The sequence below is a fragment of the Micromonospora sp. NPDC049049 genome (assembly GCF_040649115.1).
In the GTDB taxonomy this organism is placed as follows: Bacteria; Actinomycetota; Actinomycetes; order Mycobacteriales; family Micromonosporaceae; genus Micromonospora.
Genome location: NZ_JBEZEX010000016.1, coordinates 55,875 through 113,545 on the forward strand (window position 1 = coordinate 55,875; position 57,671 = coordinate 113,545).

The following is a 57,671-nucleotide window of genomic DNA, read 5'->3' on the forward strand; positions in this document are numbered from 1 at the left end:
GTCTCAAGCGGGGCATCGACGCGGCGGCCATGAAGGTCTCCGAGGCGCTGCTCGGCAAGGCCGCCGAGGTCACCAGCAAGGAGTCGATCGCGAACGTGGCGACGATCTCCGCGCAGGACTCCACGATCGGCGATCTGATCGCCGAGGCGATGGAGCGCGTCGGCCGCGACGGTGTCATCACCGTCGAGGAAGGCTCGATGCTCACCACCGAACTGGACGTGACCGAAGGTCTCCAGTTCGACAAGGGCTTCATCTCGCCGAACTTCGTCACCGACCTGGAGGGTCAGGAGTCCGTCCTTGAGGACGCGTACATCCTGGTCACCACCCAGAAGATCTCGGCGATCGAGGAGCTGCTGCCGCTGCTGGAGAAGGTCCTGCAGAACAGCAAGCCCCTGCTGATCATCGCCGAGGACGTGGACGGCCAGGCGCTCTCCACCCTGGTGGTCAACTCGCTGCGCAAGACCCTCAAGGTCTGCGCGGTCAAGGCCCCCGGCTTCGGTGACCGGCGCAAGGCAATGCTCCAGGACATCGCGATCTCCACGGGCGCCGAGCTGGTCGCCCCGGAGCTGGGCTACAAGCTCGACCAGGTCGGCCTGGAGGTGCTCGGCACCGCCCGGCGCGTCGTGGTCGACAAGGAGAACACCACGATCGTCGACGGCGGTGGCCAGAAGGCCGACGTCACCGACCGGGTCTCCCAGATCCGCAAGGAGATCGAGGCCTCCGACTCCGACTGGGACCGGGAGAAGCTGGCCGAGCGGCTGGCGAAGCTCTCCGGTGGCATCGCCGTCATCAAGGCTGGCGCGGCGACCGAGGTCGAGATGAAGGAGCGCAAGCACCGCATCGAGGACGCCATCGCGGCGACCAAGGCTGCGGTCGAGGAGGGCACCGTGCCCGGCGGCGGCGCCGCCCTGGTGCAGATCCTCTCGGTGCTCGACGACGACCTGGGCTTCACCGGTGACGAGAAGGTTGGCGTCTCGGTCGTGCGCAAGGCGCTCGTCGAGCCGCTGCGCTGGATCGCCCAGAACGCCGGTCACGACGGCTACGTCGTGACGCAGAAGGTCGCCGACCTCACGTGGGGCAACGGCCTCGACGCCGCCAAGGGCGAGTACGTCGACCTGGTCAAGGCCGGCATCATCGACCCGGTGAAGGTGACCCGCAACGCGGTCACCAACGCCGCCTCGATCGCCGGTCTGCTGCTCACCACGGAGAGCCTCGTGGTGGAGAAGCCGGAGCAGGCCGAGCCGGCCGCCGCCGGCGGGCACGGCCACGGCCACGGCCACGGTCACCAGCACGGCCCGGGCTTCTGATCCGGTAGCGACACCCGTTCCGGGGCGCACCGCCGTCAGGCGGTGCGCCCCGGCTCGTTCCTGCGGGCCGCCAGGTCATTACCGAACGCTGACGTTGTTGGCGACCGGGCGAGATGATCGCGCACACTGGGCCGATGAGCACCACGTCACGGCGGTACGCCGCGTTGGCCGGAATCACCGCCGCCGCCGTCGCGATCGGGATCGCCGAACCGGTCGCGGTGTTGACCGGTCCCCGGTCGGCGCCCCTGGTCGCGGTCGGCGGGGTCGTCGTCGACGCCGTCCCCGAATCGCTGAAGCAACTCGCCATCGACCTCTTCGGCACCGCCGACAAGATCGCGCTGCTGGTCGGCACGGCCGTGTTGCTGGGAGGCTTCGCCGCCCTCTTCGGCGTACTGGCGGTCCGCCGACTGGCACTCGGCCTGGCCGGCATCGCCGCGTTCGGCGCCATCGGCGTGGCAGCCGCGTTGACCCGCTCCGGTGCTGACCTCGCCGACGCGCTGCCGTCCCTGGTCGGCGCCGGTCTCGGCGCCCTGGTGCTCTGGCTGTTCATCGGCGGACCGTTCGAGCTGGACCCCTGGTCCTGGTCACCACCCACGCCGCCCGCTGCTCCGGTGTCCCCGGCAGGGCCGGTGCCGGTGACCCCCGCCGGGCCGACGACGGCGGTCGAAGCGGTCGGGCCTGCCGAAGTGGACCCGGAGTCGCGGCGACGGTTCCTCACCGGCAGCGGAGTGCTACTAGGCACGGCCGTGGTGGCCGGCCTCGGTGGGCGGTGGCTGGCAGGGCGGCGCGGCGTGTCCGCAGCCCGCGACGCGATCCGCCTGCCCGCGCCGGTCGCCCCCGCACCGGCCGTACCGGCGGGCGCGGACCTCTCACTGACGCAGCTCGCGCCGTACGTCACCCCGAACTTCGGGTTCTACCGGATCGACACCGCGCTGGTGGTGCCCCAGGTCGACCCGGACACCTGGCGGCTGCGGATCCACGGACGGGTCGCCAGGGAACGCACCTACAGCTACGCGGATCTGCTGGCCCGACCACTGGTCGAGCGGTACGTCACGTTGGCCTGCGTCTCCAACGAGGTGGGCGGGGACCTGATCGGCAATGCCCTGTGGCTCGGCGTACCCCTGCGGGAACTGCTGGACGAGGTCGAGCCGGACGACGACGCCGACCAGGTCGTCGGCCGCTCGGTCGACGGCTGGACCTGCGGCACCCCCACCGCCGCGCTGCGCGACGGACGGGACGCGCTGCTGGCCGTCGGGATGAACGGCGAGCCACTGCCGGTCGAGCACGGCTTCCCGGTCCGAGTGGTGGTGCCGGGCCTCTACGGCTACGTGTCGGCCTGCAAATGGGTGACCGAGCTGGAGCTGACCCGGTTCGCCGACTTCGACGCGTACTGGGTGCCGCGCGGCTGGTCCCCCCAGGGGCCGATCAAGACCCAGTCCCGGATCGACACGCCCAGGGGACGTAACCGGCTGACCGCCGGCCCGGTGACCGTCGCCGGGGTGGCCTGGGCGCAGCACCGGGGCATTCGCCGAGTCGAGGTACGCGTCGACGACGGCCCGTGGCAGGAAGCTGCGCTGGCCCCCACCGTGTCGGTGGACACCTGGGTGCAATGGTCCTGGCGCTGGGACGCCACACCTGGCGAGCACCGACTCCAGGTCCGCGCGACCGACGCGACAGGCGAAACCCAGACCGAACGTACGCAGGACGTCGTCCCGGATGGTGCCACCGGCTGGCACACGGTCACCGTCACCGTCCGCTGATCCCCTGGCACGACGTCGCCCGCGCGGGTGCGCCACCGAATCGGCGGGCTGTGTTGGCGGCGTGTGCTGTGCGGTTGGCGGGCCGTGTCCGTGTTCTGGCCTGCGGGTTGGTGGGCTGTGTCTGCGGTCTGGCCTGCGGGTCGGTGGCTGTGGCGGCGCGCCCTGCGCGTCGGCGGGCTGTGTCTGCGGTCTGGCCTGCGGGTCGGTGGCTGTGTCCGCGGCCTGGCCTGCGGGTTGGTGGGCTGTGTTGGCGGCGCGCCCTGCGCGGTCGGCGGGCTGTGTCCGCGGCTGCCCTGCCGGCTCCCGAGACTGTCCATGGGTCGGCGGGCCCGCTGACTGACACGTCATATCCGGGAGCGCATGCAGATCTTGGACAGTTTCCGTCAGCACGGAACGGAAAGTGTCCAAGATCTGCGGGCCAGGTTGGTTGGTCGACGCCAGTTGTCTCCGTTGGGGCCAGTTCGGCACTCTCCGCCCTCCGGCCCCGGCCCACGGCTGGCTTCCTCAGCCGCTTGCGGCGGCTTCTTCGGCGGCAGCGGCCTGCGGTCGGCGTTCCCGGCGGCTGCACCCATCGCCGGGGCCGGTGGGTTTGGGTACGGCGGTCAGCGTCAGCGGCCGCGGGGTGGCGGTCCACGATCGGTGGCAGCAGGAAGGCCGCTGGCCGGCACCCCGGGTTGCGGGTGCCGGCCAGCGGTCGGTGTCCTGGTGCGGTGGTGTCCTGGTGCGGTGGTGCGGTGGTGCGGTGGTGCGGTGGTGCTGTCGTGCGGGTTGTCACCCTGCTGTTTGTTGCGGGGTCAGCTGTTCCAGTGCTGGCCGACCAGGTCGGTGGCCTGCTGCTCCCACTGGGCGTAGGCGTCCGGGTAGGCCGACACCTGCACCGTCTGCGCCGCGTCGGTCAGGGGCATGTCCTGCCACCCGTCGACCTGCTTCAGGCCCTTGAGGAACGCGGTGGTGGAGTATTCGGGGTTGGTGATCTGCTCGGGTGTGCCCCAACCGCTGGTCGGGCGCTGCTGGAACAGGCCCAGCGAGTCGTGGTCATTCTTGTCGCCGAGGTGGCCGAGGTTCTCCAGCTTGGACTCCTGCAGGCTCGTCGCGATCGAGATGACCGCGGCCCGCTCGGGCAGACCAGCCTTCTTCGTGGCGGCGATGATCGCCTTGACGTTGGCGGTCTGCTCGTCGTTGAGGGCGATGTGGGACTGGTCGCCCTGCGGCTTCGGCGCCGACGACTGCACGGCCGCGGCGGCGGGCTTGGCGTCGACCGGGTTGGCGTGGGCGGCGATCGGACCGGCGAACACACCACCGGCGAACGCGAGACCAGCAACAGACAGCATGCTCTTACGAATGATCGTGTTCATGGGGGTAGCTCCTTCGGGGGTAGAACACCCACACCGTCAAAGGGGGGACGGCGGTGAGGGTGTGAGCACCTCGTCCGGCGCTGCACTTCACAAAGGGGGAAAAGTCTGGGGGGGTGACGCCTGGTCGGGCGTCAGGGTCGGCGACCTGCCGAGCGGGGGCTCGTGGCGCCGGGACCATGTGTAACGACCGGGGGGCCGGGGTCATTCCGGGGTCGGCCCATCCATCGGCACCCTCATTGAGGCGGTGCCCGTTCGGTCGTTCGTGGGGACTGTAACGACCGGGCGGAGGTCGGCATTCCAACCTGCGCGACCTGCATCCCACACCCTTGAGGGTCAGGCGGCTGGTCGGTGGTGCTGCGATCGTCAGGGTGTGTAACGACCCCGGCCCGGCCATGATTCCGCCCCACGAGTGCGCCCCGTCACAGGACAGATCGCCCAGAAGCCGACAAAACCTCCATGGGGAGCATGGCTCACGACAGCAAATCCTCCGACACCGGGTGTGATCCACTCGCGTTCATGAAAGTCGCGCGGTCCCGGATGCCCGGACACCGCGACATCACAGAACCCCCGAGTCGATCTAGGCCTCTGGGGCCGTCGCCGACCGCCCAGAAGTTCTCAAACGGTCAAACGCCCACCGGGCGACCCTGCCCTGGTCGTTGGCGCAACTGACGGAAGCCCAGCTCAGAGGCGGGTAAATCGGTTGAGATGACGGGTTGCTGCCGGCAGGCTGAGGTCTCCGCCACCCACGTCCCGGAGGACTTTCCATGCGCCTGCTCCGTGATCTGTGGGGTACGTCGACCCGTCGTGTGACGATCGTGGCTGTCCTGATCGTTCTGGGTGCCGCGGGGCAGGCGGGCGCATCGGCCCTGGCCGGCGCGGTGCTGGTGCACCGTTCGGCTGGTTTCTTCGCCGTGCTGGCCGTGGCCCTGGTCGCCGTGGTCCTCAGCGACCTCGCGGTGAGTCTGCTGATGGCCGGTCTCACCGCCGACTGGTCCGCCGACGTGCGTCGCCGGCTGTGTCGCGTCGCTCTCGGGCAGGACCTGCCCACCCTGGAGACCACTCCGGTCGGCGAGTTGCTGGACCGCATCGACGGGGACGTCTATCAGGTGGCGTCGGCAATTCGTAACCAGGGCACCCGTCTTGCCCAGGGCCTCTGCGTCGGTCTGTTGTCGATGGTCGTGGCGCTGTTCGTGTGGTGGCCGGCGGGAATCGCGATGCTGCTGCTCACCGTGGTGCTCGCGGTCGGCCTGCGCCGGCCCACGGCGCGGATCGGCCCGGCCCGGATGGCCGAGGAGGAGGCGTGGTCCGACCTGGCGGCCGTGATGGAGGAGGCGGTGCACGGCCAGGACGACGTACGCACCAGCCTGGCGCGGCCGTACGTGCTGCGGTTGTACGCCCGGCGGGCCTCCGCCGTGCTCTCCCGTGGCCTGGTGGTCTGGGTGCTGTCCGCCCGGGTGGCGACGGTGGCCACCGCGACGATCCGGGCGGGCATCGGCGCGGTGGTGCTCGGCGGTGCCTGGGCGTTGGCCACCGGCCGGATCGACGCCGCCCGGCTCACCGCCATCTGGCTGCTCGCTCTGGCATTCGGGGCGACAGCGGAACACGTCAGCCGGATGGTGCCGGAGATCCAGGAGGCGCTCGGCGCGTGGGCGCGGGTGCAGTTGCTCTCCAAGGCCCGGCAGGAACCGGTCGGCGGGGCCCGCCCGAGCGAGGGTGACCTGCGCATTCGGGACCTGACATTCGCGTACGGGGAGAGTGCCCGGGGTGCCGCGCTGCGCGGGCTCAGCCTCACCTTCGCGCGTGGTCGCTCGTACGCGCTGATCGGGCGGACCGGCTCGGGCAAGTCGACGCTGGCGAAGGTGCTCACCCGGGCGGTCGACGTGCCGCCGGGCACTGTCTTCCTCGGCGGCACCGACCTGTGCGACCTCGACGTCGAGCAACTGCGCCGCTGGGTGGCGTTGGTGCCGCAGCGCACTGAGATCCTGGCCGGCACGCTCGCCGAGAACGTGGCGCTCTTCGACACTGAGTTGCTCGACGCGGCGGCTCGGGCGCTGGACGAGCTGGGCCTGGCGAGCTGGATCGCCGAGCTTCCGGACGGGTTGGCGACCCGGCTGGGGGAGGGCGGGCACGTGCTCTCCGCCGGTCAGGAGCAGTTGGTGGCGTTCGCCCGGATTCTGGTCCGGGAGCCGCACGTGGTGATCCTCGACGAGGCCACCGCGCGGCTGGACCCGGTCACCGAGGCGCGGGTGCAGCGGGCCACCGAACGACTGCTGCGCGACCGGATCGGCATCGTCATCGCGCACCGACTCTCCTCGGTGCGCCGCTGTGACGAGGTGGTCGTCCTGGCCGACGGCGCGGTGATCGAGGCCGGTCCGTTGGAGACGTCGACGCGCTTCGCGGAACTGTTGGCGACCAGCCACGCCGCCGCGTACGCGACGGTGGCGCCGGCCGGTCGTACCGGCGTCGGCACCGACCTGCTGGTCGGTCCCGGCCCGGACGCGTGGCCGAGCGAGCCGGCGCCCGCGCGGGGCGAGCCGGTCGCGGCGAATGAACAGGGCGTCGCCTGGCCGAGCGAGCCGGTGTCGACGCGGGCCGAGCCGGATGAGCAGGCCACACGCGAGACACCCCCCGACAGCACGCGGGACGCGGTCGGGCCGACCCGGGCCGATCCTCCGCCGCTGCCGCCGGTGCCGCCGGCCCGGACGCTGCGGGAGATCTTCCGACTCTGCACGAACGATCCCCGGTACGGGGCGGCGGCGATCGTGCTGTTCCTCGGGCTCAGCCTGCTCGGGCTGGACGGCCCGGTGCTGCCCTGGCTCTGGGCGGACCTGGTCGACGGGACCGGCAACCCGTACCTGCCGGCGGTGGGGATCGTCGCCGGGTTGCTGGTCACCCTGCCGCTGCCGTTCTACACCCATGTCTGGTTCCCGCAGTGGTGGGTGCGGCAGATGCTGCGGATCGGCCTTCGGCTGGTGCACGGCCAGACCGGGCCGCGCCGGGTCAGCTCACACACCCCCGCCGAGGTGGTGGCGCAGGGTGGGGACACCGAGCGGGTGGTCCAACTCGCCGACAACGTGTTGGACCAGACCGTCGCGCTGGTGCTCGTGGTCGCCATGACGGCGGTCACCGGCAGCGTCGTACCCGGGCTGTTCTTCCTCGGCACGATGGTCGTCTCCGGGCTGGCCGCGACGTTGTTCGGGCCGAAGCTGGAGCGTGCTGCCCGGGCGACGGTGGCGGCGCGGGCCTCCTTCGCCACGGCGCTGGTCTCCGCGCTCTCCGCGGCGCGGACGGTGAAGCTCGCCGGCGCGACCACTGCGGTGCTGCGTCACCTGGCCAGCCTGGACGTGCTGCGTAGCGACCGGCAGCGGCGGGAGATCTCGGTGCAGGTGTGGGCACGCTCCACACCGTCGATGGCCAGTGGGTTGTTGCCGATCGGGGCCTGGGCGCTCTACCTGAACGGTTCGCTCTCCGCCGGGGCGGTGCTGGTGGCCGTCTCCACCCTGGGCGCGGCCCGCTGGTTCGCCTGGACGACGGCGTCGTTGATCTCGCAGCTGCCCTCGGCGCGGGTCTGGACCCGACGCACAGTGGCGATGACCGGGGTGAGCACGTACTCCGCGGGGGTGCCGGAGGTCGACCTGACGGCTGGGACGGCGCCCGCACCGACCATGCCACCCCGGCATCCGCTGCGCCGGCTGGAGCTGCGTGGCTTCGGGGTGGTGCACTCCGACGGCACGGTGGCCGTCCGGGACGTGGACCTCACCGTGCAGAGGGGGCAGTTGGTGCTGGTCGTCGGGCCGGTGGGGTCCGGTAAGTCCTCGTTGCTGCGCGGGCTGGCCGGGATCGTGCACCACACCGGCGAGCTGGCCTGGAACGGTGACCCGGTCACCGAGCCGGAGCTGTTCCTGCGTCCCAACCAGGTCGGCTATGTCGGTCAGTTGCCCCGGGTGCTCTCCGGCACGGTGGCCGACAACATCGCCCTCGGGCACCAGGTGGACGCGGCGGGGGCGGTCAGCACCGCCCAGCTCGACCATGACCTGGCCGCCGCCGGTGGTGGGTTGGGCCTGCTCATCGGTCACAAGGGCACCCGGCTCTCCGGCGGGCAGTTGCAGCGGTTGGCGCTGGCCCGTGCGCTGGCCCCGCGTACCGAACTGCTTGTCGCCGACGACGTGTCGTCGGCGCTGGACGTCACCACCGAGCTGGCGTTGTGGCAGGCGTTGCGCGGCCACGGGGTGACGGTCGTCGGTTCGACGGCGAAGCGCGCCGCGTTGGTCCGGGCCGACCACGTGGTGGTGCTGCTCGGCGGCACGGTGGCCGCCCAGGGCACCTGGCAGGACCTGGAGGGCGACTGGTCACACCTGGCGGGTTGAGTGCCGACGGTCGGGCGGCTGCTGGGTGAGCAGCCGCCCGACCGGAAGGATCAGGCGCGGGCGTACTGGGCGGGGCCGGAGTACGCGACGCCGAGCTTCGCGGCGGCCCGGCGCGGCCAGTACGGGTCGCGCAGCAACTCCCGACCCAGCAGCACCAGGTCGGCCTCGCCGTTGGCGACGATCTGCTCGGCGTGCTCGGGCTCCACGATCAGGCCCACCGCGCCGGTCGGCACGCCGGCCTCGCGGCGGATCTGGGCGGCCAGCGGCACCTGGTAACCCGGGCCGAGCGGGATCCGCTGATCCGTGCTCACCCCACCGGAGGACGCGTCGACCAGGTCGACGCCGACGCCGGCCAGCTCACCGGCGAGCACCACGCTGTCCTCGATCGTCCAGCCGCCCTCGACCCAGTCGGTGGCGGAGATCCGGGTCAGCACCGGCACGTCCTCGCCGACAGCGGCGCGCACCGCGCGGGCCACCTCCAGGGTGAGCCGCATCCGGGCCGCGCGGTCGCCGCCATACGCGTCGGTGCGGCGGTTGGTCAGCGGCGAGAGGAACTCGTTGAGCAGGTAGCCGTGAGCGGCGTGGATCTCCACGGCGGCGAATCCGGCGTCCAGGGCGCGTACGGCTCCGGCCGCGAACGCGTCGACCACACCGGCGATGCCGGCCTCGTCGAGGCTGGTCGGCGTCCGATAGTCGGCGGTGAAGGGCTCCGAGCCGGGGGCGACGGGCGTCCAGCCGCCCTCGGCGTCCGGCACGCCACCGCGCTCGGGTGCCCAGGGCCGGTAGGTGGAGGCCTTGAAGCCGGCGTGCGCGAGCTGCACGGCCGGCACCGCGCCGTGGGCGGCGACGAACGCCGTCACCGGTCGCCAGGCGTCGACGTGCGCGTCGGACCAGAGGCCGGTGTCCTGTGGGCTGATCCGGCCCTCGGGGAGGACGGCGGTCGCCTCGGTCAGCACCAGGCCGGCCCCGCCGACCGCGCGGCTGCCGAGGTGGATCAGGTGCCAGTCGGTGGGCAGACCGTCGGGGCCGGCGGAGTACTGGCACATCGGTGCCATGGCGATCCGGTTGGGCAGTGTGACCCCGCGCAGGGCCAGGGGAGTGAACAGGGAACTCATGGGCTCATCCTCTCCGACACGGCGACGGGCCCCCGGGGAGAGGGGCCCGTCGCCGTACTGGTGAATCGGTCAGGCAGGAACGGGGGTGAGCTCGGGCCGGGTGTCGGCGACCGGCTCCGGGTCGGTCAGGTCACGCCGGCCGGCGGACTCGTACGCGGCGCGGTCGAGAGTGCCCTCGCGGGCGGCGACCACTGTCGGCACCAGCGCCTGCCCCGCGACGTTGGTGGCGGTGCGGATCATGTCCAGGATCGGGTCGATGGCCAGCAGCAGACCGGCGCCGGCCAGCGGCAGACCCAGCGTGCTGAGGGTCAGGGTGAGCATCACGATCGCGCCGGTCAGGCCGGCGGTGGCCGCCGAGCCGACCACCGAGACGAAGGCGATCAGCAGGTAGTCGCCGATGCCGAGCTGCACGCCGAACACCTGCGCCACGAAGATCGCGGCGAGGGCCGGGTAGATGGCGGCGCAACCGTCCATCTTCGTGGTTGCGCCGAAGGGCACCGCGAACGAGGCGTACTCGCGGGGGACGCCGAGGCGCTCGACGGAGCGCTGGGTCACCGGCATGGTGCCGACCGAGGAGCGGGACACGAAGGCCAGCTCGATCGCCGGCCAGGCGCCGGCGAAGAAGCGCAGCGGGTTGAGGCGGCCGGCGAGGATCAGCACCAGCGGGTAGACCACGAACAGCACGATGGCGCAGCCGACGTAGACGGCCGTGGTGAACTTCGCGAGGGGAGCCAGCAGGTCCCAGCCGTACGAGGCGACAGCGTTGCCGATCAGGCCGAGGGTGCCGATCGGGGCGAGCCGGATGACCCACCAGAGCGCCTTCTGGACGATCTCCAGCAGGGAGCGGTTCAACGCCACGAACGGTTCGGCGGGCTCGCCGACCAGCAGGGCACCGGCACCGACGACGACGGCGAGGAAGACGATCTGGAGGACGTTGCCCTCGACGAACGCGCCGACCGGGTTGGTGGGCACGATGCCGGTGAGGAAGTCGGTCCACGAGCCGGTGTTCTTCGGCGCGGCCGCACCACCCAGGTCGAGGGTCACGCCCCTGCCCGGGTTGGTGAGCAGGCCGAGGCCGATGCCGATGCTCACCGCGATCAGCGCGGTGATGCCGAACCACATCAGGGTCTTGACGGCGAGCCGGGCGGCGTTGGCGACGCCACGCAGGCTGACCACGCTGACCACGATGGCGGTGAAGACCAGCGGCGGCACGGCCAGCTTGAGCAGTTGGACGAAGAGGCTACCGACGGTGTGCAGGGTGCTGGTCAGCCAGCTCAGGTCGTTGCTGCGGGCCAGGAAGCCCAGCGCGACGCCGAGCACGAGGCCGAGCAGGATCTGCACGGAGAAGGGAATTTTGCGCAGGCTGAAGGGCATGAGGATGTATCCAATTGTCCGGTCCGATCGGGGCAGGCGTGGGAACGCGGCTAGCCCGGACAGATGCCACTGGCCTGCAGTCGGAGATCGACATACAGGCGGACAGTGAGGCCCCAGAGATTGGTCATCGCTCGCCGACGATACGCCGATTCCCGCTCATCGGAAGGACCGGACGGCGTGAGGCTCCTTACAGAGGGCCAGCGCGGTGGCGGTGCCCAGGCCCCACAGCACCGCCAGGGCGAGGATCAGCCGTTCCAGCACCCCCACCACCGGGCCTCGACCGATCACGAGCATCGCCAGCCCCACCGTGGCACAGAGCGGCAGGGCCAGCACGGCGGCGACGCCGGCCAGCCGACGCACCGCCCGGCCCGCCGGCACGGAGACGGCCAGCGCGATCATGGCGAAGACCACCGCGGCGGTCGCCGCGATGCTCGCGCCGCCGTGCACCAGGTCCGCCGTCGTCGCGCGCTCGAACGGCGGCAACGGGCAGCCGCCGGAGCAGGTCACCGCTCCCGACACGGCGGTGAACACCGCCCCGGTGGCGAGCAGCGCCGGGGCCGCCGCCCACACCCCGGGAGGCAGCGCCGCACCGATCAGCAGCAACGCGCCGGCAAGGGCCAGAATCCCGATCCGGTACGTCGCGGCGTGGGCGCTGCCGGCAATGCCCGCCTCGCTGACGTACCCGGTGAGCCCTGGACCGGGACCGGCGACCACGGCGAGTGTCACCGCCACCGCACCGGCCAGGGTGCAGCCGGCCGCCGCGGACCCGGCGACCCGGCGGGCGACCTCACCGCGGGCGCTCGGCAGGGTCGGGGCGGTCGGCCGACCCGGCTCAGCCACGCCCGTGCGGCGTGCTCCAGCCGGACTCGTCCGGCCCGAGTGGCACGATGCCGCTGGGATTGATCTCCCGATGCGTGCCGTAGTAGTGCCGCTTGATGTGGTCGAAGTCCACGGTCTCACCGAAACCCGGCGTCTGGAACAGGTCCCGGGCGTACGCCCAGAGCACCGGCATCTCGGTCAGCTTGTCGCGGTTGCACTTGAAGTGCCCGTGGTACGCGGCGTCGAAGCGCACCAGTGTGGTGAACAGCCGCACGTCCGCCTCGGTGATCGCGTCGCCCATCAGGTAGCGCTGCCCGGCCAGCCGCTCGGACAGCGCGTCCAGCCGGGCGAAGAGCGCCCGGAACGCCTCGTCGTACGCCTGCTGGGAGGTGGCGAACCCGCACCGGTAGACCCCGTTGTTCACATCGGTGTGGATCTCGGCCATCAGCGCGTCCATCTCGGGGCGCAGGTCGACCGGGTAGAGATCCGGGGCGTCGGGCGCGTGCAGCCGCCGCCACTCGGTGGAGAAGTCGAGGGTGAGCTGCGGGTAGTCGTTGGTGACCACCCGGCCGGTCACTGTGTCGACGAGTGCCGGCACTGTGACCCGGCCGGTGTAGTCCGGGTCGGTGGCCAGGTACGCCTCGGAGAGGAAGCTCACGCCGAGCACCGGGTCGAAGCCGTCCGGGTCGAGGGCGAACGCCCAGCCCCGCTCGTCCCGGATCGGGTCGACGGTGCCCAGCGAGATCGCGTCGTCCAGCCCGAGCAGGCCACGCACGATCCTCGCCCGGTGCGCCCACGGGCAGGCCCGGCACCAGATCAGCCGGTAACGGCCGGCCTCCAACGGCCAGCGGTCCTGCTCGTCCGGGCCGCCGCCGGGTGGCGAGGTGGAGTCGGCGGTGACCCGACCCGTGAACCGGTTCGGCTGGCGGACGAACGCGCCGCCGCCACTGGTCTCTGCGCTGAACTGGGCCCGGGCCATGCCGTCAACCTATCCGCTGCCGGCGTGGATATCCTGGCGGCCGGCAGCCCTCGTGACCCGGTGGGCGTGCCCCACCCCCGCCGTCTGCACCCCTAAGGACTCGCGATGACCGTGGCATACCTGGTGGCCGGTGTCCGCACCCCGATCGGCCGGTACGCGGGCGCGCTGGCCGGCGTCCGCCCCGACGACCTGGCCGCGCACGTGATCCGGGAACTGGTCGCCCGCCACCCGTCGGTGGACTGGGCGCGGGTCGATGACGTCGTGCTCGGCTGCGCCAACCAGGCCGGCGAGGACAACCGCAACGTGGCCCGGATGGCGGCGCTGCTGGCCGGCCTGCCCGAGGAGGTGCCGGGCAGCACCGTCAACAGGCTCTGCGGTTCGGGCCTGGACGCGCTCGCCACCGCCGCCCGGTCCATCGTCGCCGGGGACGCGGAGCTGGTGATCGCCGGCGGGGTGGAGAGCATGAGCCGGGCGCCGTTCGTCATGCCGAAGGCGACGTCGGCGTACTCCCGCTCGGCCGAGGTGTACGACACCACCCTCGGCTGGCGGTTGGTGAACCCGCTGATGCGTGACGGGTGGGGGGTCGACTCGATGCCGGAAACGGCGGAGAACGTGGCCGCCGAGTACGGCGTCAGCCGGGCCGAGCAGGACGCTTTCGCGTACCGCTCGCAGCAGCGTGCGGCCAGGGCGCAGGCGGACGGCCGGTTCGCCGAGGAGATCGTGTCGGTGTCGGTGTCGGTGCCGGCGGGTCGTCGGGAGACCAGGCTGGTCGAGGTCGACGAGCACCCCCGGGAGACCTCGCTGGACAAGCTGGCCGCGCTGCCCACCCCGTTCCGCGACGGTGGCACGGTGACCGCCGGCAACTCGTCGGGCGTCAACGATGGCGCTGTCGCCCTGCTGGTGGCCAGCGAGGCGGCGGTCGCCCGGTACGGCCTGACCCCGCTGGCCCGGATCGTCGGCGCGGCGGCGGCTGGTGTGCCGCCCCGGATCATGGGAATCGGCCCGGTGCCGGCCACCCGCAAGCTGCTCGAACGCGTCGGCGTCGAGGTGGGCGCGGTGGACGTGGTGGAGTTGAACGAGGCGTTCGCCGCGCAGTCCGTGGCGGTGTTGCGTGAGCTGGGGCTGCCCGTGGACGCCGAGCACGTCAACCCGAACGGTGGTGCCATCGCGCTGGGGCACCCGCTCGGCGCCAGCGGCGCGCGGCTGGCGCTGACCGCCGCCCTGGAGCTGCGCCGTCGCGGCGGACGCCGGGCTCTGGCCACCATGTGCATCGGCGTTGGTCAAGGCATCTCGCTGTTGCTGGAGTCAGCGGCCTAGAGTGGTCCACACCACACGACCCGCGGGTCGACCGGTGCCCACGCGTGCCCGCTGCGCGCCCCGACGCCGGTGCCGTCCCGCGCCGCGGCGATGAACTGGGGAGCACGCTGATGCCGGACGGACTGCCGACCGAGATCGATCTGACCAGGCCGAGCGCGGCCCGAGTGTACGACTACTTTCTGGGTGGAGCGCACAACTTCGAGATCGACAGGCAGTTGGCGGAGCAGATCGCCAGCATGACCCCGAATCTCGCCGCCACCATGCGCTCCGGTCGGGAGTTCCTGCGCCGGGCCGTCCGGGTGCTGCTCGACGCCGGCATCGACCAGTTCCTCGACATCGGCTCCGGAATTCCCACTGTGGGCAACGTGCACGAGGTGGCGCAGGGGGTGAACCCCAAGGCCCGCGTGGTGTACGTCGACATCGACCCGGTGGCGGTCGCGCACAGCCGGGAGTTGCTGGCTGGCAACGACCTGACCGGGGTCATCCACGCCGACCTGCGTGAGCCTGTGCGGATCCTCGCCGAGACCCGACAGCTCGGGCTGATCGACTTCAGTCGCCCGGTGGGCATCCTGCTGGCCGGGGTGGTCCACTTCATCCCGGACGCCGACCGGCCCGAGGCGATCCTCGCCACCCTGCGGGCCGCCGCCGCGCCGGGCAGTTTCCTGGTCGTCTCCCACTCCACGTTCGAGGACCAGCCGCAGGAGATGCTGGACGCCCAGCGCCTCTCCGCCCGCACCGCCACCGAGATCACCCTGCGCTCCCGTGCTCAGGTCACCGGCTTCTTCGGCGACTGGACCGTCCTGGAACCGGGTGTGGTGCACATGCCGCTCTGGCGCCCGGACTCACCGTCCGACGTGGACGAGCACCCGGAGCGGTTCGGCGCCTTCGGGGGCGTCGCCCGGTACGACCAGCCCGCCGGCTGATCCCGTGGCTGCCGTCCCGGACCCCGGCGGGGTCGATGCCGGCCGGGACCCCGGCGGGGTCGATGCCGGCCGGGCGGACGCCCAGGGGTTCGCCGCCGACTGGGCCCGCGCGGTGCGTCGGCTCGGTTTCGTGCCGCTCAGCGTGGCCGAGACCGAGCGGCTGCTGCTGGCGCACACGATCCGGCTGGCCCAGGCGGTCCGGTCGGAGCCGTTCCGCGCGGAAGCGGCCGAGGAGGTCGGGCGGGCCCTGGTGGAGGCGCACCTCACCGAGCCGCAGGCCCTGGAGTGGACGCTGCACGCGTTCGGCGCGACCTTCGGGCACCGGGTGCTGTGCGACGGTGACCAGCCGGCCGACCTCGCCGACCGGATCGCTGCGGTGCAGGGCGGACTGGCCGCCGGGTTCGCCCGTGCGCTGCGCGACCGCACCTTCAGCCAGCAGGAGCGGATCGCCAGGTCGGCCTGGCAGGCGCGCGACGAGGTCGAGCAGGCGCTACGCGAGAGCGAGGCACGGTTCCGGGCGGTCTTCACCGGTGCCGCAATCGGAATCGGGATCGCCGGCGTGGACGGTCAGATCATCGACGTCAACCAGGCGTTCGCCGACATGCTCGGCTACTCGATCGAGGAGCTGCGCGAGACCAACGTGACAGGGCTGATCCACGCCGACGACGCGGCCGGGATGTGGGAGCTCTACAAGGAGATGATCGAGGGGAAGCACGACGCGGCCCGGGTGGAGAAGCGTTACTACCGCAAGGACGGCACGACGGTCTGGACGGATCTGGCCGTCTCGCTGATCCGACACGAGGGTCGGCCCCGATTCACCGTCGCGATGATCGAGGACATCACCGAGCGGTACGAACTCCAGCAGCGGCTGCGCTTCCAGGCGCTGCATGACCCGCTGACCGGGCTGCCCAACCGGACGCTGTTCTTCGAGACGTTGGGACGGGTGCTCGACACCGCGGACGCCGGGCAGCGCATCGGGGTGTGCTTCCTCGACCTGGACGGCTTCAAGGCGATCAACGACAGTCTCGGCCACGACCTCGGTGACCGGCTGCTCGTGATGATCGGCCGGCGGCTGGCCGCCTGCGTGGCCGACCACGGCCACCTGGTCGCCCGGATGGGCGGCGACGAGTTCGTGATCCTCGTCGACGGAGGGGACGACACCGACGACCCGGTCTCCGTGGCGGAAGCGGCGCTGGCCGCCGTCGCTGCCCCGGTCCACGTCGGTGAGCACCAGTTGGCCGTCTCGGCCAGTGTGGGCATCGTCCAGTGCCCGGCCTCGGAGACCAGCGCGTCCGAGCTGATGAAGGCCGCGGACACCACGCTCTACTGGGCCAAGGCGGCGGGCCGGGGCCGGTGGGCGGTCTACGACCCCGAGCGCGGCGCGCGGGACATCGCCCGTGCGGCGTTGGTCGCCGGGCTGCCCGCCGCGCTGGAGCGGGGCGAGTTCGTGCTGCACTACCAGCCGATCGTGTCGCTGCTGGAGGGCACCATGCTCGCGGTGGAGGCGCTGGTCCGTTGGGAGCATCCGGAGTTGGGCCTCATCGGGCCGGACCGGTTCATCGGCCTGGCCGAGGAGACCGGCCTGATCGTCCGGCTCGGCGAGTGGGTGCTGCGGCGGGCCTGCGAGGACGCCGAACGGTGGTGGCGGGAGTTCCCCGACGCCAGGCTCGTAGTCAGCGTCAATCTGGCTGCCCGGCAGGCCGACGAACCGGCCATCGTGGACACTGTCGCCGACGCCCTCCAGACCAGCGGGTTGCCCGCGGAGCTGCTCCAACTGGAGCTGACCGAGAGCGCCGTGATGGGCAGTGCCGGTGAACCCCTGCGCAGCCTGCACCGGCTCGCCGCGCTCGGCGTCCGGCTGGCCGTGGACGACTTCGGCACCGGGTACTCCAACCTGGCGTACCTGCGCCGGTTGCCGATCCACTGTCTCAAGCTCGCCGGTCCGTTCGTGGAGGGCATCCGCGCGGACGGGACCGACGTGGCGGCCGACCACCGCGACGAACGGATCGTCGACGCGTTGGTCCGGTTGGCGCACGCCCTGGAGCTGTGGGTCACGGCCGAAGCGGTGGAGACCGGTGTGCAGGCGGAACGGCTGCGGGCGCTGCGCTGCGACACCGGGCAGGGCCGATTCTTCGGTGCGCCAGCCCCGGCCGACGTGATCACCGCCCGGCTGCACGGCGGAGCGTCGGCGTGAGCGAGGGAACCAGCAGGTACAGCAGCGTGGCGCGAAGCGACGGCACGCGGCGGAGCGGGGGACCGTTCCGGTCCGGAGGGTGGCGACGGAGGATGGCGGCGTGGACCTGACGGACTCGCAGACGGCGGTGACGGTGGTGGCCGGGCTGGCCATCCTGGCCGGGTTGGCCGGCGTGGTGGTGCCGGGCCTGCCGGCGCTGCCGCTGTGCTGGGGTGGCGTGCTGCTCTGGGCGATCTTCGGCGGCGCGGGCCTGGTTGGCTGGGCGGTGTTCGCCGCCGCCACGCTGGTCGCCGGGGGTGGTGCGGTGATCAAGTACGCGTGGCCGGGCCGGAACCTGAAGCGCACCGGTGTGCCGACGTCCACGCTGCTCGCCGGTGGGGTGCTCGGCATCGTCGGGTTCTTCGTGGTGCCGGTCGTCGGCCTGGTGCTCGGCTTCGTCGCCGGGGTGTGGGCGGCCGAACGGCTCCGGCTGGGCAGTAATCAGCTCGCCTGGCCCTCCACAGTGCAGGCCCTGAAGGCCGCCGGCCTGTCGATGCTGGTGGAGTTCCTGGCCGGCCTCCTGGTCGCGGCCCTCTGGGTAGCCGGCCTCCTCCTGACCTGACCCAGCCTGACCCCGCCTCAGCCCCGCGATCTTGCACTTACTGCGCTGACATACGGCGCATCCCGCTGATATCGGCAACTCAAACTGCGAGAGCGGCGCGGTGGAGGGGGCGTGACGCGCGGCGAGGGGACGGGGAGTGGGTGGGGCGCGGGGCACTTTTCGGGTACGGCGGAATGGCCGTACGTGAGAGAGAGGCGTGCCCCGCGCCACCGGGTCGGGCGGTCCGAGCGCCCGGGGTAGGCCCCTGTCGGGCCTGGTCACTGGTCCAGGATGCAGGTCGCGGTGGCCGGTCGGCAACGCAATTAGCCCGACGGCGGTGAGATTCCCACCGACTACGTATTGACCGCCTTGATCGGCCGGGACGACACTTTGCCCACTCGCACGCGGAACCACCTCAGGGAGGTGTGCAGTGGCCACGACGCCCGTGCCGACCGCCGAGCAACCGATGGACGACGACGCCCGACGGCTCGCTGAACTCGGCTACAAACAGGAGTTGCGCCGAAAGTGGAGCGGCTTCTCCAACTTCGCCATCTCCTTCTCGATCATCTCGATCCTGGCCGGCTGTTTCACCACCTTCGGCCAGGCGTGGAACAACGGCGGGCCGGTCGCCATCTCCTGGGGTTGGCCGCTGATCTCGCTGTTCATCCTGATCATCGGCTTCTGCATGGCGGAGCTGGTGTCGGCGTACCCGACAGCGGGTGGGATCTACTGGTGGGCGGCCACCATGGGCCGCCCGGTGCACGGCTGGTTCACCGGCTGGCTGAACCTGATCGGCCTGGTGGCCGTCACCGCCTCGGTGGACTACGGCTGTGCGACGTTCCTCAACCTCACCCTGTCGGCGCTCTTCGACGGTTGGGCCGGGACGCTGCGTCAGGCGTTCGTCCTCTTCGTGATCATCCTGGTGCTGCACGGGCTGATCAACATCTTCGGGCACCGGATCATCGACGTACTCCAGAACGTCTCGGTCTGGTGGCACGTGGCCGGCGCGGCCGTCGTGGTGGCCATCCTGGTCTTCGTGCCCGACAACCACCAGAGCTTCCAGTTCGTGTTCACCGAGCGGTTCAACAACTCCGGATTCGGCGACGGGGACATCGGCGGGCTGACGTTCTGGTTCTACGTGCTGCCGCTGGGCTTCCTGTTGACCCAGTACACAATCACCGGCTTCGACGCCTGCGCGCACGTCTCCGAGGAGACCCGGGGCGCCTCGCAGGCCGCGGCCCGTGGGCTCTGGCAGTCGATCTTCTACTCGGCGGTCGGTGGCTGGATCCTGCTGCTGGCGTTTCTCTTCGCGGCCACCGACGTCGAGGCGGTCAACGCCGCGGGCGGCTTCTCCGGCGCCATCTTCGAGTCGGCGCTGACCCCGGTCTTCTTCAAGATCGTCATCATCATCTCGACCATCGGGCAGTTCTTCTGCGGCATGAGCTGCGTGACCTCGATGAGCCGGATGGCGTACGCGTTCAGCCGGGACCGTGCCGTACCCGGATGGCGGCTGTGGTCGACCGTCGACCGCAACGGCACCCCGGTAAAAGCCATCATCGGCGCTACTTTGGCCGGCCTGGTGCTGACCCTGCCGGCGCTGTACGAGAGCTCCGCCGGTATCCCGATCGCCTTCTACGCCGTCGTCTCCGTCGCGGTGCTCGGGCTCTACCTGTCGTTCCTCATCCCGATCGCGCTCCGCCTGCGGATGGGCGACCGGTTCGTCCCCGGGCCGTGGACGCTGGGCCGCAAGTACAAGCTGTTCGGCTGGATCGCGGTGATCGAGATCGCGATCATCGCCGTCTACTTCGTGCTGCCGATCGTGCCCGCCGGAGTGCCCGGCAACGAAGGGTTCACCTGGTCGGCGGTGAACTACGCGCCGCTCGCCGTCGGCGGGGTGCTGCTCGTGGTCGCCGTCTGGTGGTACGCCTCGGCCCGCACGTGGTTCACCGGCCCGGTTCGTACCGTCGAGGAATCCGCGGGTGCGGCCGACCCGGCGCCGGCCGACGGCCCGGTCTGATCGGCACCCGGCGGGACGGACGGTGCTGCCGTCCCGCCGGGTTTGCGGCCCTTGCCACCGGGGGCATTGACGGTGATCCGGTTTGCCAGTAGACCTTGGTGATGGAGGCCCGCGAATGAGGAAAGCACCGCTCACGCTGGAACAACTGCGGGTCGCCGTCGCCGAGGGCGAGATCGACACCGTGGTGCTGGCCCTCGTCGACATGCAGGGCCGGTTGCAGGGCAAGCGGTTCCACGCGCCCTTCTTCCTCGACCAGGTGGTGGAGGGCGGCAGCGAGGGCTGCAACTACCTGCTCGCCGTGGACGTCGACATGAACACCGTCGACGGGTACGCCATGTCGAGCTGGGAACGCGGCTACGGCGACTTCGCGATGGTTCCGGACTTCGCCACGTTGCGCCGGGTGCCCTGGCAGCCCGGCTCCGCACTGCTGCTGGCCGACCTGACCTGGCTCGACGGCTCGGGTGACGTGGTCGCGTCGCCCCGGCAGATCCTGCGCCGACAGTTGGACCGGCTGGCCGAGCACGGGCTGACCGCGTACGCCGGCACCGAGTTGGAGTTCGTGCTGTTCCGCGACTCGTACGAGGACGCCTGGCAGCGCGGCTACCGCGACCTCACCCCGGCCAACCAGTACAACGTCGACTACTCGCTGCTCGGCACCGCCCGGGTGGAGCCGTTGCTGCGCCGCATCCGGGTCGAGATGGCCGGCGCGGGGCTCACCCCGGAGAGCGCCAAGGGCGAGTGCAACCTCGGGCAACACGAGATCGCCTTCCGGTACGACGAGGCGGTGGCCTGCGCCGACCACCACGTCATCTACAAGAACGGTGCCAAGGAGATCGCCGCCCAGGAGGGGATGGCGATCACCTTCATGGCCAAGCCGAACGAGCGTGAGGGCAACTCCTGCCACATCCACTTCTCGCTGCGGGACTCCTCCGGCTCGTCGGCGATGCTCGGCGACGGACCGGCGCACCTGTCGCAGACCGGGCAGCGGGTGCTCGCCGGGCTGCTGGCAACCATGCGCGAGTTCAGCCTGCTCTTCGCCCCGAACATCAACTCCTACAAGCGCTACCAGCCGGGATCGTTCGCCCCGACCGCGCTGCGCTGGGGTGTCGACAACCGCACCTGCGCCCTGCGGGTGGTCGGGCACGGGCAGGGCATGCGCGTGGAGAACCGGGTGCCCGGCGCTGACGTCAACCCGTACCTGGCGATCGCCGGGCTGGTCGCCGGGGCGCTGCACGGCATCGACGGAGAGCTGGAGCTGGGTGCGGAGTGCACCGGCAACGCGTACGACGACCCGGAGGCCGAGCGCGTCCCCGGCACCTTGCGCGACGCTCTCGCCCTGTGGGAGGAGTCGACGGTGGCCCGCGAGGCGTTCGGCGCCGAGGTGGTGGCCCACTACGCCAACCAGGCGCGGGTCGAGCTGGCCGCCTTCGACGCCGCTGTGACGGACTGGGAGCTCAAGCGTGGCTTCGAACGCCTCTGACCCCGCGCCAACCCGCTCCACCTCCCGCGATCTTGCACTTTGTGTTGGTGGTTCGTGGAAATTCGCGGCTTTTATCGGTGCAGTAACTGCAAGATCGCGCAGGGGTAGGGGGTAGCGGTGTGACGGTTTTGGTGGATCCGGCTTCCGGGGTCGGGTTTCGGGAGGTTGCGGCGGCCTCTGTGGAGGACGTTGACGCGGCTATCGCGCGGGCGAGCGCCGCGTTTGCTGGCTGGCGGCAGGTGGGGGCGGGGGACCGGGCGCGGTTGCTGCGGCGGTTCGCCGCCGTGGTCGACGCGCATCTGGACGAGTTGGCAGTGCTGGAGGTGCGCAACTCCGGGCACACCATCGGCAACGCCCGATGGGAGGCGGGCAACGTCCGCGACGTCCTGGACTACTACGCCGGTGCGCCCGAGCGGTTGAGCGGGCGGCAGATCCCGGTGCCCGGCGGGTTGGACGTCACCTTCCACGAGCCACTCGGCGTGGTCGGCGTGATCGTGCCCTGGAACTTCCCGATGCCGATCGCCGCCTGGGGGTTCGCCCCGGCGCTCGCCGCCGGCAACACAGTGGTGCTCAAGCCCGCCGAGTTGACCCCGCTCACCGCGCTGCGCCTGGCCGAGCTGGCCCGCGAGGCCGGCCTGCCCGACGGCGTCTTCACCGTCGTCCCGGGCGAGGGCTCGGTGGTGGGGGAGCGATTCGTCACCCACCCGGCGGTCCGCAAGATCTGCTTCACCGGCTCCACCGAGGTCGGCACCCGGATCATGGCCGGCTGCGCTGCCCAGGTGAAGCGACTCACCCTGGAGTTGGGCGGCAAGAGCGCGAACATCGTGTTCGCCGACGCCGACCTGGAGCGCGCCGCCGCGACCGCGCCGGGCGCGGTCTTCGACAACGCCGGCCAGGACTGCTGCGCACGGTCGCGGATCCTGGTCCAGCGTTCGGTGTACGACAGGTTCCTGGAACTGCTCGAACCGGCGGTACGCGCGGTGCGCGTCGAAGATCCGTCCCGCGACACCGCCGAGATGGGCCCGCTGATCTCCGCCGCCCAACGGGACCGGGTCGCCGGCTACCTCGACGGGGCGAAGATCGCCTTCACGGGCTCCTGCCCGGACGGCCCCGGGTTCTGGCACGCGCCAACCGTGCTGCTGGCCGACTCACCGGCCGACCGGCACTGGCGGGAGGAGATCTTCGGCCCGGTGGTCTCGGTGCTGCCGTTCGACGACGAGGCGGACGCGATCCGGCTCGCCAACGACACCGAGTACGGGCTCTCCGGCTCGATCTGGACCCGGGACGTGGGTCGGGCCCTGCGCCTTGCCCGCGCCGTCGACGCGGGCAACCTCAGCGTCAACTCGCACTCGTCGGTGCGCTACTGGACCCCGTTCGGCGGGATGAAGCGCTCCGGGCTCGGTCGTGAGCTGGGCCCGGACGCGCTGCTTTCCTTCACGGACGTCAAGAACGTGTTCATCGCGACGGAGGAGTGACGCCAGTGCAGGGTCGGTTGCAGGACCGGGTGGCCGTGGTCACCGGAGCGGGCAGCGGCATCGGGTTGGCCACAGTGCGGCGGTTCGCCGCCGAGGGGGCCCGCGTGGTCTGCGTGGACATCGACGTGGCCGCCGGTACGAAGGCCGCCGAGGAGTGCGGCGGCGAGTTCTTGGCCACCGACGTGGCCGACGAGTCGGCGGTGCGCGACCTGTTCGACGGGGTGGCCGACCGGCACGGCCGGGTGGACATCGCGTTCAACAACGCCGGCATCTCGCCGCCCGACGACGACTCCATCCTGGACACCGGCCTGGACGCGTGGGAGCGGGTGCTGCGGGTCAACACCACGAGCGTCTACCTGTGCTGCAAGTACGCCATCCCGCACATGCGTCGGCAGGGCAAGGGCTCGATCATCAACACGGCCTCGTTCGTGGCGTTGATGGGTGCGGCCACGTCGCAGATCGCGTATACCGCGAGCAAGGGCGGGGTGCTGGCGATGACCCGGGAGTTGGGTGTGCAGTTCGCCCGTGAGGGCATCCGGGTCAACGCCCTCTGTCCCGGCCCGGTGGCCACCCCGTTGCTGCTGGAACTCTTCGCCGCCGATCCGGAGCGGGCGGCCCGCCGGCTGGTGCACGTGCCGATGGGACGCTTCGGGCAACCGGAGGAGATCGCCGCCGCGGTGGCGTTCCTGGCCAGCGACGACGCGTCGTTCATGACCGCCGCGCAGTTCGTGGTCGACGGCGGCATCACGGGCGCGTACGTCACTCCGTTATGAGGAGACCGCTGATCGGGGTCAGCGCGTACGTCGAACCCGCCGACTGGGCCGTCTGGCGGGGTGTGCGGGCGGTGCTGGTGCCGGAGGCGTACACGCGGGCGGTGGCGGCCGCGGGTGGCCGGGCGGTGGTGCTGCCGCCGGACGACGTGGACGCCGACGTGGTGGCTGTCCTCGACGGGTTGCTGTTGGCCGGTGGTGCGGACGTCGGCCCGGGGCGGTACGGCAAGCCGCTCGACCCCCGTACCGAGGACCGGCCGGACCGGGACGCCGGCGAGTTGACACTGCTGGCCGCCGCGCTCGCCGCCGAGGTGCCGGTGCTGGGCGTGTGTCGGGGGATGCAGTTGCTGGCGGTGGCGTACGGCGGCACCCTGCACCAGCACCTGCCCGACGTGGTGGGTCACGAGGCGCACCGCCCGGCACCCGGGGTGTACGGCGCGCACGCGGTGCGGTTCGCGCCGGGGAGCCTGGCCGCGTCGGTGCTGGCCGGGGTCGACCAGGTCAACTCGTACCACCACCAGGCGGTAGCCGATCCGGGCCGGCTCACGGTGACCGGTTGGGCGGAGGACGGCGTGGTCGAGGCGGTGGAGGACCCGGCCCTGCCGTTCGTGCTCGGGGTGCAGTGGCATCCGGAGAACGAGTTGGACCCCGCCCCGATCCCGGCGTTGGTGCGGGCGGCCGGCCGGCGGGTGTGACTGAGATCGCCCCCGCCCGTCGATGGCCCCGGTGGGAGGATCGACGCATGGGCAAGGTCTATCCGGAGATCGACTCTCGACTACGTGACTTCATCGTGGCCCAACCGCTCTTCTTCGTGGCGACCGCCCCGTCCGGGGTCGAGGGGCACGTCAACGTGTCACCGAAGGGCATGCGGGGCACCTTCGTGATCCTCGGCCCGCACCGCGTGGCCTACCTCGACTATCACGGCAGTGGGGCGGAGACCATCGCCCACCTGCGGGACAACGGCCGGATCACGCTGATGTTCTGTGCCTTCGACGGCCCACCGAAGATCGTCCGGTTGCATGGTCGGGGCAGCAGCGTCGCGGTCACCGAAGACGCCTTCGCCGATCGACTCGCCGAGTTTCCCGCACCGCCGGATGTCCACGCCGTCCGGGCGGTCATCACCGTCGAGGTGGAGCGGGTCAGTGACTCCTGCGGATATGCGGTGCCTCTCATGGACTTCCGGGCCGAACGCGATTTGTTACTCACCTCACACTCCCGCCGCAGCGCCGATGATCTGGTCGTCTACCGGGCCACCAAGAATGCGGCAAGCATCGACGGGCTGCCGGTCTTCTGACTCGTCAGAGCGCTTCTGCCGCCGCCGTTCGACACCGTCAACCACCCGCACTGTCCGGTGCCCGACGGCCCCGGCGTACGTAACCAGCGTCCATCGCCCGTAATGCGTTACGTTGCTGGTCCGCTGGGGTACAAGTCGAGGCACAGCGGGTGAAGATCAACGGTCGAGGGGTACGGCCGGGGCGGGGAGGCTGCATGAGCTCGGCCCAGGGGGGCGCGGACATCGGGCATCCGGCCCTGTCCGGTCGCGAGACCCCGCCGATGCTGGCGGCCGCGTTCGCGGCCGGCGGCGAGATGGGCGAGCGGTTGGCCTCCTTCGACTGGTCCTCCGGCCCCCTGGGCGGGCCCGGTCAGTGGCCCCCGGCGCTCTCCAACGCCGTCGGGATGATGCTCGCCTCCAGCGCGCCGATCGTCATGTTCTGGGGCGACGAGCAGTTGGCCTTCTACAACGACGCCTACCGGCCGACCATCGGCGGCAAACACCCGGACGTGATCGGCCGACCGGCCCGCGCGAACTGGGCGGAGACCTGGGCGGTGCTCGGCCCCCTGCTCGACAACGTCCGGAGCACCGGCCGCTCCTACCGGGGCGAGGACCACCCCTTTCTGCTGGACCGGTACGGCTTCGTCGAGCAGACCTACTTCAACGTCTCGTACGACCCGATCCGCGGTGACGACGGCTCGGTCAGTGGCGTCTACTGCATCGTCAGCGAGACCACCGGGCGGGTGCTCGGCGAGCGTCGCCTGCGCGCGCTGGCCGAACTGGGTGCCGAGCTGAGCGACATCGGCAACGCCACTGAGCTGGGCCGGACCGCCGCCGAGGTGCTCGGCCGGCACGAGGCCGACGTGCCGTTCGCCCTGATCTACCTGGCAGACGGCAGCGACCAGCACACCCTGGCCGGTTGCACCGGCACCACCCCGCCCGCCGCCGATGTCACGGCGCAGGTGTCGGCCCGGCTCAGCGCCGATGACGCGCCCGCCACGATCGAGGTCACCGCGCTGCTCGACGCGCTGCCGGTCGACGCCGCAGACCAGGCCCTCGTGCTGCCGCTCACGGCGACCAACCAGACGGTCGGCGCGCTGGTCGTGGGCGTGGCCCGTCAGTTGCCGCTCGGCGACGACTACCGCGACTTCCTCGACCTGGTCGCCGCCCAGATCTCCCGGGCGGTCGGCACCCAGCGGGCGTACGAGCAGGAACGGGCCCGCGCCGCCGAACTGGCAGCGCTGGACCGGGCGAAGACCAACTTCTTCGCCAACGTCAGCCACGAGTTCCGCACCCCACTGACCCTGGTGCTCGGCCCGCTGGAGGACATGCTGGCCGATCCGGCGCTGCCCCCCACCGACACCGACCGGCTCACCATGATGCACCGCAACGCGCTGCGCCTGCTCAAGCTGGTCAACACGGTGCTGGACTTCTCCCGGCTGGAGTCCGGTAGGCTCGCCGCCCGCTACCAGCCCACCGACCTCGCCGATTACACCGCCCGGCTGGCCAGCACCTTTCGCTCGGCCACCGACCGGGCCGGGTTGCGACTGGTGGTGGACTGTCCGCCGCTGCCGATGCCGGTCCACGTCGACCGGGACATGTGGGAGAAGGTCGTCCTCAACCTGGTGTCGAACGCTGTCAAGTTCACCTTCGACGGCGAGATCCGGGTGCGGGTCCGGGCCGTGGAGGGCGCTGCCCGGCTGGAGGTGACGGACACCGGCATCGGGATCGTGACGGACGAGCTGCCGCACGTCTTCGAACGGTTCCACCGGGTTCCCGGGGCGCGGGCACGTACCCACGAAGGCACCGGCATCGGCCTCGCGCTGGTCCGGGAACTAATCGAGATGCACGGCGGCGAGGTCGGGTTGACGAGCCAGATCGACGTGGGCAGCACCTTCACGGTGACCGTTCCCTTCGGCTCGGCGCACCTGCCGGCGGACCAGGTGGCGGCGTTCGACCCGCTGCCGGTGGGTGAGCCCCAGCAGGCCCGGCTCTTCGTGGCGGAGACCGCGCTGTGGGCCGGCGTCGCGTCGACATCGGACCTCGACCATCAGCCGTCGGAGGGCGTCTCGGCCGGCCGGATCCTGGTCGTCGACGACAACGCCGACCTACAGGAGCACGTCAGCCGGCTGCTCTCCCCGACCTGGGACGTGGTCACCGCGAACGACGGGCTCGAAGCCCTGCCGCTGGCCCGCGAGGGCGGGTTCGACCTGGTGCTCACCGACGTGATGATGCCCCGGCTGGACGGGTTCGGGCTGGTGAGCGCGCTGCGCGCGGACCCGCGTACCCGGCATGTGCCGATCGTGCTGCTCTCCGCCCGCGCCGGCTCCGCGGAGGAGGTCGCCGGCCTCGCCGTCGGCGCCGACGACTACCTCACCAAGCCGTTCTCCGCGCAGGAGCTGGTCGCCCGGGTCCGGGCCAACGTCGAGCTGGGCCAGCTGCGCGGGCAGATCATCCGCCGGCTCCGCGCGCTGGCCGACGCGGCGGTGGCGGTGAACTCCGCCCGATCCACAGCCGACGTGCTCCAGGTCGCCGCCCGGCACGCGTTGAGCCTCGCCGAGGCGGCCCGGGTGGTCGTCTCCGCGGCCGAGGCGCGCTTCGAGGCGGACGGCGGCGGCACCACCGCCGCCGACCCGTCGTTCGTGGCCGAGCTGACCGGCACCGCCGGCAAGCAGCTCGGTGAGCTGCGGGTCTGGCGGGCAGCCGGCGACGAGGCGCAGGCCGACGACGCCGCGTTGACCGAGCTGGCCCGGCTCGTCGGGGTGCGACTGGAGAACGCCCAGCTCTACGAAGCCGAACACCGCATCGCCACCACCCTGCAGCACAGCCTGCTGCCCCGGTCGCTGCCTCAACTGCCCGGCGCGGTGATCGCCAGCCGCTACCTGCCCGGCAGCGCCGACGTCGAGGTCGGTGGCGACTGGTACGACGCGATCGCGCTCAACGGCGACGAGCTGGTGCTGGTCATCGGCGATGTGGTCGGTAAGGGCGTCCGGGCCGCCGCGGCGATGGGGCAGCTGCGCAACGCGCTGCGGGCGTACGTGCTGGAGGGGTTCGACCCGGGTGAGTCGCTGACCCGGCTCAACCGGCTGGTCGGCTCCACCGAGGGCCGCTCCTTCGCGACGGTGGTCTGCCTGCTGTTCAACCCCGGCACCGGGCGGCTGCGATACGCGAGCGCCGGTCACCCGTCCCCACTGTTGATCACCGGAGGCGACGTGGCGTTCCTGCACGACCGGGCGCTCGGCCCACCTGTCGGCGCGCTCCGCAACGCGACGTACGAGTCGGTGGAGGGCGAGTTGCCGGCCGGCACTCGACTGCTGCTCTACACCGACGGGCTGGTCGAGGACCGTCAGCTCGGCATCGATGCCGCACTGGCCCAGTTGCGCATCGACGCGGCCACCCCGAGCGAGCACGTGGTGGACCTGATCGACGCGGTGGTCGAGCGGGTCACCGGGCGGCCGCGCCGCGACGACGTGGCGGTTCTCGCCCTGGAGGCGGCGGAGCCGAACCGCTTCGCGCTGCGGCTACCGGCGGACCCGACCCGGCTCAGCGTGCTCCGCAAGCGGTTGGAGGATTTCCTCGTCGCGCACTCCGTCGGCGAGACCGACAGGTTCGACCTGACGGTTGCCGTCTCCGAGGCCGCCGCCAACGCCATCGAACACCCGGTCCACCCCGCCGAGGCCATGATCAGTGTGGAGGTGGCCATCGACGGTCGGACGGTGACCGCCACCGTGCGCGACAGCGGGCAGTGGCGGGAGTCGACCGGTTCCGGCTTCCGGGGCCGCGGCCTGGACCTGATCAGAGCGCTGGGTGAACTGTCGGTACGGCGTACCGCCGAGGGCACCGAGGTGACGCTGCGCCGGCAGTTGCAGGACTGACCGCGCGCCCGGCGGCGGCCGGCTGCCTAGGCCGGGTCGAGCCAGCCCTGTTCGCCGAGGCCGGAGATTTCCAGCACCCGACGGACCTGCCGGGACGGGCGGACTCTGAGCCGTCCCGAAAACTCCTGGGCGAGGCGGACCAGGGCGTGGATGGCGGCCGAGTCGAAGAAGGTCACCGCACTCAGGTCGAGAGTGATCTTCCTGGCGGCGGGCTCGCGCAGCGCGGTCTGGAGCATCGTGTCAGCGGTCGCCATGTCGACCTCGCCGGCCACCACGACGTGGAGGTGGTCACCGTCGATCTCTGCGCTGGCGGAGAAGACGGGTGGTGCTCCTCCTTGATCCACGCTGACACCATGGCACAGCGACCCTGGCAGGGCAACAACCTCCACCGGGCGGCCGTGGCGCGGGTCACCAGCGGCCCCGGCGATAGGCTTGCGGCATGACCGTCCGTCCGCCGCTGACACCAGGCACGCTCTCCCCGATGCGACCGGTGCCGTCCCAGATCGCCCGACCGGAGTACGTGGGCAAGACGCGTCCGCGGGAGTGGCGTGGCTCGCACGTGCAGACGCCGGAGACCATCGAGAAGATGCGGATCGCCAGCCGGCTCGCCGCCCAGGCGACCCAGCTCGCCGGCGAGCACTGCAAACCCGGCGTGACCACTGACGAGATCGACAAGGTGGTGCACGAGTTCCTCTGCGACCATGGCGCGTACCCGTCGACGCTGGGCTACAAGGGCTTCCCGAAGTCCTGCTGCACCAGCCTCAACGAGGTCATCTGCCATGGCATCCCGGACACCACGGTCCTGCACGACGGCGACATCATCAACGTCGACGTGACCGCGTACATCGGTGGGGTGCACGGTGACACCGATGCCACCTTCTGCGTGGGCGAGGTCAGCGAAGAGGCCCGGCTGCTGGTCGAGCGGACCCACGAGGCGATGATGCGCGGCATCCGCGCCGTCGCCCCGGGACGCCAGATCAACGTGGTGGGACGCGTCATCGAGTCGTACGCCAAGCGGTTCGGTTACGGCGTGGTGCGCGACTTCACCGGCCACGGCATCGGTGAGGCCTTCCACAGCGGCCTCTACGTGCCGCACTACGACAGCCCGCGCCCCACCGACATCATGGAGCCCGGCATGACGTTCACCATCGAGCCGATGATCACCCTCGGCACCTACCAGTACGACATGTGGGACGACGGGTGGACAGTGGTCACCAAGGACCGCAAGTGGACGGCGCAGTTCGAGCACACCATCGTGGTGACCGACGACGGCCACGAGATCCTGACCCTTCCGTGAGCGCGAGGAACGCAGCGCAGCGGAGTCCCGCAGTCACGAACGAAGGGCAGGCGCCGTGACCGACACCCCAGCGGCGCTGCGCGAGGCGCACCACGCGGACGTCTCCGGCGGCTGGCTGCGCCCGGCCGTGTTCGGCGCGATGGACGGCCTGGTCACCAACATCGCCCTGATCGCCGGCGTCGGCGGCGGTGGAGTGTCGCCTCGCAGCATCGTGCTCACCGGCACCGCCGGCCTCGTCGCCGGTGCGATCTCGATGGGCCTCGGCGAGTACACCAGCGTGCGCTCCGCCAACGAGCAGGTCGCCGCCGAGGTGGCCAAGGAACGACGGGAACTGGAACGGCACCCCGAGGCCGAGGCCCGGGAGCTGGCCGACGCGTGGGTGGCCCGGGGCCTGCCCCGGGACCTCGCCACCCAGGTGGCCGAGGCGGTGCGGCGCGACCCGGAGGAGGCGCTGCGGGTGCACGTCCGCGAGGAGCTGGGCGTCGACCCCGACGACCAGCCCAGCCCGTGGGCCGCGGCGATCTCGTCGTTCCTGTTCTTCTCGATCGGCGCGCTGGTCCCGCTGCTGCCGTACCTGCTCGGCGCCACCGAACTGTGGCTGGCGCTCGCCGTCGGCGGGCTCGGGCTGTTCGCCGCAGGTGCCGTGGTGGCCCGCTTCACCCACCGTCCCTGGTGGACGAGCGGGCTGCGCCAGCTGCTGCTGGGCGCCGCGGCGGCCGGCGCCACCTACCTGATCGGCTCGCTGATCGGCGTACCGGGCGGGCTGTGACGCGCCTCAGGTGCTGAGCAACTCGTCTATCGTGCCGTCGACCGCACGACCACGGGCGGCCAGCTCCTCGGCCTGCCGGGCCAGCACCACACCCACCTCGGTCATGTCCGCCCCGGCCAACCCGGTGCGCCGCACCGCGTCCCCCGGGTCCCGGAAGTAGGTGCGACTCAGCAGACCGGTCACCGTGGCCGCCGCCAGCCGGGCCTCGGCGAGCATCAGCAGAGCCTGATCGGTCTCGTACCACTCGGCCAGCCGGGCCGCGCGGGAGTGCGCCGCGCTGCCCCTGTACCACGCCTGGCGAGCCGCGGTGCTGAACTCCGCCGGCCGGGCCCGGGCCAGCCGGCCGAGGTGCTCGTCGCGCAGCGTCCGCAACCAGCCCGTCGGATCGTGCAACGCCTGCGTGGTGACGTACCGGTCGGCGGTCAGCGGCCAGAGCGGTGAGAGCACCCGCGCCTGGGCCAGGTAATCCTCGGCCGCGGCCACGGTCAGGTCGACGAGCACCCCGTCGACCCGCCGGGTGGCCGGCGACGGGCCGGTCCCGGGCCGATAGGTGACCACCAGCAATCCGGCCTCGCGGTCCCCGCCGCCGTCGTCGTCCCCGTGCGCCAGAGGCCCGTGTACGGCGATCGCGAGCGTGTCGGCCGGGAACCGCCGCCGGACTGCCTCGGCGACCCGCTCCGCGACCGTCCACCGTCGATCGTCGAGGCCCCGGAACCCCGGCTCACTCCTCGCGCTCACGGAACCACCTCGCCTTAACTACCGAGCGTCAGCCTAGCCAGCCGACGGCGGCGCTTCGGGCGCGCCGCGCCCGGTCGGGGCCAGCCGGAAGATGTGGATCTCCCGGCCACCGGCCCGCTGCACGTACGTGTGGTACGCGGGCCACGCGCTGACCAACAGCTGCCACAACCGGTCCCGTTCGGCGCCGGAGGCCCGCTGGGCCCGCACCGCGACCCGCCGGCCCTTCACGTCCACCTCGGCGGCCGGATCGGCGAGCAGGTTCATCGCCCAGCCGGGGTGGTGGGTCTGCCCCCAGTTGGAGCCGATCACCACGTACGCGTCGCCGTCGGGCACGTAGAGCAGCGGATTGCTGCGGGGCTTGCCGGAGCGGCGACCCGTTGTGGTGATGAGTAGGGAGGGGAGCAGGCCGAGCGCTACCACCCGACCCCGGGTGAGTCGACCAACCATCCGGTCGGCCGGAACCAGCAGACGCGCGGTGGCACCGAACCAGCGATGGTGACCGACTCGACGGACGACATTCCTGAGCACTGACACGCCGGTCAGTCTGCCGGCTGCCCGGCCCCGGCGGCACCCCCACGCGGTCCACTTTCGGTTGCCCGGCGGACCGGTCAGTCCAGCCGCCGTTCGATGGGCAGTCGGGCCCGGGTGAACAGGCCCGCCCCGAGCATCGCCACCACCGGCACCAGCACCAGGACCCCGAGCGCGGGCCACGGCACCAGAAAGGGGTACGGATCGGATATCGGCCAGTCACTGGCGTACTGCCGGTTCACCGAGACCAGCACGATCGCGGCGGTACCGAGCCCGGCCACGATGCCGAGCACCGAACCGATACCGGCGATGACCCCGGCCTGGCAGATCGCCAGCAGCCGGCGTACCGCTGGGGCCGCGCCGACGGCCGCGAGGGTGGTCAGTTCGGCGCGTCCCTCGGCGGCGGCGAGCGCGGTGGCGATCCCGGCCGCCCCCACGGTGATCAGCCCGGCCGCCGCCGCGAGCAGCAGGAGCAACGGTGAGACGTCGCGTGGGGCGCCTCCGTACTCGACGTTCAGCGAGAACGTCCCGAAGGAACGCAGCGCGGCGGAGAACCGCGCCTGTTGCTCCTCGTCCGGCGGGTTCGTGGTGCCGACCACCCAGCCAGCCGGGAACCAGCTCATGTCGAGTTGTCGGGCCGCGTGGGTGGACAGCAGCAGGCGGGAGGAGCCCGACGCCTGGGGCAGCGCGTACCCCGGCAGGTCGCGGACGACGGTGGCCGGAGTGTCCGTTTTTCCGTCCGTGCTGAAGACGCGGACGGTCACCAGGCCGTCGTGCAGGTAGCGCGGGTCGGTCACCACCACGCCACCGGCATGCAGCACCGCCGTGGCGGCGGCGGTCGTCGCCGGGTCCGCGCCGGTGAGCAGTGGCAGCGCGAAGCCGTCGTCCACCCCGGGCAGGACGTAGCCGCCGTAGGAGTCGGCCTCGCGGATCTGGCAGCGTGGGTCGGCCCGCGCCTCCTGGCGGTGTGCGGCGGGAAGACTGTCGCCGGGCTGAAACGGACAGGCTCGGCTCGGCGGGAGGACGGGCGCCACGTCGCAGTAACGGGCACCCGTCGGGTCGCAGTTGGGCTCGTACACGGTGGCTACCGCGTCGACCCCCAACTGGTCCCGGGCCGCGTCGGCGACCTGTGCCAGGGTGGGCTGGCCGTCCGGCCGGTTGGCGTGCACCAGCATGTGACCGGTCGGCAGCGCCGGCCGGTAGGCGCGCGCGTCGCGGGCGCCGTCGCTGGCCAGGTATCCGCCGAGGGCGACGCTGCTGGCGACGGCGGCCATCACGGCGCAGATGGCCGGTGCCGCGGCGGCCCGGTTGCGGCTGGCATCGCGCAGTGCGATCCGTGGCGCCAGCGGCAGCACCCGGCCGAGGCGGGCGAGCGCCCCGAGCAGCGTGGGCGTGCAGCAGACCAGGCCCAACTCGCCGAGGATCAGCCCGGTGAGAACCACCGCCGGGGAGGTCTGGGTGGCTCCGAACGCCGCCAGCCCCGCCCCGCCGACCACCAGTGCCAGTCCGAGAGCCAACCACCGGCCCGGGGATTTCGCCGGGGTGCGTCGTCCGGCGAGCCCGGCGCTGACGTCCTGCCGGGCGGCGGTCCAGGCCGGTGCCAGCGCGGCGAGCACTCCGGCCAGCACCGCGACGCCACCGAGCAGGGCCAGCGCACTCGGCCAGCAGCGGTAGCCGCCGAAACGGGCGCTGAAGACGTACTGCTCCATCAGCGGGCGACCGGCGAACGCCGCGCTGACGCCGACCAGCAGGCCGGCGGCGGCCCCCAGCACGCCCAACACCACACCGTCGGCCAGCACGACGCGGCGAAGCTGGGCGGCGTCCCCGCCCGCCACCGCGACCAGCGCCAGATCCCGTCGTCGGCGACGGACGCCGACGGCGAAGGCCGGCCCGACCAGCAGGACGACCTCCAGAAGCCCGAGGCCCGCGATGAGGACGCCGGTGCTCAGGTCGTTGGCGCCGCTCTGCCTGATCGCACCGAACCACGTCCGGTCCGCTGTGGTCCCCGAGCCGAGCGGGCTTCGGGCGGTGACCACCACCCCCCGCTCGTTGAGCCGGGACACCAGCGCGGCGTCCACTGCTCCGGGCAGGTCCGCCAGCCAGACGCTGTCCGGTTCCGGGCCGGTCGCCTGCACGGCCCCCGGGTGCAGCGCCACGACCGGCCCGAGGTCGTCGGGAAATTCGACCACCCCCACGACTGTGTACGCCCTGCTTCCGTCGGCGGTGGCCACGGCGTGGCCGAGGCGCAGGCCCAGGCGGCGCAGCGCCACCGGACTGACGGCTACCTCACCGGCCTGCTGTGGTGCCCGGCCGGCCCGGAACCGCACCAGCCCTCGGGCCAACGGGTCGGTGAGGTCCAGCGCCCGCCCGGCCACGGCCTCGTCGCGGCGCGGGCCGCGCAGTGTCAGCGGGACGCGGGGACGAAGCTCGGTCACCCGGCTGCCCGGCCCCAGCAGGGTGGTCATCTGGGCGGCGGTGACCCGCGCGGGAGGCTCGCCGTCCTGCGTGGACCATGCCTCACCCCAGTCGTCCTGCCGCACCGGGCTGCTGGCGATCCACTGCAACTCCGCGTCGGCCACGCCGAGCCGGCGGTCGACGCGTTCCTGTGGGGTCAGCTCGGCCATGTCGTAGCTCGCCGCCAGGAAGGCGAGCGCCGCCACCGGCAGGGCGATCATCGCGAGCACCAGGGCCGTCCGCCGCCGGGACCGGCGTGACTCCCGCCGGGCGATTCGCAGCGCGGCCCGCCAGGAGCCGGTCAGCTCGGCGAACCGCCGCCGGCCGACCGGGGCGGTTGGCGTGACCGGCCGCGGCGTCGCGGTGCCGGCCCGACCGAGGGCCCGCATCGGACGGCGAACGGTCACCGGTCGCTGCCGGACAGCAGTTGCTCGACACTGCCCAGCGGTGCCGTCGTGTCGACCAGCACGCCGTCGCGGAGGAACACCACCCGGTCCGCCCAGCCGGCGTGCCGTGCCTCGTGGGTGACCAGCACCCCGGCGGCGCCCGCGTCGATCCGGCGGCGCAGCAGGTGCAGCACCGCCTCACCGGTCTGGGAGTCCAACGCCCCGGTGGGCTCGTCGGCGAGGACCAGCCGACGGTCGCCCACCAGCGCGCGGGCGATGGCCACCCGCTGCTGCTGCCCGCCGGAGAGCTGGTCTGGGAAACGGTCCCCCAACGCGGGCAGCCCCACCTCGGTGAGTGCTGTCATGGCCAGTGCGCGGGCCCGACGTCCGCTGGTCCCGTCGAGTTCCAACGGGAGCGCCACGTTCTCCAGCGCGCTCAGACTGCCCAGCAGGTTGAGCTGCTGGAAGATGTAGCCGATCCGACGGCGGCGCAGTTGGGCCAGCCCGCGGCGGTCCAGGGCCCCCAGCGGTTGCCCCTCGACCCGGACCTCGCCGCCGGTCGGACGGTCCAACCCACCGGCGAGAGCCAGCAGTGTCGATTTGCCGGAGCCGGACGGTCCCATCACGGCGACCAGCTCGCCGGGCCGGACGACCAGGCTGACGCCGCGCAGCGCGTGCACCGCCGCCGGCCCGGCACCGTGGGTGCGGTGGACGGCGCGTAGCTCCAGCACCGCGTCGTCCGATCCGCTCACCGTCTTGCCTCCTCGCCGGCCCATCGAGCCGCGTCCCGCGCGTCGGCGTCATCGGGTCGGGTAGCGGGAGGCGCCGGGCCGCTGGGTTGGTGCCGGACCAGACTGGTCTCGCAGTGGTCCAGCCAGCGCACCTCGGCCTCGGCCTGGAACACCATCGAGTCCAGCACGAGGCGCCAGGGAAGGTCCTCCGGCCGGTTGCTGCCGTACTTCAACCGGGTCAACTCCTGAAGGGCCCGCATCGTCGCGCTGCGTTGGGCCTGCACCACCGACCGGACGTCGACCCCCGGGGTGGTCAGCGCCAGCGCCAGTTTGATCGCCAGTTCGTCACGGGGGCGGTCGTTACGACTGATCGGGGTGGCGAACCACAGCGCCAGGTCCGCCCGGCCAGCGTCGGTGATCTCGTACGGGCGCTGCCCGCCCTCGCTCTCCGGCAGCGGGCGCACCAGACCGTCCCGTTCCAGCCGGGACAACGTGGTGTAGACCTGCCCGATGTTCAGCGGCCAGGTCGAGCCGGTCGACTCCTCGAACGCGGCGCGCAGCTGGTACCCGTACATCTGGCCGCGTTCGAGCAGGGCGAGCAACCCGTGACGGATGGACATGGCAACGGAGTATGCATACCTGGTATGCGTACCGCAACCGGAGTGGACGGGTTCAGGTTGGTCGTCCGGGAAACGGGACAGTCAGCGGGGTCAGCCCGGCCGTCTTCCGCCACCGGGTGGCCCGCACGGCGTACTCGACCAGGGCGGCCAACGCCTGGTCCCGGTCGGCCCCGGTGGTGGATGCCAGGGCAGCCCGCCAGTGCGCGGCCGTGCGCTCCTCCACCTCGGCGGCGAGCCGCAGGGCGCTGGCCCGGTCGGTGACCGGGAACGGCAGGGCGTACCCGGCGCGGTCCGGCGGAACGACGCCGCCGGCCGTGGTGAGCTGCACCACCAGCGCGTCGCGCCGGCGTCGATGCGCGGCCTCCGCCTGGCGTGCCGCGTCCCGCGCAGCTCCGCTGAGCCGGACACCGATCCGTCCGTAGGCGTAGATGGCCGCGTACTCGGCGGACAGGGCGGAGGCTAGTGCCTCCCCGGCGGACGGCTGCCTCACTTCAGTGCCTCCTGGTGGGTTGCCCGGGCGGCGACTATCGACCCGAGCAGCGCCGCCCGCTCCGCGGGCGCAGCGGCGCAGGCGGCGGCGGCGGACTGCTGGGCGGTCTTCTCCAGCGCCCGCAGGGCGGCGCGCGCGCCGTTCGGATCGGCGGCCGGGGCGGTGGTCGGGGTGGCGGGGGCCGCCGACGGCACTGTCACGCCGATCACCCGGGCCAGCTCGGTGGCGTGCGCGGTGTGCGTCTCGGCGATCGGGTTGAGCCGGTCGGCGAGCTCGGGGTGGGCGGTCGCGGTCGCCCGGTACGCGGCGGCCAGCGCGAGTGACTCGTCCACCATCGGCCGCAGCGGGTCGGGCGGTGGGGTCGGTTGGTCGTCGCGGTCGAAAAGATCACAGCCGGTCAGCGGCGTCACGGCGCCGCCGAGCACCAGCAGCGCCCCGACGCTCAGGAGCTTTCGCCGGGAATGTCCGGATGCTTGGTCGCGCTGTGTCGTTCTGCCGATCCCCACCGGACAAGTCAACACCATCCGTGCCGCTCCGGGGGTCACCGGCGTCGGTGCGCCGCCCGGTCCGCCGCCCGGCAGGCGCGTTACGCTCTGCGCAACCACCGGCGTGTCCACTCCGGTGGCGTGCCGGCATGGCGGGAACACCGGTCCCCGTCGACCAGGGAGAGGGTGCGGAGATGACGCAGCGTGGCCGTGCCACCAGGCCGACGGGTCAGCCCCGCGGTGCTGCGGGCCCCCGCGGCGGTGACCTCGCCGCGCGGCGGGACCGACTGCGGGCCGTGATCGAGCCAGTGGTCAACGACGCCGGCTACGACCTGGAGGACCTGTCGGTCTCCCGGGCCGGCCGCCGGCACGTGGTGCGCGTGATGGTGGACACCGACGGCGGGATCGACCTGGACGCCGTCGCGGACGTCTCCCGCAAGGTCTCGGCCGCGCTGGACGCCGCCGAGGAAACCGGTGGCGACATCGTCGCCGGCGAGTACCAACTGGAAGTCAGCTCGCCCGGCGTCGCCCGGCCGCTCACCCTGCCCCGTCACTGGCGGCGCAACGTGGGCCGGCTGGTGAAGGTCACCGTCCGGGGCGCGGCCACGCTGCCCGGCCAGCGCGGCGAACAGCCCGCCGGTGACCGTCAGCTGACCGGCCGGGTGGTCGCGGCCGACGACGAGGGCGTGCACCTGGAGACCGACGACGGCCGCGCCGCCTGGGCGTACGCCCAGCTGGGCCCCGGCCGTGTGCAGGTCGAGTTCACCCGGCTCGCCGAGCTCGGTGAGCCGGAGGACGAGTTCGACGACGCGGACGATTCCGACGAGTTCGACGATTCAGACGACATCGACGACGAAGATGATGTGGAGGACGAGGAGAGGTGAACATCGACCTCGCGGCGCTGCGCGCACTCGAGCGCGAGCGGGAGATCCCGTTCGACACGATTCTCGCGGCGATCGAGACCGCGTTGCTGACCGCCTACCGGCACACCGACGGGGCCGAACCGTACGCACGGGTGGAGATCGACCGCAGGTCGGGCGCCGCCCTGGTGTACGCCCAGGAGATGGATGCCGACGGCAGCCTGGTGCGGGAGTGGGACGACACCCCGCACGATTTCGGCCGGATCGCCGCCATGACCGCCAAGCAGGTGATCCTCCAGCGGTTGCGGGAGGCCACCGACGAGGTGCACTTCGGTGAGTACGTCGGCCGTGAGGGTGACCTGGTCACCGGCGTGGTGCAGGCGCACGAGACGCGTACTGAGAAGGGCATCGTCAGCGTCGACCTGGGCAAGCTGGAGGGCGTGCTGCCGCAGTCCGAGCAGGTGCCCGGCGAGCGGTACGCGCACGGCGAGCGGGTCCGCTGCGTCGTGGTGCACGTGGCCAAGGGCATGCGCGGGCCGCAGATCACCCTGTCCCGGTCGCACCCGGCTCTGGTCAAGAAGCTCTTCGCGCTGGAGGTGCCGGAGATCGCCGACGGCACCGTCGAGATCGGTGCGATCGCCCGTGAGGCGGGCCATCGCACGAAGATCGCCGTGCGCTCCACCACCCCCGGGGTGAACGCCAAGGGCGCCTGCATCGGCCCGATGGGTCAGCGGGTGCGTGCCGTGATGAGCGAGCTGCACGGTGAGAAGATCGACATCATCGACTGGTCGGACGACCCGGGCACCTTCGTCGGCAACGCGTTGTCGCCGGCCAAGGCGCTGCGGGTCGAGGTGGTCGACCTGGCCAACCGCGCCGCCCGGGTGACGGTTCCCGACTTCCAGCTCTCGCTCGCCATCGGTCGGGAGGGGCAGAATGCCCGACTCGCGGCCCGATTGACCGGTTGGCGGATCGACATTCGGTCCGATGCGGAGCAGACCGCACCGGCAGCGCGTGGGGTAACTGATCACGTGCGGGAGCCGGGCGGCGCGATCTCGGGCAGCTAGGGGTAGACTTCCTCCAGTGGTACGACGCGCGCTGCCGGAGCGCACCTGTGTGGGTTGCCGGCAACGTGCGCCGGCCAGCGAATTGCTGCGGATCGTCGCGGTCAGGGACGAGGCTGGTCACAGCCTCCGGCCTGATCCGCGCCGCAGGCTGCCGGGTCGGGGAGCGAACATGCACCCGGATCCGGCCTGCTTCGCGCTGGCGGTGCGGCGCCGCGCCTTCGGGCGTGCGTTGCGCAGCACCGAGGTCCTCGACCACGGTGCGCTGGCGGAGCACGTCGATGCGCCAACCACTACGTCCGGTCAGCCCGACCGGGCGAGGGTCGCTAGCAGGGTAGGACGACCGACATGAGCACACGATGAAGTCCCTGAAATGACCAGGCTTCAAGTGCACGAGTGAGGTCGCTGCGGGTGCTGCCCGCACGACCTCGGAGTGAGGAGTGCAGTGGCAGGCAAGGCCCGCGTTCACGAGCTTGCAAAAGAGCTCGGGGTCGAGAGTAAGACCGTTCTCGCCAAGTTGAAGGAAATGGGCGAGTTCGTGAAGTCCGCGTCCAGCACCGTCGAGGCGCCTGTCGCCCGGCGGCTGCGTAACGCATTCGTCGCGTCCGCCGGAGCCCCGGCTCCGGCCGCCCCGTCGGCGCCCGCGTCGACGCCGGCTTCAAACCCGACCCCGACGCCAACCCCGGCCCCGGGCGCGCCCCGGGTCTCGGCCAAGCCGATGCCGCCTCGGCGGCCGGCCGCGCCGGCACCCGGTCCCAAGCCCAAGGGTCCGGTTCCCGGTGCCCCGCAGTCGGCGACCCCGGTCGCCAAGCCGGCGAGTGCCCACGACATCGAGGTGGCGGCCGCGGAGGCGCGTGCCGCCGCGCTGAAGGCTGAGCAGGAGGCCGCGGTCAAGGCCGCGCAGGCCGCCCGCCAGCAGCAGCGGGACAACCCCGTTCGCCGGGAGCCTCCGGCCGACGGCGGTAACCGTCCCGGCCCTCGGCCCGGTCCCGCGGCGATGCCGCCCCGTCCCGGTTCCCCGGCAGCTCGTCCGAGCACGCCGGCTCCGGGTCCGGGTGCCCGCCCCGGCGGTCGTCCGCCGGCGCGTGGCGCCGGTAACAACCCGTTCGGCATCCAGGGTGGCCAGCAGCAGCGGCCCCCGGCCGCCGGTGCGGGTGGCCCTCGGCCCAACACCCCGGCGGGTATGCCGCCGCGGCCGAGCCCGAACTCCATGCCGCCGCGGCCCAGCCCGGCGTCCATGCCGAGCCAGCGCCCGGCTGCTGGTCGTCCCGGCCCCGGTGGCGCTGGTCGCCCCGGTGGCGGTGGCGCCGGTCGTCCCGGTGGCGGTGGCGGTGGTTTCCGTGGCGGTCCCGGTGGTGGCGCCGGTGGCGGTGGCGGTTACCGCGGCGGCCCTGGTGGCGGCGCGGGTGCCGGCGGTGGCGGTGGCTACCGTGGCGGTCCCGGTGGCGGTGGCGGTGCTCCCGGTGGCGGTTTCCGTCCGGGTGGTCCGGCCGGTGGCGGCGGTCGTCCGGGTGCGGGCGGTCGTGGCCGTGGCGGCGGCGCCGCGGGTGCCTTCGGGCGTCCGGGTGGTCGGCCGACGCGCGGTCGCAAGTCCAAGAAGCAGCGCAGACAGGAGTTCGACAACCTGTCGGCTCCGACCATGAGCTCGGGTGCTCCCCGGGGTCAGGGTCAGGTCGTCCGGCTCTCCCGTGGCGCCTCGCTGTCGGACTTCGCCGACAAGATCAACGCCAACCCGGGTTCGCTGGTCCAGGAGATGTTCAACCTGGGCGAGATGGTGACCGCGACCCAGTCCTGTTCTGACGACACCCTGCACCTGCTGGGTGAGCACCTGGGCTTCGACATCCAGATCGTCAGCCCGGAGGACGAGGACCGCGAGCTGCTCGCGCAGTTCAACATCGACCTCGACGCGGAGGTGGCCGAGGAGCGTCTGGTCAGCCGTGCGCCGGTGGTGACCGTCATGGGTCACGTCGACCACGGTAAGACCAAGCTGCTCGACGCCATCCGTAAGGCGAACGTCGTGGCCGGTGAGGCGGGTGGCATCACCCAGCACATCGGTGCGTACCAGGTCCACGTCCCGCACGAGGGCGAGGACCGGGCGGTCACGTTCATCGACACCCCGGGTCACGAGGCGTTCACCGCCATGCGTGCCCGTGGTGCCCAGGTCACGGACATCGTGATCCTGGTCGTCGCGGCCGACGACGGCGTGATGCCGCAGACCATCGAGGCGTTGAACCACGCCAAGGCGGCCGACGTGCCGATCGTGGTCGCGGTCAACAAGGTCGACAAGCCGGACGCCAACCCGGACAAGGTCCGCCAGCAGCTGACCGAGTACGGCCTGGTCGCTGAGGAGTACGGCGGCGAGACCATGTTCGTCAACGTGGCAGCCAAGCCGGGCATCGGCATCGAGGAACTGCTCGAGGCCGTCCTGCTGACCGCCGACGCGTCACTGGAGCTGACCGCTCCGATCGACGGGCCGGCGCAGGGTGTGGCCATCGAGGCACACCTGGACAAGGGCCGCGGTGCGGTGGCGACGGTGCTGGTGCAGAAGGGCACCCTGCGGGCGGGCGACTCGATCGTCGCCGGTGGGGCGCACGGCCGGGTCCGGGCCATGCTCGACGAGAACGGCAACCAGCTCTCCGAGGCTGGTCCGGCGCGTCCGGTCATGGTTCTGGGTCTGACCGCGCCGCCCGGTGCGGGTGACACCTTCCTCGCCGCGGCGGACGACCGCACGGTGCGGCAGATCGCCGAGCAGCGGCAGGCACGGCGGCGGGCGGCGTCCTTCGCCAACTCCCGTGGCCGGGCCACTCTTGAGACGCTCATGGAGCAGCTCAAGGAGGGCGAGAAGACCTCGCTCAACCTCATCCTCAAGGGCGATGTCTCCGGTTCGGTGGAGGCCCTGGAGGACGCGCTGTTCAACCTCGACATCCCCGAGGAAGTTCAGCTCAAGGTCCTCGACCGGGGCGTCGGCGCGATCACCGAGAGCAACGTCATGCTCGCGAGCGCCTCGTCCGAGCCGGTCACGATCATCGGCTTCAACGTGCGGGCCTCGAACAAGGTCCGTGAGATGGCCGACCGCGAGGGCGTGGAGATCCGGTACTACACCGTCATCTACCAGGCCATCGAGGAGATCGAGGCAGCGCTCAAGGGCCTGCTCAAGCCGGAGTACGAGGAGGCCGAGCTGGGCAGCGCGGAGATCCGCGATGTCTTCCGCTCGTCCAAGATCGGCAACATCTCCGGTTGCATCGTCCGGTCGGGCATCATCCGACGCAACGCGAAGGCTCGACTGCTTCGGGACGGGACGGTCGTGGCGGACAACCTCACGATCACCTCGCTCAAGCGGTTCAAGGACGACGCCACCGAGGTCCGCGAGGGCTTCGAGTGCGGTCTGACCCTGGGTGGTTACAACAACGTCCAGGTCGGCGACGTCATCGAGACCTTCGAGATGCGGGAGAAGGTTCGCGCCTGATCCGGCAGTGACACGCTGATCAAGGGGTTTACGCCGAGTGGCGTAAACCCCTTGATCATGCGGGGCGGGTTGGCGGTATCGTCCGGGGCGATGTTCACCGGAACCGCGGTCTTCGACCTGCTGCTGCCGGGCGACTCCCGGTCGCTCAAAGCCAAGAGATCATATGTACGGCCGATCGTGGCGGCGCTGCGCCGCTTCGAGGTGTCGGCCGCCGAGGTGGGTGCGCTCGACCTGCATGGTCGAGCGCAACTGGCGGTGGCCGTGGTGGCCGCCGAGACGGCGCACGTCCGCGAGGTGCTCGACTCCTGTGAGCGCCTGGTGGCCAATCGCCCCGAGGTCGAGTTGCTGTCTGTTCGACGCCGGCTCTACGGCGTGGACGACGACTGACCATGGTGCCGGCTGTGCCGGGCGACCGGAGCGGCCCCGAAGGTAGTGTTCGAGATGTTGGCCGGTCGGCCGGCGGCCTCCGGGTCGCCGGGTCGACCGGAAGCAGGACGCCGTGGAGGTGGCGAGATGTCTGATCCGGCCAAGGTACGCCGGCACGCGGAACGGGTGCGTGAGCTGGTCGCGTCGGTGGTGCGGAGCCAGATCAAGGACCCGCGGCTCGGGATGATCACCATCACCGACGCCCGGATTACCGCTGACCTGCGCGACGCGACGGTCTTCTACACGGTGCTCGGGGACTCGGTGGCCCAGGCGGACACCGCCGCGGCGCTGGAGAGCGCCAAGGGGATGCTGCGCAGCACTGTCGGCAAGGCGCTCGGGCTGCGCCACTCGCCGACGCTCGCCTTCGTCCTCGACGACGTACAGGACCAGGTCAAGCACATCGACGACCTGCTCGCCGCCGCCCGCAACGCCGACGCCGAGGTGCAGCGGCTCGCCGCCCAGGCGAAGTACGCGGGCGAGGCCCAGCCGTACCGGGTGGATGACGAGGACGACGAGACGGACGAGGCCGACGAGGCCGACGAGGCCGACGTCAAGGAGACCCCGCGGGGTGGGGAAGCGCGGTGACCAGCACCGCCAGCGCAGCGTTCGTCGCCTCGACCGGGCTCGGCCCGACCGAGGCGGCGTGGGCCGAGGCCGAGGCGTTGGTGCGGGCTCTCCCGCCGACCGCCCGGGTGCTGCTGATCTGCCACATCAATCCGGACGGCGACGCGCTGGGCAGCATGCTCGGCTTCGGTCTGGGCCTGCGGCAGCTCGGCGTACGCGACGTGCAGGCGACCTTTCCCGGGCCGCCGGAGGTTCCGGAGCCGTTCCGGGGGCTGCCGGGTCTGGATCTGCTGGTCCCGGCGGACGCCGCCGACCCGGCGCCCGATCTGCTGATCTGCTTCGACGCGGCGAGCGAGTCGCGTCTCGGCGAGTTGGCCGGGCGGTTGTCGTCGGCGGGTGCGGCGTTGGTGCTCGACCACCACGCCTCCAACCCCGGTTTCGGCACCGTCAACCTGGTCGACCCGGGGGCGGCGGCCACGTCGGTCGTGGTCGAGCAACTGCTGGCCCGGCTCGGGGTGGTGGTGGATCCGGCCATCGCCGAGTGCCTCTACGTGGCGCTGACCACTGACACCGGTTCCTTCCGGTTCGCGGCTACCACTCCGGCGGTGCACCAGATGGCCGCCCGACTGCTGGCGACCGGGATCTCACCGGGTGACATCTCCCGGCAGGTCTTCGACACCCGGCCCTTCGGCGCGGTCCGCCTCTTCGGCGAGGTGCTCGGCCGGGCTCGACTGGAGCCGGCCGCCGCCGGAGGTCGGGGTCTGGTCTGGACCTTCGCCACCCTCGATGACCTGGCCCGGCACGACCAGCGGCCGTACGTGCTGGAGGCGCTGATCGACTCCGTGCGCTGCACCGCCGAGGCGGATGTGAGCTGTGTGGTGAAGCAGACCAGGCCGGCCGAGTGGGCGGTGTCGATGCGCAGCAAGGGCGCTGTGGACGTCAGTCGGGTCGCGGTGGCGCTGGGCGGTGGTGGGCACACGTTCGCGGCCGGGTTCACCGGTCGGGGCACCGTCGAGCAGGTGGTCGAGTCGATCCGCGGTCAGCTGGACGCGGCGCTCATCGGCTGACGCGCCTTCGGCCGCCATCGATCTGCCGGTCTGGAAGATCAGGGTCAGCTCCGGGGAGTGTTGGTCTTCCCGCGTTCCGTGATACCGGGAAGAATTGCGGGATGGAGCAGCCGCACGACCTCACCGTGGAGGCCCCCCGCGCCTGGGACCGGCCCGCCGTCTCCGTTCCCGTCCTCGTCTGCCTCTCGCTCGTCGGTGGCCGGTTCGCGTCCTTCTCGACCGAGGCGAATCTGTTCACCCTCGGGACGGGTGGGGTGCTGATCTGGCTCGGTCTGAGCAACCGGGTGCCCCGCCGGCCGGCGCCGCGCCGGCTGGGCGCGGGAGCGGCCTGGTGGGCGGTGCCGGTGGTGGTCTTCGGGGTCTTCGAGGGCGTGACCTTCGTGCTCGCCGCCGGCGATGACTTCCCCACCTTCTCCCGGCTGGCCGATCCTCTCCTGGAGGATCAACTGACCAGGTCGGCAGCCTGGTTCGCCTGGTTGGCCGCCTTCTGGGGGCTGGTGCGGCGATGATGCGCGCGCTCGCGATCGGCGGCTTCCTCGCCGCGCTGATCCTCTTCGCGGTGGTCGAGTGGATGGCCCGGCGGGAGGGGTCGCGGATCCCCACCCTCGGCGAGGTCTGTGCCTACGTGATGCGCTACGAGGTCGGTTCGGTGCCGGTGGGCCGGATCGGTCTGTTCGGGTTCTGGTGGTGGCTGGGCTGGCACTTCCTGGCCCGCTGAGCCGGGTTGCCGACCGTCCAAATGGCGGGAACCGTAAGCAGTATGTGGACCTGAACGATAACTTGGGAGAAGGCCGGTGCCGCCTAGCGGTGCAGGTCATGGGCGGTGGTGCCACACCCCGCGCTGCCTCCCTCCAGGGTCGGATCGACCCGGGCTCACGCTGCCCAGTCGGCTGCTCCGGTAACCCCGGACCGCCGTGGGGCGCTCAGCAGGACCGCCCGTGAGGGCCGCCGCGTGTCGGCGGCTCACGCCCTGGGAAGAGGAGCGCCACCATGCCGAACAAGCCCAAGCCCGAGACCACCACCGACGACGCCCGCGAGCAGGCCCGCCGCGCGCTGCAGACGTCGATGGACACCCGCCAGTGATCCGACGCCGCCGACGGTGATCCTCGGATCGGTGCGGTCGGGCGATTCGGCCAGCTCCGGGCGCACCGGCGGAGGTAAGTAGTCGGCGGTATTGCGATCCTTACCGCAGCCGTGCCAGGATCGGCCGCGATGAGCCAGACCGTCACCACCGCCCACCGACCCGCCTCGCCTCGGCGGATCGCCGCGCTCGCCCTGCCGGCCCTCGTGGTGCTCGCCGCCGAGCCGCTCTACGTGCTGGTCGACACCGCAGTGGTCGGTCACCTCGGCCGGGTGCCGCTCGCCGCGCTCGCCGTCGGCGGCACGGTCATGACGCTCACCGCCTGGGTGGGCACCGTGGTCGCCTACGGCACCACCGGACGCACGGCCCGCCGCTTCGGCGCGGGTGACCGGGCCGCCGCTGTCGCCGAGGGCGTCCAGTCGTCCTGGTTGGCGCTCGGTGTCGGTCTGCTGATCGCGATCGGCATGCAGCTTGGCGGGGGCGCGCTCGCCCGTACCCTCGCCGGTGGTGGTGGCGAGGTCGCCGACGCCGCCGCCCAGTGGTTGCGGATCGCGGCCCTCGGCGCTCCCGGCCTGCTCCTCGCCGCCGCCGGCAACGGCTGGCTGCGCGGCGTGCAGGACACTCGCCGCCCCCTGTACTTCGTGCTCGGCCCCAACCTGCTCTCCGCGCTGCTCTGCCCGCTGCTGGTCTACCCCGGCGGGCTGGGTCTGGTCGGCTCGGCCGTGGCGAACGTCGTCGCACAGACGCTCTGCGGAGTGCTCTTCGCCGCCGCCCTGGTCGGTGAACGGGTGTCGCTGCGCCCTCAACCCCGCGTGATCCGCCAGCAACTGGTGCTCAGCAGGGACCTGCTGATCCGTGGGCTGGCGTTCCAGGCCAGCTTCCTGTCCGCGACCGCCGTCGCCGCCCGCTTCGGCGCCGCCGCCGTCGGTGCCCACCAGATCGCCCTGCAACTCTGGTTCTTCACCGCGCTGGTCCTCGACGCCCTCGCCATCGCCGCGCAGTCCCTGGTCGGTGCCGCGCTCGGCGCCGGCGACGCCGCGGGTGCGCGGGCGCTCGCCCGCCGGATCGGGCTGCTCGGCGGCGTCTGCGGGGTGGGCTTCGCGCTGCTCGTCGCCGCCGGCACGGGCGTGGTGCCGTCGTGGTTCAGCTCCGATGCCGGGGTACGCGAGCAGGCCATGGTGGCCTGGCCGTGGTTCGTCGTCATGCTGCCGCTGGCCGGGGTGGTGTTCGCCCTCGACGGCGTGCTGATCGGTGCCGGCGACGTGCGTTACCTGCGCAACCTCACCATCGTGGCGGCGCTCGGCGGCTTCCTGCCGGCCATCTGGCTGGCGTACGCGCTCAACCTCGGGCTGGGCGGCATCTGGGCCGGGCTCACAGTGTTCGTGGTGATCCGGCTGGTCGCCCTGCTGCTGCGACTGCGCAACGGCAGGTGGGCGGTGACCGGCGCGGTCCGCTGACCGGTCGCCGGGACCCGCCGGTCAGCAGCGCGTGGTGGTCGGCGCGGGCGCGTCGAGGTCGAAGATGGTGCCCGGGTCGCCCGCGGGTATCCGGTCCCGGTGCACATCGGCGATCCAGAACTGCTCCTGCACCCAGCCCTCACGGAGCTGAGCGCAGTCCGCGTTCCAGGTCACGGCCTCCGCCGAGGTGATCCAGAGGCCGCGGGAGGAAGCCGGCACGTCGTCCGGGTGCGGCACCTGCCACACCACCCGGTCGCGTAGTGCCACCACTGTGGCGCCGGCGGGGGCCCGCAGGTCCACGTCGAACGGGTACGCCCAGACGAACTCCGTGGAAACCTCCAGCAGTCGGATGCCGTTCTGTGTGGTGGCCCGGTAACTGACCCGGCCGTCGGCGCGGACGCCGAACTCCCACTCCGACGGTGACGCCATCCTGGTGGCGTACCGCAGGAAGCTGCCATTGGTGAAGTCGCCCCGGAGCCGTTCGCGAGCGTCCGGGGCGAGCAGCGCGAGGAACGGCTCCGGATCCCCGGAGAACATCGAGATGTCGACCCGGCCCTCGATCAGTGCCTTGCGCACCGACTCCAGCGCTGTCCGCACCTGGGTCGCGGTGAACGGCCCGGTGCCCTTGGCCGCCGGCATCCGCACGGCCTCCTCGGCTGGCGCGAAGGAGGCCGCCGGTGATCCGGCGAACAGGTCGCGTGGTTCGCCGACCCTGCTCACCGGCGGGGTGAGGGTCGGTGTCGGGCTCGCCGAGGCGGACGCGCGGACACCGTCGGCGACCCGACCGACCAACACCACCCCGCCGACGACCATCAGCAGCGCCAGCACCAGCCCGAGGCCGAGCAGCATGGCCCCGTTGTGCCGGGCCGAGAAGAAACGGACCCGGTCCCACCCGGTCGGCTGGTGCTCGGTCGGCGATGTGCGGAGCCAATCCGGTAGCTGCACCGGGTTGACCTGCGCTACCGCGGCGGGCGGCGGCGGATCGACCGGGTCCTGCGGTGTGGGCTCGCTCGACGACGTGTTGTCCATGCTTCCCCCGTCAATGTCGCCGCCGCTGATGGCGTGCGAGCAGATGGTAGGGCCCGGGCACCAGCGCGGAACCGGGCACGGCTGCCCGGCCCTACCTCCCGCCGGATGGACGCCTCGTCCCGACGAAGCGGCGCAGACCTCGTGAGCGGAGGCTCGGGTCACGCGGGGCGTGCCCACGCCCCGCGGAGTACGGGCCATCTGGCAGGCTTGGCCGACGTGAGCACCGATGGTCTGATCGTGGTCGACAAGCCCGGCGGCATGACGTCGCACGACGTGGTGGCGCGCATCCGCCGACTGGCGAAGACCCGGAGGGTCGGGCACGGCGGCACCCTCGACCCGATGGCGACCGGCGTGCTGGTGATCGGTGTCGGCCGGGCCACCCGGCTGCTGACCTACGTGATCGGCGCGGGCAAGAGCTACACCGGCACGATCCGGCTCGGCCAGACCACAGTCACCGACGACGCCGAGGGCGACGTGACCGCCACCGTCCCGGCCGGGCAGGTCACCGACGACGCGATCTCCTCGGCGCTGGCCGGACTGAGCGGCGAGGTCGACCAGGTGCCCAGCGCGGTCAGCGCCATCAAGATCGACGGGCAGCGGGCGTACAAGCGGGTCCGCGACGGGGAGAGCGTCGAGCTGCCGGCGCGGCGGGTCACCATCTCCCGGTTGGAGGTGCTGGCGATCCGTCGCACCGAGCCGGACGTGGTGGACGTGGACGTCGACGTGACCTGCTCCTCCGGCACGTACATCCGGGCCATCGCCCGGGACGTCGGCCTGGCGCTCGGCGTCGGCGGGCACCTCACGGCCCTGCGGCGCACCGCGGTGGGCGGCTTCACCCTCGCCGAGGCGGCGACCCTCGACGAGCTGGAACAGCGCGCCCCGGACGTGGTGAACCTGCCACTGGACGCGGCGGCCGACCGGTTCTTCGCGCGCCGGGAGGCCACGCCGGACGAAGCCCGGGTGCTCGCCCACGGTGGGCCGTTGGACCCGGCCGGCCTCTCCGGGCCGTACGCCGTCTTCGGGCCGGCCGGCGGCCTGATCGCTATCGTCAGCGAGCGGGACGGGCGGGCCCGCGCGGAGATCGTGCTCGCACCGGCCTGACAGCGCAGCGCAGGTCCGTCGGCCCGCGGCCGGCGGTGTCGACCCGCCGGCCGGCGGGACAGCAGAGAGGAACGGCATGCAGCGGTGGCGGGGCTACGACGCGGCGCCTGGCGGATGGGGACGCTCGGTGGTCACCATCGGCGTCTTCGACGGTGTGCACAAGGGGCACCAGGCGACCATCGGGCACGCCGTGGCCCGGGCCCGCGAGTTGGGCGTGCAGTCGGTGGTGGTCACCTTCGATCCGCACCCGGCCGAGGTGGTCCGCCCCGGTTCGCACCCGGCGGTGCTCACCGAGCCGGCCCGTAAGGCCGAGCTGATCGAGGCGCTCGGCGTGGACGTGCTCTGCGTGGTGCCGTTCACCCCGGAGTTCTCCCGGGTGCCGGCCGAGCAGTTCGTGCACGACGTCCTGGTCGAGCACCTGCACGCCGCGTTGGTGGTGGTCGGCGGCAACTTCCGCTTCGGGCACCGGGCCGCCGGCGACGTGGCGTTGTTGGAACGGCTGGGTCAGACGTTCGGCTTCGGCGTGGAGGGCGCCCCGCTGGTCGCCGAGGCCGGCACCGTCTTCTCCTCCACGTACATCCGGTCCTGCGTCGACGCGGGTGACGTGGGCGCGGCGGCCGGCGCGCTGGGCCGCCCACACCGGGTGGAGGGCGTCGTGGTCCGCGGCGACCAGCGGGGCCGGGAGCTGGGCTTCCCCACCGCCAACCTGCTCTGCCACCGGTATGCGGCGGTGCCCGCCGACGGCGTGTACGCGGCCCGGCTGATCCGCCGCGGTCAGCACGAGCCGCTGCTGGCGGCGGTGTCCGTGGGCACCAACCCGACCTTCTCCGGCCGGGAGCGACGGGTGGAGGCGTACGCGCTGGACTTCTCCGGCGACCTGTACGGCGAGCGGCTGGCCCTGGACTTCGTGGCGCACCTGCGGGGCCAGATCCGGTACGACTCGATCGAGCCGCTGATCGCCCAGATGAATCAGGACGTCGAGCGCACCCGGCGCGTACTGGCCTGATCGTGCCGGGGCGCCGGGCCGCCACCGAGGCCCTTCGCCGGGTGTTACCGGCGAGTGCTGGTAGTCTTGCCGGGACGTCGGGTGACCGGCGTGGGGCCTCGCGTGCCTGCTCGACGCCGCGGGTGCGAGGTACCGGTCCGTTCCCGGTCCATCGGGACGACGGACACCCACTTGATCAACCCATCGAAACAGGGAGAACATGGCGCTCGATCAGGAAGCCAAGGCCAGCATCCGCGCGGAGTACGCGACCGCCGAGGGCGACACCGGTTCGCCGGAGGTCCAGGTAGCGGTCCTCACCAAGCGGATCGCCGAGCTGACCGAGCACCTGAAGGTGCACAAGCACGACCACCACAGCCGCCGTGGGCTGCTGCTGCTGGTCGGCCGTCGCCGGCGGTTGCTCAACTACGTCCAGAAGAAGGACATTGCCCGCTACCGGTCGCTCATCGAGCGGCTCGGTCTGCGCCGGTGACGTGACGGGGGAGTGGCCGCTCGGCTACTCCCCCGTACCGCGTCCCACCTGAAGAAACACGGGCCGCGCGACCACCCGAGAGGGAGCCGGTCAGCGTACCGGTCTCCGGTAGTGGCCCCCGGGAACCCGGCATCATGCCGGCCACCCGGGCGCTTCGATCGAAGACCGGCCGGCTGAGCAGCTCCCCGATGTCGTGGGCCCACGACGCGAAGGAGCACGACAGCACATGACCGAGACCAAACTCGGCACCGAATCCCGCACCGCCGTGATCGACAACGGGTCCTTCGGCACCCGCGAGATCACCTTCTCCACCGGTCGGCTGGCTCGCCAGGCCGCCGGTTCCGTCATCGCCCAGCTGGGCGAGACGGTTGTTCTCTCCGCCACGACCGCCGGTAAGCACCCGAAGGAGCAGTTCGACTTCTTCCCGCTGACCGTCGACGTCGAGGAGCGGATGTACGCCGCGGGCCGCATCCCCGGCTCGTTCTTCCGCCGTGAGGGTCGGCCCAGCGAGGACGCGATCCTCACCTGCCGGCTGATCGACCGGCCGCTGCGCCCGTCCTTCGTCAAGGGCCTGCGCAACGAGGTCCAGGTCGTCGAGACCATCCTCGCGCTCGACCCGCAGCACCCGTACGACGTCGTGGCGATCAACGCCGCCTCGATGTCGACCAAGCTCTCCGGCCTGCCGTTCTCCGGCCCGATCGGGGCGACCCGCGTCGCCCACATCGACGGCCAGTGGGTCGCCTTCCCGACCCTTGAGGAGCTGGCTCGCGCCACCTTCGACATGGTCGTGGCTGGCCGCACGCTCGAGGACGGCGACGTCGCGATCATGATGGTCGAGGCCGAGGCCACCCCGAACGCCGTCGCCCTCATCTCGGCCGGTGCCACCGCCCCGACCGAGGAGGTCGTCGCCAGCGGCCTGGAGGCCGCCAAGCCGGCGATCCGCGAGCTGTGCCGCGCGCAGAGCGAGCTGGCCGAGGTCGCCGCCAAGCCGGTCACCGAGTTCCCGGTCTTCCTGGACTACCAGGACGACATCTACGACGCCGTCGCCGAGTTCGCTCGCGGTGACGTGGCCGAGGCGATCACCATCGCCGGCAAGGCCGACCGCGAGGAGGCCCTGGACCGGGTCAAGGCTCGGGTCGCCGAGGAGCTGGGCGCTCGGTTCGAGGGTCGGGAGAAGGAGCTCAGCGCTGCCTTCCGGTCGCTGACCAAGTCCGAGGTGCGCAACCGCGTGCTGCGCGAGCAGGTCCGCATGGACGGGCGTGGCCCGCGCGACATCCGGGCGCTGACCGCCGAGGTCGGCGTGCTGCCCCGGGTGCACGGTTCGGCGCTGTTCGAGCGGGGCGAGACCCAGATCCTGGGCGTCACCACGCTGAACATGCTCCGCATGGAGCAGATGGTGGACACGCTGTCCCCCGAGAACCGCAAGCGCTACATGCACAACTACAACTTCCCGCCGTACTCGACCGGTGAGACCGGCCGGGTCGGCTCGCCGAAGCGTCGCGAGATCGGCCACGGCGCCCTCGCCGAGCGCGCGCTGATCCCGGTGCTGCCGTCGCGCGAGGAGTTCCCGTACGCCATCCGGCAGGTGTCGGAGGCGCTCGGCTCCAACGGCTCCACCTCGATGGGTTCGGTCTGCGCGTCGACGCTGGGCCTGCTCTCCGCGGGTGTTCCGCTGAAGGCGCCGGTCGCCGGCATCGCGATGGGGCTCATCTCCGACGAGGTGGACGGCAAGACCCAGTACGTGACGCTGACCGACATCCTCGGTGCCGAGGACGCGTTCGGTGACATGGACTTCAAGGTCGCCGGCACGCCGGAGTTCGTCACCGCGCTCCAGCTCGACACCAAGCTCAACGGCATCCCGTCGGACGTGCTGGCCGCCGCGTTGCAGCAGGCGAACGAGGCCCGGCAGATCATCCTCGGCGTCATGAAGGCGGCGATCGAGGCTCCGGCCGAGATGTCCGACTACGCGCCGCGGGTCACCACCGTCAAGATCCCGGTGGACAAGATCGGCATGGTGATCGGCCCGAAGGGGCAGACCATCAACGCGATTCAGGACGAGACCGGCGCCGAGATCTCCATCGAGGACGACGGCACGATCTACGTCGGCGCCACCAACGGCCCGTCGGCCCAGGCGGCCGTCGACCGGATCAACGGCATCGCCAACCCGACGCTGCCGAAGCAGGGCGAGCGGTTCCTCGGCACTGTGGTCAAGACCGCCGCGTTCGGCGCGTTCATCTCGCTCCTGCCGGGCCGTGACGGCCTGCTGCACATCTCCAAGGTGGGCGACGGCAAGCGGGTCGAGCGCGTCGAGGACTTCCTCAACGTCGGTGACCGGGTCGAGGTCGAGATCGCGGACATCGACGCCCGCGGCAAGATCTACCTCGACAAGGTCCGCCCGGAGGGCACCGAGGCTCCGGCCGCCGGTGAGGCCGCCGCTGGCGACCGGCCGGCTGGTCGGGACCGGGGCGACCGGGCTCCGCGTGACCGTGGCGACCGCGAGCGTGGCGGCGACCGTGGCGGGCGTGGCCCGGAGCGCGGCGGCGAGGGTGGCGGCGGCGAAGGTGGCGAGGGCGGCGAGCGTCCGCGCCGTCGGACCCGGCACAGCTGACCGTCGCACAACGCATCACCCACCCCTCGTCGAACCGGGAGCAAGTCGTGAGTCGGGCCATCAGCGCGCCGTTTCCACCGGATCGACGGGGGGTGGCCCACGGCTGGCGGGCCAGCCAAGCGAGTCGAGTTCGGGACACCGGGGCGGGCCGCTCCGGCGGCACCGCCCGCGCGGTGACCCGGACGCTCAGCGACGACCCGCTGGGCGGCACGGTACGTCGTACCGTGCTGCCCAGCGGCCTGCGCGTCCTCACCGAGGCGATTCCGGCGATGCGCAGCGTCTCGTTCGGCATCTGGGTGGCGGTCGGCTCGCGTGACGAGACCGGCCCGCAGGCGGGTGCCGCGCACTTCCTCGAGCACCTGCTCTTCAAGGGCACCCACAAGCGCACCGCACTGGAGATCTCCTCGCAGATCGAGGCGGTGGGTGGCGAGACCAACGCCTTCACCACGAAGGAATACACCTGCTACTACGCCCGCGTGCTGGACGAGGACCTGCCGCTGGCGATCGACGTGATGTGCGACCTGGTCGCGGACTCGCTGTTGGAGCCGGCCGACGTCGAGACCGAGCGTGGCGTGATCCTGGAGGAGATCGCCATGCACGACGACGAGCCGGGTGACGAGGTGCACGACCTCTTCGTCCAGGCCGTCTACGGCGATCACCCGCTGGGCCGGCTGATCTCCGGCACCGCGGAGACCGTCACCCCGATGACCAGGCGGCAGATCCAGACCTTCTACCGGGGTCGCTACACCGCGCCGCAGATCGTCATCGCCGCCGCCGGCAACCTCGACCACGCCGCTGTGGTCAAGATGGTCCGTCAGGCCGTGCGCGGAACCCCGCTGGACAGCGACCCGGCCAGCCCGGCGCCGCACCGCGCGGCGACCCCGGCGGTACGCACCAAGCCGGCGACCACGGTGGTGGAGCCGAAGGAGACCGAGCAGGCACACGTCATCCTCGGCTGCCCCGGCATCGACCGGCTCGACGATCGGCGGTTCGCTCTCGGGGTGCTCAACAACGTGCTCGGCGGTGGCATGTCCAGCCGCCTGTTCCAGGAGATCCGCGAGCAGCGTGGCCTCGCGTACTCGGTGTACTCCTACGCCAGCCAGTACGCCGACACCGGCCTGTTCGCCGTCTACGCCGGCTGCGCGCCGGGCAAGGTGGACGAGGTGCTGGCCCTGACCCGCGCCGAGTTGGCCCGGGTGGCCGCCGACGGCTTGACCGAGGCCGAGGTGGCCCGGGGCAAGGGGATGAGCAAGGGCTCGTTCGTGCTCGGCCTGGAGGACACCGGTTCCCGGATGAGCCGCCTGGCCAAGGGTGAGCTGCTCTACGGCGACCTGATGCCTGTCGACGAGCTGCTCCGCCGGGTCGACGAGGTCACCGTGGAGGACGTGAACGTGCTCGCCGCCGAGCTGCTCAGCCGGCCGATGTCGTTGGCCGTAGTAGGCCCCTTCGGTGCGGGCGACTTCGCGGTCTGAGTCCTTCCGCCGTCGCGCGGGCTGAATCCTTCCGTCCCCAGCGCGGCCCGAGTCCTTCTGCCGCAGCGCGGTGAGGCCCTTTCGGGCGTGGCATCCCGGCGGGTGGATGCCCCGGATCCGGCCGGAAGGGCCCGTCCCGATTGGGATAGGTTGTGCCCCGTGACTGACGAGCAGGAGAAGACCCCCGCCGGGCTGGTGCGGGTCGGCGTGTTCGGTGCCCGTGGCCGGATGGGCATCGAGGTCTGCAAGGCGGTCGACGCCGCCGACGACCTCGCCCTGGTGGCGTCGATCGACCAGGGTGACGACCGCTCCGCCGTCTCCACCGCCGAGGTGGTCGTCGACTTCACCACGCCGGACGTCGTCATGGACAACCTCCAGTGGTGCATCGAGCAGGGCATCAGCGCGGTGGTCGGCACGACCGGCTTCACCGAGCAGCGGCTGGAGCAGGTGCGCGGCTGGCTGGCCGACAGGCCCGAGGTGGGCGTGGTCATCGCCCCGAACTTCGGTATCGGCGCGGTGCTGATGATGCAGTTCGCCGCGCGGGCAGCCCGACACTTCGAGTCCGTCGAGATCATCGAGCAGCATCACCCGCGCAAGCTGGACGCCCCGAGTGGCACCGCCACCCACACCGCCCGGCAGATCGCCCGGGCCCGCGCCGAGGCCGGCCTCGGCCCGGTGCCGGACGCCACGAAGGACGAGGTGCCGGGTGCGCGCGGCGCCGACATCGACGGGGTACGCGTCCACGCGGTGCGCGCCACCGGCCTGGTGGCCCACCAGGAGGTGCTGTTCGGCGGTACCGGCGAGACACTGACCATCCGGCACGACTCGTACGACCGGGTGTCGTTCATGCCGGGTGTGCTGCTGGCCGTCCGCGCGGTGCGCAACCGCCCCGGCCTCACCGTCGGCCTGGACGCCCTGCTCGACTGAGCTCAGACCTTCCCGCTCCCTCGTTACTGGCGCAGATCTTGGACAGTTACCGTCACGCGCTGACGGAAACTGTCCAAGATCTCTGCACGCGGACCGGGTAGCATCCGCCGATGATTGATGGTGGACACCTGGACCGGCGCGGGCGGCGAGTGACGCTGCGGCCGGTGGACGACGACAACTGGCGTGCGGTGGCCGACGTCGCCCCGCGCGACGACCAGCGCCGCTTCGTGGCCGCGCTGGGCGCGCGCTATCTGCTGCTGAGCACCCGCTCCGAGGTGTGGAACTCGCTCGCGGTGTACGCCGACGAGACCGTCGTCGGTCACGTCATGTGGGGAGTGGACGACGACGGCTCACACTGGATCGGCGGGATGCTGATCGACGCCGCCGAGCAGGGCCGGGGCGTCGGCAGGGCCACCGTGCAGACCCTCGCTCCCTGGCTGGCGGCCCGAGAAGGCAAACCCCCGGTCCGCCTCTCGTACCACCCCGACAACACCCAGGCTGCCGCCCTCTACGAGTCCCTGGGCTTCCACCCGACAGGCGCGGTCGACGACGAAGAGCTGATCGCCGAACGAACCCCCTGACGGCGGGCCTGGGCCGGCGTCGATCATGGAGTTGTGGTGCCCCACAAAAGGGGCGTACACGGAGCTGTCGCCCACCACAACTCCATGATCGACCGGCGGGGGGTGGGGCGGGGACGGGCGCGGGTGGGGACGGGTTAGGCGGGGTGGGTTCGGGTTTTTGGGCGGCGTTGGGTAGGGAGAGTTGGGGTTGGGGTTAGCGGGGTGGGGAGGTTGGTGACAGTGGCGTCGCCGGTGCGGTCGACAGACACGTGCACCGGGGTGTTGGCCACGCGGAGGCCGTCGACCGCCACGGCACCCAACTCTGCTCCCGCCAGGGGTGCCAGTCGGACCGTGCCGCCCGGCACGTCCGGGTAGAGCCCCGCGGCGGCCTGGAGCAGCAGCACCGCACCCGTAGCGGCCCACGCCTGCGGTCGGCACGCGGCCGGGTACGGCACCGGCCGGTTCAGCAGTGAGCGGTCGTCGCCGCCGTACAGCTCCGGCATCCGGTAGTCGAACGCCTCGGCCGCGCTGAGCAGCCCCTCGGTCAGGCCGAGCGCGGCCTCCCGGTGCCCCGCGCGGGCCAGCCCGCCGAGCACGATGGCTGTGTCGTGGGTCCAGATCGAGCCACAGTGGTACGACAGTGGGCTGAAGCCGGCGTCGTCGCTGGACATGGTCCGCAGCCCGAACCCGGCGGCCATTGTGTCCGTGGTGAGCAGGTGCGCGACCTGGGCTTCCTCGTCCCGGTCGAGCAGGCCGGTGCCGAGCAGGTGGCCGATGTTGCTGGTCAGCGAGTCGACCGGGCGCTTGTCGCGGTCGAGGGCGAGCGCCGGCTGCGGGCCGTGGCGGCCGTCGACCCAGAAGCTCCTGCGGAACCGGCCGACAAGCGCGGCGGCGTGCTCGCGCCAGCGGTCGGCGTCCGGTCGGCCGAAGGCGTCCAGGAGGGCGGCTCCGTTCACGGCCGCCTCGTGCGCGTAACCCTGCACCTCGGCCAGCACGATCGGCGCGGTGGCCAGGGTGCCGTCGCGGAATCGGACGGCGT

General features: G+C 71.9%; 48 protein-coding genes (2 of these 48 cut by a window edge). 33 read left to right on the forward strand and 15 right to left on the reverse strand.

Annotated elements, in window-relative coordinates:
- Together groL and AB0B68_RS17980 are read left to right on the forward strand one after the other, a co-directional pair.
- Positions 1-1,307: the 3' portion of a chaperonin GroEL gene (groL, locus tag AB0B68_RS17975; RefSeq protein WP_357261194.1), read on the forward strand. Its footprint begins 340 nt before the window's first position; 1,307 of the gene's 1,647 nt are visible here — the last part of the coding sequence; its start codon lies beyond the left edge, outside the window; it ends in the stop codon at positions 1,305-1,307.
- 134 nt (positions 1,308-1,441) lie between these two features.
- Positions 1,442-3,067 carry a molybdopterin-dependent oxidoreductase gene (locus tag AB0B68_RS17980; protein WP_357261197.1) on the forward strand — a complete coding sequence of 542 codons (1,626 nt, stop codon included), beginning with the start codon at positions 1,442-1,444 and terminating at the stop codon, positions 3,065-3,067.
- Positions 3,068-3,861: 794 nt separating this feature from the next.
- Here the strand turns inward: AB0B68_RS17980 and AB0B68_RS17985 are convergent.
- Positions 3,862-4,422, reverse strand: coding sequence for a hypothetical protein (locus tag AB0B68_RS17985; protein ID WP_357261200.1), 561 nt, complete (start codon positions 4,420-4,422; stop codon positions 3,862-3,864).
- Between the two features lie 764 nt (positions 4,423-5,186).
- Here AB0B68_RS17985 and AB0B68_RS17990 point away from each other — a divergent pair.
- Entirely contained in the window at positions 5,187-8,789 is a 3,603-nt protein-coding gene (locus AB0B68_RS17990; RefSeq protein WP_357261203.1) for an ABC transporter ATP-binding protein, read from the forward strand.
- A 50-nt stretch (positions 8,790-8,839) separates the two neighbouring features.
- On the opposite strand, the gene AB0B68_RS17995 is transcribed toward AB0B68_RS17990, so the two are convergent.
- From AB0B68_RS17995 to AB0B68_RS18010, 4 genes are all read right to left on the reverse strand, one after another.
- The gene (locus AB0B68_RS17995) at positions 8,840-9,904 is read right to left on the reverse strand and encodes an NADH:flavin oxidoreductase/NADH oxidase (protein WP_357199353.1); all 1,065 of its coding nucleotides are present in this window, start codon (positions 9,902-9,904) and stop codon (positions 8,840-8,842) included.
- Between the two features lie 69 nt (positions 9,905-9,973).
- Positions 9,974-11,266 (reverse strand): dicarboxylate/amino acid:cation symporter, encoded by a 1,293-nt coding sequence (locus AB0B68_RS18000; RefSeq protein WP_357261300.1) that lies wholly within the window; start codon positions 11,264-11,266, stop codon positions 9,974-9,976.
- Positions 11,267-11,434: 168 nt separating this feature from the next.
- Positions 11,435-12,118, reverse strand: coding sequence for a DUF998 domain-containing protein (locus tag AB0B68_RS18005; protein WP_357261206.1), 684 nt, complete (start codon positions 12,116-12,118; stop codon positions 11,435-11,437).
- Positions 12,111-13,076 carry a glutathione S-transferase C-terminal domain-containing protein gene (locus AB0B68_RS18010; protein WP_357261209.1) on the reverse strand — a complete coding sequence of 322 codons (966 nt, stop codon included), beginning with the start codon at positions 13,074-13,076 and terminating at the stop codon, positions 12,111-12,113. Before AB0B68_RS18010 ends, AB0B68_RS18005 begins: the two co-directional genes overlap by 8 nt.
- Before the next feature lie 105 nt (positions 13,077-13,181).
- On the opposite strand from AB0B68_RS18010, the gene pcaF reads away from it, so the two are divergent.
- The 11 genes from pcaF (at position 13,182) to AB0B68_RS18065 (ending at position 28,980) form a co-directional block, all read left to right on the forward strand.
- The gene (gene pcaF, locus AB0B68_RS18015; RefSeq protein ID WP_357261212.1) at positions 13,182-14,393 is read left to right on the forward strand and encodes a 3-oxoadipyl-CoA thiolase; all 1,212 of its coding nucleotides are present in this window, start codon (positions 13,182-13,184) and stop codon (positions 14,391-14,393) included.
- Positions 14,394-14,503: 110 nt separating this feature from the next.
- Positions 14,504-15,316, forward strand: coding sequence for an SAM-dependent methyltransferase (locus AB0B68_RS18020; RefSeq protein ID WP_357261215.1), 813 nt, complete (start codon positions 14,504-14,506; stop codon positions 15,314-15,316).
- Between the two features lie 4 nt (positions 15,317-15,320).
- Positions 15,321-17,510 carry an EAL domain-containing protein gene (locus AB0B68_RS18025; RefSeq protein WP_357261218.1) on the forward strand — a complete coding sequence of 730 codons (2,190 nt, stop codon included), beginning with the start codon at positions 15,321-15,323 and terminating at the stop codon, positions 17,508-17,510.
- Between the two features lie 100 nt (positions 17,511-17,610).
- Positions 17,611-18,111 (forward strand): DUF456 domain-containing protein, encoded by a 501-nt coding sequence (locus tag AB0B68_RS18030; protein ID WP_357199339.1) that lies wholly within the window; start codon positions 17,611-17,613, stop codon positions 18,109-18,111.
- A 409-nt stretch (positions 18,112-18,520) separates the two neighbouring features.
- Entirely contained in the window at positions 18,521-20,107 is a 1,587-nt protein-coding gene (locus tag AB0B68_RS18035) for an amino acid permease (protein ID WP_357199336.1), read from the forward strand.
- A gap of 115 nt (positions 20,108-20,222) precedes the next feature.
- Positions 20,223-21,587 carry a glutamine synthetase family protein gene (locus AB0B68_RS18040; RefSeq protein WP_355009585.1) on the forward strand — a complete coding sequence of 455 codons (1,365 nt, stop codon included), beginning with the start codon at positions 20,223-20,225 and terminating at the stop codon, positions 21,585-21,587.
- A 119-nt stretch (positions 21,588-21,706) separates the two neighbouring features.
- Positions 21,707-23,062 carry an aldehyde dehydrogenase family protein gene (locus AB0B68_RS18045; protein ID WP_357199333.1) on the forward strand — a complete coding sequence of 452 codons (1,356 nt, stop codon included), beginning with the start codon at positions 21,707-21,709 and terminating at the stop codon, positions 23,060-23,062.
- Between the two features lie 5 nt (positions 23,063-23,067).
- Positions 23,068-23,835, forward strand: coding sequence for a 3-oxoacyl-ACP reductase (locus tag AB0B68_RS18050; protein ID WP_357261221.1), 768 nt, complete (start codon positions 23,068-23,070; stop codon positions 23,833-23,835).
- Positions 23,832-24,527: a gamma-glutamyl-gamma-aminobutyrate hydrolase family protein gene (locus AB0B68_RS18055; protein ID WP_357261224.1), complete on the forward strand. Its 696-nt coding sequence runs from the start codon at positions 23,832-23,834 to the stop codon at positions 24,525-24,527. The genes AB0B68_RS18050 and AB0B68_RS18055 overlap by 4 nt, the downstream gene beginning before the upstream one ends.
- 47 nt (positions 24,528-24,574) lie before the next feature.
- On the forward strand, positions 24,575-25,126 hold the full coding sequence (locus tag AB0B68_RS18060; RefSeq protein ID WP_357199326.1) for a pyridoxamine 5'-phosphate oxidase family protein: 552 nt from the start codon (positions 24,575-24,577) through the stop codon (positions 25,124-25,126).
- A gap of 194 nt (positions 25,127-25,320) precedes the next feature.
- Positions 25,321-28,980: a SpoIIE family protein phosphatase gene (locus tag AB0B68_RS18065; RefSeq protein WP_357261227.1), complete on the forward strand. Its 3,660-nt coding sequence runs from the start codon at positions 25,321-25,323 to the stop codon at positions 28,978-28,980.
- A 26-nt stretch (positions 28,981-29,006) separates the two neighbouring features.
- Here the strand turns inward: AB0B68_RS18065 and AB0B68_RS18070 are convergent, their stop codons facing one another.
- Positions 29,007-29,324, reverse strand: a complete 318-nt coding sequence (locus tag AB0B68_RS18070; RefSeq protein WP_357199320.1) for an STAS domain-containing protein — start codon at positions 29,322-29,324, stop codon at positions 29,007-29,009.
- Between the two features lie 95 nt (positions 29,325-29,419).
- On the opposite strand from AB0B68_RS18070, the gene map reads away from it, so the two are divergent.
- Together map and AB0B68_RS18080 are read left to right on the forward strand one after the other, a co-directional pair.
- Positions 29,420-30,277, forward strand: coding sequence for a type I methionyl aminopeptidase (map, locus tag AB0B68_RS18075; protein ID WP_355009578.1), 858 nt, complete (start codon positions 29,420-29,422; stop codon positions 30,275-30,277).
- Between the two features lie 55 nt (positions 30,278-30,332).
- Positions 30,333-31,046 (forward strand): VIT1/CCC1 transporter family protein, encoded by a 714-nt coding sequence (locus AB0B68_RS18080; protein WP_357199314.1) that lies wholly within the window; start codon positions 30,333-30,335, stop codon positions 31,044-31,046.
- Positions 31,047-31,052: 6 nt separating this feature from the next.
- On the opposite strand, the gene AB0B68_RS18085 is transcribed toward AB0B68_RS18080, so the two are convergent.
- The 7 genes from AB0B68_RS18085 to AB0B68_RS18115 all read right to left on the reverse strand — a co-directional run bounded on the left by AB0B68_RS18085 (position 31,053) and on the right by AB0B68_RS18115 (position 37,517).
- A complete protein-coding gene (locus AB0B68_RS18085; protein ID WP_357199311.1) occupies positions 31,053-31,784 on the reverse strand; it encodes a nucleotidyltransferase domain-containing protein in 732 nt (243 codons plus the stop codon).
- Positions 31,785-31,817: 33 nt separating this feature from the next.
- Complete coding sequence (locus AB0B68_RS18090; RefSeq protein ID WP_355009576.1) at positions 31,818-32,318, reverse strand: nitroreductase/quinone reductase family protein; 501 nt, start codon at positions 32,316-32,318, stop codon at positions 31,818-31,820.
- Positions 32,319-32,392: 74 nt separating this feature from the next.
- Positions 32,393-35,173 (reverse strand): FtsX-like permease family protein, encoded by a 2,781-nt coding sequence (locus tag AB0B68_RS18095; protein ID WP_357199308.1) that lies wholly within the window; start codon positions 35,171-35,173, stop codon positions 32,393-32,395.
- Positions 35,170-35,904: an ABC transporter ATP-binding protein gene (locus AB0B68_RS18100; RefSeq protein WP_357261230.1), complete on the reverse strand. Its 735-nt coding sequence runs from the start codon at positions 35,902-35,904 to the stop codon at positions 35,170-35,172. Before AB0B68_RS18100 ends, AB0B68_RS18095 begins: the two co-directional genes overlap by 4 nt.
- Complete coding sequence (locus tag AB0B68_RS18105) at positions 35,901-36,503, reverse strand: PadR family transcriptional regulator (RefSeq protein WP_357199302.1); 603 nt, start codon at positions 36,501-36,503, stop codon at positions 35,901-35,903. Before AB0B68_RS18105 ends, AB0B68_RS18100 begins: the two co-directional genes overlap by 4 nt.
- A 52-nt stretch (positions 36,504-36,555) precedes the next feature.
- The gene (locus AB0B68_RS18110) at positions 36,556-36,993 is read right to left on the reverse strand and encodes a ferritin-like domain-containing protein (RefSeq protein ID WP_030337610.1); all 438 of its coding nucleotides are present in this window, start codon (positions 36,991-36,993) and stop codon (positions 36,556-36,558) included.
- Positions 36,990-37,517 carry a hypothetical protein gene (locus AB0B68_RS18115; RefSeq protein WP_357199298.1) on the reverse strand — a complete coding sequence of 176 codons (528 nt, stop codon included), beginning with the start codon at positions 37,515-37,517 and terminating at the stop codon, positions 36,990-36,992. The genes AB0B68_RS18110 and AB0B68_RS18115 overlap by 4 nt, the downstream gene beginning before the upstream one ends.
- Before the next feature lie 155 nt (positions 37,518-37,672).
- Between AB0B68_RS18115 and rimP the strand changes: the two genes are divergently transcribed.
- From rimP to AB0B68_RS18165, 10 genes are all read left to right on the forward strand, one after another.
- Positions 37,673-38,362 (forward strand): ribosome maturation factor RimP, encoded by a 690-nt coding sequence (gene rimP, locus AB0B68_RS18120; RefSeq protein ID WP_357261233.1) that lies wholly within the window; start codon positions 37,673-37,675, stop codon positions 38,360-38,362.
- Positions 38,359-39,402, forward strand: coding sequence for a transcription termination factor NusA (gene nusA, locus AB0B68_RS18125; RefSeq protein WP_357222018.1), 1,044 nt, complete (start codon positions 38,359-38,361; stop codon positions 39,400-39,402). Before rimP ends, nusA begins: the two co-directional genes overlap by 4 nt.
- A gap of 16 nt (positions 39,403-39,418) precedes the next feature.
- Positions 39,419-39,751: a YlxR family protein gene (locus tag AB0B68_RS18130; RefSeq protein WP_357199288.1), complete on the forward strand. Its 333-nt coding sequence runs from the start codon at positions 39,419-39,421 to the stop codon at positions 39,749-39,751.
- A gap of 93 nt (positions 39,752-39,844) precedes the next feature.
- Positions 39,845-42,865 (forward strand): translation initiation factor IF-2, encoded by a 3,021-nt coding sequence (gene infB, locus AB0B68_RS18135; RefSeq protein ID WP_357199285.1) that lies wholly within the window; start codon positions 39,845-39,847, stop codon positions 42,863-42,865.
- Between the two features lie 90 nt (positions 42,866-42,955).
- Positions 42,956-43,252: a DUF503 domain-containing protein gene (locus AB0B68_RS18140; RefSeq protein WP_091400377.1), complete on the forward strand. Its 297-nt coding sequence runs from the start codon at positions 42,956-42,958 to the stop codon at positions 43,250-43,252.
- A 126-nt stretch (positions 43,253-43,378) separates the two neighbouring features.
- Positions 43,379-43,876: a 30S ribosome-binding factor RbfA gene (gene rbfA / locus AB0B68_RS18145; RefSeq protein ID WP_357207796.1), complete on the forward strand. Its 498-nt coding sequence runs from the start codon at positions 43,379-43,381 to the stop codon at positions 43,874-43,876.
- Positions 43,873-44,922: a bifunctional oligoribonuclease/PAP phosphatase NrnA gene (locus AB0B68_RS18150; protein ID WP_357261237.1), complete on the forward strand. Its 1,050-nt coding sequence runs from the start codon at positions 43,873-43,875 to the stop codon at positions 44,920-44,922. Before rbfA ends, AB0B68_RS18150 begins: the two co-directional genes overlap by 4 nt.
- 101 nt (positions 44,923-45,023) lie before the next feature.
- Positions 45,024-45,431: a hypothetical protein gene (locus AB0B68_RS18155; RefSeq protein ID WP_210784728.1), complete on the forward strand. Its 408-nt coding sequence runs from the start codon at positions 45,024-45,026 to the stop codon at positions 45,429-45,431.
- Positions 45,431-45,640: a DUF6186 family protein gene (locus tag AB0B68_RS18160; RefSeq protein ID WP_181548655.1), complete on the forward strand. Its 210-nt coding sequence runs from the start codon at positions 45,431-45,433 to the stop codon at positions 45,638-45,640. The genes AB0B68_RS18155 and AB0B68_RS18160 overlap by 1 nt, the downstream gene beginning before the upstream one ends.
- Positions 45,641-46,134: 494 nt before the next feature.
- Positions 46,135-47,460, forward strand: a complete 1,326-nt coding sequence (locus tag AB0B68_RS18165; RefSeq protein ID WP_357261240.1) for an MATE family efflux transporter — start codon at positions 46,135-46,137, stop codon at positions 47,458-47,460.
- A 21-nt stretch (positions 47,461-47,481) separates the two neighbouring features.
- Here the strand turns inward: AB0B68_RS18165 and AB0B68_RS18170 are convergent, their stop codons facing one another.
- On the reverse strand, positions 47,482-48,489 hold the full coding sequence (locus tag AB0B68_RS18170) for a hypothetical protein (protein ID WP_357207803.1): 1,008 nt from the start codon (positions 48,487-48,489) through the stop codon (positions 47,482-47,484).
- A gap of 198 nt (positions 48,490-48,687) precedes the next feature.
- On the opposite strand from AB0B68_RS18170, the gene truB reads away from it, so the two are divergent.
- The 7 genes from truB (at position 48,688) to AB0B68_RS18205 (ending at position 56,653) form a co-directional block, all read left to right on the forward strand.
- Positions 48,688-49,590: a tRNA pseudouridine(55) synthase TruB gene (truB, locus tag AB0B68_RS18175; RefSeq protein ID WP_357261303.1), complete on the forward strand. Its 903-nt coding sequence runs from the start codon at positions 48,688-48,690 to the stop codon at positions 49,588-49,590.
- 76 nt (positions 49,591-49,666) lie between these two features.
- Positions 49,667-50,596: a bifunctional riboflavin kinase/FAD synthetase gene (locus tag AB0B68_RS18180; protein ID WP_357208167.1), complete on the forward strand. Its 930-nt coding sequence runs from the start codon at positions 49,667-49,669 to the stop codon at positions 50,594-50,596.
- A gap of 199 nt (positions 50,597-50,795) precedes the next feature.
- Entirely contained in the window at positions 50,796-51,065 is a 270-nt protein-coding gene (gene rpsO, locus AB0B68_RS18185; RefSeq protein ID WP_030337594.1) for a 30S ribosomal protein S15, read from the forward strand.
- Positions 51,066-51,291: 226 nt separating this feature from the next.
- Positions 51,292-53,673: a polyribonucleotide nucleotidyltransferase gene (locus AB0B68_RS18190; RefSeq protein WP_357208165.1), complete on the forward strand. Its 2,382-nt coding sequence runs from the start codon at positions 51,292-51,294 to the stop codon at positions 53,671-53,673.
- 47 nt (positions 53,674-53,720) lie between these two features.
- Positions 53,721-55,145 (forward strand): pitrilysin family protein, encoded by a 1,425-nt coding sequence (locus tag AB0B68_RS18195; RefSeq protein ID WP_357261243.1) that lies wholly within the window; start codon positions 53,721-53,723, stop codon positions 55,143-55,145.
- Positions 55,146-55,304: 159 nt separating this feature from the next.
- Positions 55,305-56,072 (forward strand): 4-hydroxy-tetrahydrodipicolinate reductase, encoded by a 768-nt coding sequence (dapB, locus tag AB0B68_RS18200; protein WP_357208471.1) that lies wholly within the window; start codon positions 55,305-55,307, stop codon positions 56,070-56,072.
- A 110-nt stretch (positions 56,073-56,182) separates the two neighbouring features.
- Positions 56,183-56,653, forward strand: a complete 471-nt coding sequence (locus AB0B68_RS18205; RefSeq protein WP_357208474.1) for a GNAT family N-acetyltransferase — start codon at positions 56,183-56,185, stop codon at positions 56,651-56,653.
- 134 nt (positions 56,654-56,787) lie between these two features.
- Here AB0B68_RS18205 and AB0B68_RS18210 read toward each other — a convergent pair whose 3' ends face one another.
- A protein-coding gene (locus AB0B68_RS18210) for a glycogen debranching N-terminal domain-containing protein (RefSeq protein WP_357261246.1) crosses the window boundary here: on the reverse strand, positions 56,788-57,671 show its final stretch. It continues 1,228 nt past the right edge of the window; only the last 884 of its 2,112 coding nucleotides appear in the window; its start codon lies beyond the right edge, outside the window; its stop codon occupies positions 56,788-56,790.

What these genes read in the sequence shown, in the direction of transcription:
- AB0B68_RS17980 (WP_357261197.1), top strand. Translation starts at nt 1,442, where the DNA reads ATGAGCACCACGTCACGGCGGTACGCCGCGTTGGCCGGAATCACCGCC.
- AB0B68_RS17985 (WP_357261200.1), bottom strand. Translation starts at nt 4,422, where the DNA reads ATGAACACGATCATTCGTAAGAGCATGCTGTCTGTTGCTGGTCTCGCG.
- AB0B68_RS17990 (WP_357261203.1), top strand. Translation starts at nt 5,187, where the DNA reads ATGCGCCTGCTCCGTGATCTGTGGGGTACGTCGACCCGTCGTGTGACG.
- AB0B68_RS17995 (WP_357199353.1), bottom strand. Translation starts at nt 9,904, where the DNA reads ATGAGTTCCCTGTTCACTCCCCTGGCCCTGCGCGGGGTCACACTGCCC.
- AB0B68_RS18010 (WP_357261209.1), bottom strand. Translation starts at nt 13,076, where the DNA reads ATGGCCCGGGCCCAGTTCAGCGCAGAGACCAGTGGCGGCGGCGCGTTC.
- pcaF (WP_357261212.1), top strand. Translation starts at nt 13,182, where the DNA reads ATGACCGTGGCATACCTGGTGGCCGGTGTCCGCACCCCGATCGGCCGG.
- AB0B68_RS18020 (WP_357261215.1), top strand. Translation starts at nt 14,504, where the DNA reads ATGCCGGACGGACTGCCGACCGAGATCGATCTGACCAGGCCGAGCGCG.
- AB0B68_RS18040 (WP_355009585.1), top strand. Translation starts at nt 20,223, where the DNA reads ATGAGGAAAGCACCGCTCACGCTGGAACAACTGCGGGTCGCCGTCGCC.
- AB0B68_RS18055 (WP_357261224.1), top strand. Translation starts at nt 23,832, where the DNA reads ATGAGGAGACCGCTGATCGGGGTCAGCGCGTACGTCGAACCCGCCGAC.
- AB0B68_RS18060 (WP_357199326.1), top strand. Translation starts at nt 24,575, where the DNA reads ATGGGCAAGGTCTATCCGGAGATCGACTCTCGACTACGTGACTTCATC.
- AB0B68_RS18065 (WP_357261227.1), top strand. Translation starts at nt 25,321, where the DNA reads ATGAGCTCGGCCCAGGGGGGCGCGGACATCGGGCATCCGGCCCTGTCC.
- map (WP_355009578.1), top strand. Translation starts at nt 29,420, where the DNA reads ATGACCGTCCGTCCGCCGCTGACACCAGGCACGCTCTCCCCGATGCGA.
- AB0B68_RS18105 (WP_357199302.1), bottom strand. Translation starts at nt 36,503, where the DNA reads ATGTCCATCCGTCACGGGTTGCTCGCCCTGCTCGAACGCGGCCAGATG.
- AB0B68_RS18115 (WP_357199298.1), bottom strand. Translation starts at nt 37,517, where the DNA reads ATGGTGTTGACTTGTCCGGTGGGGATCGGCAGAACGACACAGCGCGAC.
- rimP (WP_357261233.1), top strand. Translation starts at nt 37,673, where the DNA reads ATGACGCAGCGTGGCCGTGCCACCAGGCCGACGGGTCAGCCCCGCGGT.
- AB0B68_RS18140 (WP_091400377.1), top strand. Translation starts at nt 42,956, where the DNA reads ATGTTCACCGGAACCGCGGTCTTCGACCTGCTGCTGCCGGGCGACTCC.
- rbfA (WP_357207796.1), top strand. Translation starts at nt 43,379, where the DNA reads ATGTCTGATCCGGCCAAGGTACGCCGGCACGCGGAACGGGTGCGTGAG.
- AB0B68_RS18155 (WP_210784728.1), top strand. Translation starts at nt 45,024, where the DNA reads ATGGAGCAGCCGCACGACCTCACCGTGGAGGCCCCCCGCGCCTGGGAC.
- AB0B68_RS18160 (WP_181548655.1), top strand. Translation starts at nt 45,431, where the DNA reads ATGCGCGCGCTCGCGATCGGCGGCTTCCTCGCCGCGCTGATCCTCTTC.
- AB0B68_RS18165 (WP_357261240.1), top strand. Translation starts at nt 46,135, where the DNA reads ATGAGCCAGACCGTCACCACCGCCCACCGACCCGCCTCGCCTCGGCGG.
- AB0B68_RS18170 (WP_357207803.1), bottom strand. Translation starts at nt 48,489, where the DNA reads ATGGACAACACGTCGTCGAGCGAGCCCACACCGCAGGACCCGGTCGAT.
- AB0B68_RS18180 (WP_357208167.1), top strand. Translation starts at nt 49,667, where the DNA reads ATGCAGCGGTGGCGGGGCTACGACGCGGCGCCTGGCGGATGGGGACGC.
- rpsO (WP_030337594.1), top strand. Translation starts at nt 50,796, where the DNA reads ATGGCGCTCGATCAGGAAGCCAAGGCCAGCATCCGCGCGGAGTACGCG.
- AB0B68_RS18190 (WP_357208165.1), top strand. Translation starts at nt 51,292, where the DNA reads ATGACCGAGACCAAACTCGGCACCGAATCCCGCACCGCCGTGATCGAC.
- AB0B68_RS18205 (WP_357208474.1), top strand. Translation starts at nt 56,183, where the DNA reads ATGATTGATGGTGGACACCTGGACCGGCGCGGGCGGCGAGTGACGCTG.